Source organism: Pseudomonas shiyinii (assembly GCF_056725765.1).
This window is the reverse complement of sequence record NZ_CM161522.1, coordinates 3,244,887-3,302,557: the sequence shown is the minus strand read 5'-3', so window position 1 is coordinate 3,302,557 and position 57,671 is coordinate 3,244,887. Positions and strand designations below refer to the sequence as shown.

The window sequence follows — 57,671 nt, the reverse complement described above, 5'->3', positions numbered from 1 at the left end:
GCTCACCAGGCCGACCGCTAGGCTGTAGTAGATCGGGGTGTTGGCATCCAGACCGTCCTTGAACATGAAGAACAGTGCAGTGGCAAAGCCCAGCGACATGCTGGAGATCGCCCCGGCGGTGGTGGCGCGCTTCCAGAAGATCGCCCCGATCAGCGGGATCAGCATGCCGCCCACCAGCAGGTTGTAGGCCAGGGTCAGAGCGCTGATCACATCGTTCACCGCCAGGGCGATGCCCAACACCACCAAGCCAGTAAGCAGGGTGAACAGGCGGTTGACGCCCAGGCTCGATTGCTTGCCGCCACGCAGCTTGGGCAGCAGGTCCTCGGTCAGGGTGGTCGATGCAGCCAGCAGGCCGGCGCTGGCGGTGGACATCATCGCAGCCAGGGCTGCGGCCATCAGCAGGCCACGGATGCCCTCGGGCAATTGGCCCTTGATCATCTCGGCGAACGCGTTGTTCGGGTTGGCCAGGTCCGGCATCAGCACATGGGCGGCCATGCCGATCAGGGCGCAGGCCAGGCCGTACAGTACGCAGTAGATGCCTGCGGTGGTACCGGCGCGCTGGCAGACCTTCTCGTCACGGGCGGTGAACACCCGCTGCCAGATGTCCTGGCCGATCAGGATGCCGAAGAAGTAGATCAGGAAGTAGGTAATGATGGTGTCCCAGCCGATGGTGGTCCAGCTGAAGCTGGCCGCCGGCAGCTTGGCCACCAGTGTGTCCCAGCCACCGGCCTTGTACAGGCACACCGGCAGCAGGATGAACATCAGGCCCACGGTCTTGATGATGAACTGGACGATGTCGGTCAGGGTCAGCGACCACATACCGCCGATGGTCGAGTACACCACCACCACGCCACCGCCGAACAGCAGGGCCATCCAGAACGGCACATCGAGCAACACCTGCAGCACGGTCCCCATGGCCAGGGTCGAGGTGACCGCGATCATCAGCGCATAGGCGAGCATGATCGCCGCACTCGCCTGGCGTGCCATCGGGTTGTAGCGGCGTTCCAGTACCTGCGTGACGGTGAAGATCTTCAGGCGCAGCAGCGGCTTGGCGAGGAACAGGTTCAGCGCAATGATACCCAGGCCCAGTGCGGCGCACAGCCAGAAGCCGGAAATCCCATGGACATAGCCCAGGCGCACGGTGCCGACGGTGGAGGCACCGCCCAGTACGGTGGTGGCCATGGTGCCCATGTACAGGGTCGGGCCGAGGTTGCGCCCGGCCACCAGGTAGTCTTCGTGGGTCTTCGCACGCCGCATGCCATACCAGCCGAGGCCGAGCATGCCGGCGGCATAGATCAGTACAACGATGATGTCCAAGGCCATTGGGGGTCTCCCGATTATCTTTATTATGGCGAGATCGACCAGTCAGGCGACTCACGGCGCCCGGCGGTCCTGTCTTGTGTTGGCGGGCCTCTATGGCCCTCCCTCATGGCTCCTGCCGGGGTCAAGCAGTTGCTCGTGTCGTGCTAGCCGTAGGCGCGGCGCAAGGCCGCGCCTGCAGGTCAGCGGCGCACGACGCCTGGCAGCACGCAGAGCATCTCGAACAGCAGGTTGGCGCCCAGCAGCGAGGTGTTGCCGGTGGTGTCGTAGGGCGGCGAGACCTCGACCAGGTCGCAGCCGATCAGGTCCAGGCCGTGGCAGCCACGGATGATCTCCATCGCCTGGATAGTGGTCAGGCCGCCGATCTCTGGGGTACCGGTGCCCGGTGCCCAGGCCGGGTCGATGCCGTCGATATCGAACGACAGGTACACCGGGCCGCCACCGACCTTCTCGCGTACTTCGGCCATCAGCGGTTCCAGCGACTTGTGCCAGCACTCCTCGGCCTGTACCACACGGAAGCCCTGGCGGCGGCTCCAGTTGAAGTCATCGGCGGTATAGCCCTGGGCGCGCAGGCCGATCTGTACTACACGGTCGCAGTCGAGCAGGCCTTCTTCCACGGCACGGCGGAAGGTAGTGCCATGGGCGATCTTCTCGCCGAACATATGATCGTTGACGTCGGCGTGGGCGTCGATATGCACCAGGCCGATCTTGCCGTGCTTCTTGTGCAGTGCGCGCAGGATCGGCAGGGTGATGGTGTGGTCGCCACCGAGGGTCAGGGGGATGATGTTGTGCTCGAGGATTTCATCGTAGGCTTCTTCGATGATGCGCACAGCGTCGAGCAGGTTGAAGGTGTTGATGGCCACGTCACCGATGTCGGCTACCGACAGCGAGTCGAATGGCGCGGCACCGGTGGCCATATTGTACGGGCGGATCATCACCGACTCGGCACGGATCTGCCGCGGACCGAAGCGGGTACCCGAGCGCAGCGAGGTACCGATGTCCAGCGGTACGCCGATGAACGCGGCGTCCAGGCCTTCGGCGCTTTGCAGGTGGGGAAGACGGAGCATGGTGGCGATGCCGCCGAAACGCGGCATTTCGTTGCCGCCCAGTGGTTGGTGGAGAATCTTTTCCACGGTGGGCCTCATCAGTCGGTCGATTGTTCTGTTTGTTCGAACCTGTGCCGCCGCGAGCCTGGCTGGCAGGGTGGCGCCGGCGGGCAGGGACATTGCGACCAAGTCTGCGCAAGGTAGTGGGCGGGAGGAATCGCTACACGCAAATACTTACTTCAGGAATTTCTAAACTAATGCTCGGTAGCGGGTTAGACTCTGCCGATCTCCACCCTGCGGAACCGCTGCGCCATGGCCTCTTCACTGCCCGACCTGAAACTGTTGCGTATCTTCGTCAGCGTGGTCCGCCACCAGGGCTTCGCCAATGCCCAGCGTGAGCTGAACCTCTCCACTTCGGCCATCAGCACCTACATGAGCCAGCTGGAAAGTGCCCTGGGTATCGTCCTGTGCCACCGTGGCCGAGGGGGCTTCAGCCTGACCAGCAAGGGTGAGCTGTTCCACCAGGAGACCCTGCGCCTGCTGGCCGAGCTCGATGGTTTCGAACAGTATGCCGCGGCCCTCAAGGGCGAACTGCGCGGCACCCTTAACCTGGGGGTGATCGACTCCACGGTCGGTGACCGGGCCTTGCCGCTGGCCGAGGCCATCGGTGCCTACAGCCAGGAGCATCCGGCGGTGCACCTGCACCTGTCGGTGTCCAGCCCCTACGAGCTGCAACTGGGCGTGCAGGACAATCGCCTGGACCTGGCCATCGGCGCGTTCTCCTCGCGCATGAGCGGCCTGGTGTACCAGCCGCTCTACCGTGAGCAGCACTGGCTATACTGCAGCAGTCGGCATCCGCTGTTCGGCGAGCGTCGGGTCCCTGAAGAGGTGATCACCCAGCAGCGCATGGTCGGGCGGGGCTACTGGAGCCAGGCAGAGCTGGCCCGGCATGGGTTCAAGCACAGTGCCGCAACGGTGGAAAGCATGGAGGCGCAATTGATCCTGATTCTTTCCGGCGCCTACATCGGCTACCTCCCCGAGCACTATGCCCAGGCCTGGGTCGACAAGGGCGACCTTCGAGTGCTGTCGCCTGCCACCTTTGGCTACCAAGCACCGTTCTCCATGATCATTCGCCGTGGCAGGAGCCGGGAACCGTTGATCCAGACCTTCCGCGACCTGCTCAAGTCGCAGCTCAACGTCAGCTGAGAAGGGTCGCTTTCAGAACATTGCGTCAGGCTGTGTAAATTTTCGTCCAAGGCACGCGACTGGAGTGATGGCACTCTGCTAAATATCTATTTGCTTTGATGAAATTTCCCATCATCTACATGAAGCAAGGACTGCCACGATGCGCATGAATTTGCCCGTCACCGAGCACGAAAGAACCTTCCCCGACGACCAGCGGCTGATCTCCACCACCGACCTGAACAGCCGCATCACCTATTGCAATGATGCATTCGTGGCGATCAGTGGTTTCACCTATGAGGAGCTGGTGGGCCAGCCGCACAACCTGGTACGCCACCCGGACATGCCGCCTTCGGTGTTCGGCCACATGTGGGAAACCATCAAGCAGGGCAAACCCTGGATGGGCGTGGTCAAGAACCGCGCCAAGAATGGTGATTACTACTGGGTCAGTGCCTACGTCACCGCCATCTACGAGAATGGCCGCATCAGCGGCTACGAGTCGGTGCGTTCGGTGCCCAGCCGCGACCAGATCCGCCGCGCCGAGGCGCTCTATGCGCGCTTGCGCGGGAATCGCTCTGCCGTGCCCTTGGTCGCACGCCTGGGGCATGGGCTGCAGCATGGCCTGCCCTTGGTCGGTGCCGGCCTGGTATCGGCCGCCGGCTATCTCTGGCTGCCGCAATATGCGGCGCTGGGTGTGCTGATGGCGAGCATGCTCGGTGCCTGGTACTGGATCGAACATCGGCAGAACCAGGCCATCCGCCGTACTTTGGCCGAGCATCCCAAGGCCTTCACCAGCCCGCTGGTGGCGCTGACCTACAGCGACAACCCAGGCCTGCAGGGGCAACTGGACCTGGCCATCATCAGCGAGGAGGCGCGCTTGCAGACCGCCTTGACCCGACTGGTGGATGCAGGGGTGGGGGTCAAGTCCCGGGCGGCGCAATCGGCAGGCCTGTCCGACGCCCAGGCGCAGATGCTCGATCGTCAGCGCAGCGAGACCGACCAGTCGGCCACGGCCATCGCGCAGATGGCTGCGACCATCCAGCAGGTCACCCACAACGTGCAGAGCACCGCCCATGCCGCCAGCGACGCCGACCAACTGGCCCAGCAGGGCAGCGATCTGGCACAGCAGAGCCTCAAGGCCATGGGCAGCATGAGCGATGCGGTCAACGATATCGGCCAGGCGGTCAATGCCTTGGCCGAGCAGACCCAGTCGATCGGCAGCGTGGTGGATGTGATCACCTCCATCGCTGAGCAGACCAACTTGCTGGCGCTCAACGCCGCCATCGAGGCGGCGCGGGCGGGTGAGCAAGGGCGAGGCTTCGCGGTGGTGGCCGATGAGGTGCGTTCGCTGGCCCAGCGTACCCGCGCGTCCACCGAGGAGATCCACCAGATCATCGCTTCGCTGCGCTCGGGGGCCGAGCGCGCGGTGAGCACGGCCAACCGCGGTGAGCAGATTTCCCGCGACAGCGTGCAGAGTGTCGAGGCGGTGCAGCAGGCATTGTCGGGCATCGTCCAGGCGGTCAGCCGCATCACCGGGATGAGCCAGCAGATGGCGACGGCTTCCGAACAACAGAGCCATGTCGCCGAAGACATCAACCAGCAGATCGTGCGTATCGCGCACCTGTGCGACGAGAGCGCGGGGCAGGCCAAGCAGGGCGCAGAGATCAGCCAGGACCTGGAGCGCATGGCCGAGTACCTGCACAGCCTGGCGGAGCGCTTCAACCGCTGACATCGTGCTTACCCCACAAGGATGTGGGGGCTTTGCCCGTGTGCTGTGGCACACTGCGCGGGTAAGGAGAAGCCTATGTCCAGACCCCGTTGCGAGCGCTGCCTGCGTCCGCTCGACCATTGCCTTTGCCCATTGATTCCCAGCCTCGACAGCCGTACCCGGGTGATCGTGCTGCAGCATCCGAGCGAGACTTCGCATGCCTTGAACACCGCGCGCTTGGCGGCCCTTGGGCTGGTCAATGGCGAGTTGCGGGTGGGTGAGGTGTTCGATGATCTCGAGCGGTTGTTGGCGACGCCTGGATATCGGCCGGTGGTGTTGTTTCCGGGGGACGAGGCTGGGGTCTTGCGGGCCTACGAGGGTGATGACGAGCTGCCTTTGATGCTGATCGTGCCTGATGGTACCTGGCGCAAGGCGCGCAAGCTGCTGTACCTGAATCCGTCGTTGGCGGCGTTGCCGCGGGTGACGCTCGGTGAAGTGCGGGCATCGCGCTATCGATTGCGCAAGGCGCCGGGGGAGGGGGCTTTGTCGACGGTCGAAGCTGTGGTGGAGGCGTTGAATGTCCTGGAGTCGCCATTGTGCTTCGATGAGGTGTTGAAGCCGTTCGATGCATTGATCGAGGGGCAGATCAGGGCCATGGGGCGGGAGACGTTTGAGCGCAATCATCAGTAGGTTGCTGGTTGCTGGTTGCTGGTTGCTGGTTGCTTGGTTGATTTTGGGATAAAGCCATTTGCTTTATCGACGCTGAGTCACCTTCGCGGGACAAGCCCGCTCCCACAGGGGCCGTATTTGCATGGCTGAGAAGTAGTAAACCAACCGAAGGCAATTTGAGCGTGTCCAGCACCATAGAATCTCCCACAGGGACGGCGCGAGCTCTAGAATTGTGCGGTCTCTGTGGGAGCGGGCTTGCCCCGCGATTGGGCCAGAACAGCCAACCAATCAGCATGATTTTTCGCCGCTGTCGCCGCCACCGCTTTCGCTCTTTCCTACACGATAGCCCAAGCCCCCCTCACCGCTCCCGAAGCGCCTCCGTCCGCGCCTTGAGCACCGGCTTCAACAGATAATCCAACACACTCTTCTGCCCCGTGATGATATCCACCGTCGCTACCATCCCCGGAATGATCAACAAAGGCTTCTTGTCCCCGCCAAGGTGGTTCTTCTCGGTCCTCACCTGGATCAGGTAGAACGCATTCCCCTTGTCATCGGTCACCGTATCCGCGCCGATCAATTCGAGCGTGCCCTTGAGCCCTCCATAGATCGTGTAGTCGTACGCCGTAACCTTGACCATCGCCGTCTGTCCCGGATGCAGGAACGCCACATCCTGCGGCCGGACTTTGGCCTCGATCAGCAGGTTGTCCTCGATCGGCACGATCTCCACCAGGTCGCTGCCCGGCTGGACCACCCCACCGATGGTGTTGACCTTCAGCAACTTGACGATCCCTCGCACCGGCGACACCACCGTGGTGCGGTTGACCCGGTCGTCGATGGCGATGCTCGAGGCGGTGATCTTCGACAGCTCCGTGCGCTTGTCGTTGAGCTCCTTGGCCGCCTCGGAGCGGAAGGTCGCGTCGGACTCCTGGATTTTGCTCTTGATCTCCGCCACTGCCGCCTCCGCCCGCGGTATCGCCAGGCTGGTCGCGTTGAGCTGGCCGCGCGCTTCCACCGTGCGCTGTTTCAGGCGCAGGATCTCCACCGGCGAAATCGCCCCGGTGCCCACCAGCGGCGTCGACATGTTCAGCTCCTGCTGCAACAGCCCCAAAGCCGAACGATACTGCTCGACCTTGGAGCGGAACTCGGCCAGTTCCTGGGTCTTCTGCCGCAGTTGCTCGTTCAGGGTCTGTTTCTCGCTGGCCAGGCGACGCTGGCGCGATTCGTACAAGGCGACCTCGTCTTCGGCCACTTGCGGAGCCTTGGCACGGACTTCGTCCGACAGCGCCAGCGGGTGCCCCTCGGCTTCGGCCGACAAGCGTTCGACCTGCGCGGTCAGGGCGTAGCGATCGGCCTCGCTCTCACCCTTGTTGGACAGGAACCGCGTATCGTCCAGGCGCAGCAGCGTCGCGCCCTTGTCGACCATCTGCCCCTCGCGTACGAAGATCTCGGTGACGATGCCGCCTTCCAGGTTCTGCACCACCTGCACCTTGCTCGAGGGGATGGCCTTGCCTTCGCCCACGGTGACCTCGTCGATCACCGCGAACTTGGCCCAGGCCAAGGCCACCAGCAGCAACGCGGCGGCCAGCCACACCGTCAGGCGAGACAGGCGCGGGGCGTCCTGCAAGGTCGCGCCGGCCAGCTCCGGCATGTAGTCGCGCTCGGCGCTCTTGCCGGCGCTCTGGACGTAGCTGCGTACACGGTGCCCGATTGCCATGGGAGCCTCCTAGAGTGCTGCGCCGATGCGGCCCTTGCGCAGGGCGTCTATGACCGCATCCTTCGGCCCGTCGGCAACGATCTTGCCGTTGTCCAGCACCAGTAGGCGGTCCACCAGGCTGAGCATGGACGTGCGGTGGGTGACCAGCAGCACGGTCTTGCCTGGCACCCAGGCCAGCAGGCGTTGGCGCAATTGCTCCTCGCTGCTGTTGTCCATGTGGCTGGTGGGCTCGTCGAGGATCAGGATCGGCGGCTCCAGCAGCAAGGCGCGGGCCAGCAGCACGGCCTGGCGCTGGCCGCCGGACAGCAGCTGGCCCCGTTCGCCCACCGGGCGGTCGAAGCCCATCGGGTGCAGGCGCGCCAGCTCGCTGACCCCGGTCAGTTCGGCCACCTCCAGCATCCGCGCATCGCTGACGTGACGTGCGCCGAGGGTGAGGTTGTCGCGCAGGCTGCCCGCCAAGAGCGGCAGGTCGTGGGCCACATAGCCCATCTGGCTGCGCAGGTCGGCGATGTCCAGCTGGCGCAGGTCCAGGTTGTCGAGCAACACCTGGCCTTCGTCCGGATGGTGAAAGCCCATCAGCAGACGGGCAAGGGTGCTCTTGCCCGAGCCGCTACGGCCGATGATGCCGATGCGCTCGCCTGGCTGGATGCTCAGCCGCACGTCCTGCAGGGCCAGGGCGCTCTGCCCTGGGTAGCGGAAGTTGACATGGTTGAACGCCAGGCCACCCTGCAGCGTGGTGTGTTCCAGCGCCTGGTGCTCGGCCTGGCGTTCCTGGGGCAGGGCCATCAGCGCATCGGTGCTGCGCATGGTCAGCTGGGCCTGCTGATAGCGGGTGATCAGCCCGGCGATCTGGCCCAGGGGCGCCAGCACGCGGCTGCCGAGCATGTAGCTGGCGACCAGCGCCCCGACGCTGAGGTTGCCGGCGATGATGCTGTAGACCCCGGCGACGATGGTGGCCATACCGCAGAATTGCTGGATGAACAGCGTACCGTTGCTGGCCAGGGACGACAGGTTGCGGGCATGGACGTCGAGGCGGGCGATGGCGCCGTTGGTGTGTTCCCACTGGTATTGACGCTCGCTCTCGGCACCGCAGGCCTTGAGGGTTTCAAGCCCCCCCAGGGTTTCGATCAGCAGGGCCTGGCGTACCGAGCCCAGGCTCAGGCTTTTCTGCACCGTGTCGCGCAGGCGCGCCTGGATGAGCAGGGCGAAGCCCACGGCGAGCGGGAAGGCCACCAGTGGAATCAGCACCAGCCAGCCGCCGATCAGGCCGATCACCAGCAGCATCAGCACCACGAACGGCAGGTCGATGATGCTGGTCAGGGTCACCGCGGTGAGGAATTCACGCAGGCCCTGGAAGTCATGGATGCTCTGGGCGAAGCCGCCGATGGTGGCTGGCCGCGCTTTCATGGCCATGCCGGTGATGCGTTCGAAGAGGGTCGCCGAGAGGATCAGGTCGGTCTTCTTGCCGGCCTGGTCCAGCAGGTGGGCACGCACCATGCGCAGCACCAGTTCGAACGCGGTACCGACGAACAACCCGCCCACCAGGACCCAGAGGGTGGAAAGGGCCTGGTTGGGCACCACCCGGTCGTAGGTCTGCATGACGAACAGCGGCACCATCAGCCCCAACAGGTTGATCAGCAGGCTCGCCAGCAGGGCGTCGCCGTATAGCCAGCGTGAATGCCTGAGCGTGTCGCGAAACCAGGCATCGACCCGCGGCATCAGCGGCGTGCGCAGGTTTTCCAGGGTATGCCGTGGGCGGGCGAACAGCGCTTGGCCGGCATAGGCGTGTTCCAGCGCGTCGCGTTCGACCCATTGTTCACCGCCATCGGCCTCGCAGGGCAACAGCAGTGCCCGGCCATCCTCGCCCCAGCGCTGCAATACCGTGCTGCGGCCGTCATTCAACAGCAGTAGCACCGGCAGGTTGAGCGCTGAAATGGCGGCCAGGTCGCGCTGCAGCACCCTGGCCTGCAAGCCCGCGCGCGCGGCGGCGCGGGGCAGCAACGCCAGGGGTAGGCGCTGGTCGGCCAGGGGCAGGCCGCTGCACAGGCCGGCACGGCTGGCCGGGCAGCCATGCAACCTGCACAGGATCAGCAGGCCATCGAGCAACGGATCATCAACATCCAGGCGCGGTTGCGCGCTTTGCATACTGGTCACGATGGCCTACTCCTGCCACAGGGGGAGGAATCCGTTCCGGACGAACAGCCTGGCGCGTGCAAACGCTACCGCATGTCAGGCAACCGGGCTTCGTTGCGTACTTCGCTCTTGGCAATGGCTTCCGGTGGCAACGAGACACGTTGCTTGCTCAGCAGCTCGCCCATGTTCGCCAGCACCCGGTACATCGAGAATTCCTCGGTGTAGCGCACCTCGGTGTAGCGGCGGTTGGCGTTGTACAGCTCGTTCTCGCTGTCGAGCAGGTCGAGCAGGGTGCGCTGGCCAAGGCCGAATTGGTCCTGGTAGGCCGCGCGTACCCGCTGGGTGGTCTCGGCGTATTCGCGGGCGGTCGGGGTCTGCTTGCGGGCGTTGTTCATGGCGTTCCAGGCCAGGCTCAGGTTCTCGTTGAGTTCACGCAGGGCATTGTTGCGGATGTCCATGGCCTGGTTGATCTTGTGTGCGTCGGACTGCAGGCGTGCCTTGTCGCTGCCGCCGCGGAACAGGTTGTAGTTCAGCTCCACGCCGGCCTGCCAGTCATTGTTGTCGTGGCCGCGCTGGCCGGCGGTGTTGTTGTTCGCGCCGGTAGCCAATACGGCGTCCAGGCGAGGGTAGAAGGGCGACTTGGCCACTTCGTACTGCTGCTCGGCCGCATTCACGTCGGCCTGGGCCGATTTCAGGTAGGGGTTGTTCTCCAGCATGCCCTGGCGTGCCTGCTCCAAGGTGGTAGGCACTTCACCCTTGATGGTCACGGGGGTTTCCAGCTCGTCGGGCATGCGCCCGACCACGCTGTAGAAGTTGGCCTCGGCGTCGGCCAGGTCGACTTCTGCGGTGTCCAGGTTGTTCTCGGCCAGGGCACGACGGGCGCGGGACTGGTCCAGGTCGGCGGTGCTGCCCACGCCGCGCTCGCTGCGCAGGCCGATCTGGTCGTTGACGCGCAGGTGGGCCTGCAGGTTGTTCTTGGCCAGGGTCACCAGTTCGCGGCGCTTGAGCACTTCCAGGTACACCTCGATGGCGCGCAGGGCCACGGTTTCGGCCGTGGCCTGGGTGTAGTAGGCGCGTGAGTTGGCCACCGCTTCGGTACGGCCCACTTCGTTGGCGGTGTTGAAGCCATCGAACAGCATCTGCCGCAGGCGCAGCTCCGACTGGGTGTAGGTCAGGGTTTCCTTGTTGTGGTTGCGCGAGCCGTCGGCATTGAAGCCGCGGGTATTGGTGTTGTCCGAGCGTTGCCGACCGTAACCTGCGACCAGATCGACGGTCGGGTAGTAGCCCCCGCGCGCGAACTTCACATCCTCGTCGGCCGACAGCCGGCTGTTACGGCTGGCGCTGATCTCCGGGTGCTGGTCCACGGCATTCTGGACGGCTTCGGTGATCGACATCGCCTGAGCGTTGGTACACGCCATGGCCAACAGGATTGCACTGGTGATGGGGGTTAGGACGCGCATGGGGTACATCTCCCTGATCTTGAAAAGGTGCAGCAATCGCCAAAAAAATGACGAAAAATGAGGGTCAAACCGTTTCAGGTTTGTAACAACACAGCTAAGAACATTTACTGGCCGAGCTAAGAAGATTTCTTCATAAGCGTTATGCGAAAAAAAACTTATGCGGTCTAAGAAATACCCGACATTGTTCTATTCAAAGTCGTCCGCTGAATCAGCGCTACGCGTTGTTTTTCGGGCATCTCGGAAAAGTTCCCGTTTTTCTTGCAGCTTAGGGCAGGGGAGTCGCGAAGGGATACAGGCAAAATGATATTTGGCGACAGTTTATTGACATGTGTCATCTGGCCATCTCGTTTTGCCGCCTTCCTCGTCGAGCGTCGGGCAACGGTTGTGATTCGCTGTGGAATCACGCGCCTGGCGGGCCGATCCGCACCTTCCGTTACAAGGCCTCGGTTGCAGGAACCCGTCGGCAGCAATGGAGGCGTGGATTCATGGCTAAATCACTCGGTGTGGTCAGCAAGATTGTCGGTCAGGTGTTTGCGGTCGGTAGCGACGGCACCCGCCGCCTGTTGGTCGAAGGCGACCGCGTGTTTGCCGGGGAGCAGCTGGAAACCGGCGCTGCCGGAGCCGTGGCCGTACGCCTGAACAACGGTGCCGAACTGACCTTGGGGCGCGACAGCAGCCTGGCGTTGACGCCACAGTTGCTGGCCAACCACGCAGGCCATGTGCATACCCCCGAAGCGGTGACACCCTCCCAGGCCCAGCTCAGCGACGTGGAGCGCCTGCAAAAGGCGATCGCCGCCGGCGCCGACCCGACCCAGGAAGCCGAAGCGACCGCAGCCGGGCCCAACAGCGGCAGCGCGCCCGGGGCATTGGGCGGTGGGCACAGTTTCGTGTTGCTCAGTGAAGTGGCCGGCCGTGTGGACCCGGTGATCGGTTTCCCCACAGCCGGGTTCAATGGTATCCCTGAGTTCGATGACCTCGATGTCGGCGACATCCGCTTCGACGACGACGTGCCCCCGGTTGTGAACAACCCGGTGAGCCTGCAGGGGCTGGACGTGGCCGGCAGCGAACTGACCCTGAACGAGGCCAACTTGCCCGAAGGGTCGGCCAGCAATGCTGGCTTGTTGACCCAAGCCGGGACGTTCACCGTGTTGGCCCCGGACGGTGTGTTCAACCTCAATGTCGGCGGTATCAACGTCGTCACCGGCGGCGTTGTGACCGGAGTAGGCCAATCGTTGACCACCGGGCTGGGCAATGTGTTGACCATCACCGGCTACGACCCGGCCACCGGTACGGTCAGCTACAGCTATACCCTGGTGGGCACCCAGGGGCATCCTTCGGCTGCTGGGGCCAATGCATTGGCGGAGCAGTTCACCGTGCAGGCCAGCGATGCCGATGGCGATGTGGCCAGCGGCAGCCTGGATGTGCGCATCGTCGACGATGTGCCGCGGGCCGTGGACGACGGTAACCTGGCCAGTGCCAGCGAAGGCCAGCAGGTACTCACCGGCACTGTGCTGGCCAACGATATACAAGGCGCCGATCGCATGCCGCAGGGGCCGATCACGCCGGGTACGTTCGTCGGAACCTACGGCACCCTGGTGCTGAAGGCTGATGGTTCCTACACCTATACGCTCAACAGCAGCGACCCGGATTTCACCCAACTGCATGGCGGTGGCACAGGGGTGGAGCAGTTCACCTACACCCTGACCGATGCGGACGGCGATACCAGCACGGCAACGCTGGTGCTCAACGTCACCAACCTCGATGATCCGGTCACTTTGGGGGGCCTGGATGTGAGTGGCGGCGAACTCACCGTCCACGAGCGCAACCTGGGCGATGGCAGCAGCCCGGACGCTGGTGCACTGACGCAAGGCGGCAGCTTCACCGTGGTCGCGCCCGATGGCCTGCAAAGCCTGACCGTGGGTGGCATCGCCGTGGTCAGTGGTGGCGTGACCGCGGGTTTCCCGCAGTCGCTGACCACCGCGCTGGGTAATACGCTGACCATCACGGGTTACAACCCCAGTACGGGCGTTGTGAGCTACACCTACACGCTCACCGATAATGAAGCCCACCCTAACGCCAACGGTGCCAACAGCCTGGGCGAGCGTTTCACGGTCGTCGCGACCGATACCGATGGCAGCAGCGCTTCGGGGGACATCCAGGTCAATATCGTCGACGATGTGCCGTCCGCTGTGCCCGACAGCAATGCGACCACGGCCACTGAGCAGCACGCCACGCTGACCGGCAATGTATTGGGCAACGACGTGCAGGGCGCAGACCGTGTGCCTGGTGGCCCGATCACGGCCGGCACCTTCGTGGGTACTTACGGCACCCTGGTGCTGTCGGCCGATGGTTCCTACACCTATACGCTGAACACCAGCGACCCGGACTTCTTCAACCTGCACGGTGGTGGCAGCGCTGTAGAACAATTCATCTATACCCTCACCGATGCCGATGGCGATCTCAGTACGGCCACATTGCAGTTGAATGTCGCCAACCTCAACGACTCGGTTTCTCTTGATGGCCTTGGTGTGAACGGCGGCGAACTGGTCGTCCAGGAACGGCACCTTGGCGATGGAAGCAGCCCTGACGTCGGTGCGCTGACGCAAGGCGGTTCGTTCACCATCACCGCACCTGACGGCTTGCAGAGCCTGACCGTAGGCGGCATCAGCGTGATCAGCGGTGGCGTGGCGGCAGGTTTCCCGCAGTCGATCACCACACCGCTGGGCAATACACTGACCATCACCGGCTACAACCCCGGCACTGGCGTGGTGAGCTACAGCTATACCCTCGTCGACAACGAGGCGCACCCGGATGGCAATGAAACCAACAGTATTGGAGAGAGCTTCACGGTCGTTGCGACCGATACCGACGGCAGCAGCGCCACGGGCAACCTCGATGTCAGCGTCGTGGATGATGTGCCCACGGCGGTTGGCGATACCAATGCCACGACGGCCACTGAAAACCAGCTGGCGCTGACGGGCAACGTATTGGCCAACGACGTGCAGGGTGCGGACCGTGTGCCTGGTGGCCCGATCACGGCCGGTACTTTTGTCGGCACCTACGGCACCCTGGTGCTGTCGGCCAATGGTTCGTACACCTATACGCTCAACACCAGTGACCCAGATTTCTTCAACCTGCACGGCGGTGGCAGCGGGATCGAGCAGTTCACCTATACGTTGACCGATGCCGACGGCGATGTGCGCACCGCAGTACTGGAGTTGAACGTCACTAACCTCAACGATCCAGTGACGCTTACCGGCCTGGGCGTGCAAGGCGGTGAGCTGACCGTTTACGAGAAACATCTCGCCGATGGCAGCAGCCCTGATGCTGGGGAACTGACCCAGACGGGTTCCTTCACGGTCACTGCCCTGGATGGCCTGCAAACCCTGACCGTAGGTGGCATCACCGTCGTCAGCGGCGGCGTGGTCGCGGGTTTCCCGCAGTCGGTCCTGACGGGACTGGGCAATACTTTGACCATCACCGGCTACAACGCCAGTACCGGCGTAGTGAGCTACAGCTACACGCTGACTGACAACGAAGCCCACCCGAACGCCAACGAAGCCAACAACCTGAGCGAAAGCTTCACGGTCACGGCGACCGATACCGATGGCAGCACAGCCAGCGGCAACATCGATGTGAACATCATCGACGACCTGCCGACGGCCGTAGGTGACAGCAACGTCGAAACGGCCACCGAGCAGCACACCACGCTGACCGGCAATGTGCTGGGCAACGACACCCAAGGTGCCGACCGCGTCCCAAGTGGCCCTATCACGGCTGGTACCTTCGTCGGTACCTACGGCACCCTGGTGCTGTCGGCCAATGGTTCGTACACCTACACGCTCAACGCCAGCGACCCGGACTTCTTCAACTTGCACGGCGGTGGCAGCGGGATCGAGCAGTTCACCTATACGCTGACCGATGCCGATGGCGATGTGCGCACCGCGGTACTGGAGTTGAACGTCAGCAACCTCAACGATCCAGTGACGCTCACCGGCCTGGGCGTGCAAGGCGGTGAGCTGACCGTTTACGAGAAACATCTCGCCGATGGCAGCAGCCCTGATGCTGGGGAACTGACCCAGACGGGTTCCTTCACGGTCACTGCCTTGGATGGCCTGCAAACCCTGACCGTAGGTGGCATCACCGTCGTCAGCGGCGGCGTGGTCGCGGGTTTCCCGCAGTCGGTCCTGACGGGACTGGGCAATACTTTGACCATCACCGGCTACAACGCCAGTACCGGCGTAGTGAGCTACAGCTACACGCTGACTGACAACGAAGCCCACCCGAACGCCAACGAAGCCAACAACCTGAGCGAAAGCTTCACGGTCACGGCGACCGATACCGATGGCAGCACAGCCACCGGCAACATCGATGTGAACATCATCGACGACCTGCCGACGGCCGTAGGTGACAGCAACGTCGAAACGGCCACCGAGCAGCACACCACGCTGACCGGCAATGTGCTGGGCAACGACACCCAAGGTGCCGACCGCGTCCCAAGTGGCCCTATCACGGCTGGTACCTTCGTCGGTACCTACGGCACCCTGGTGCTGTCGGCCAATGGTTCGTACACCTACACGCTCAACGCCAGCGACCCGGACTTCTTCAACTTGCACGGCGGTGGCAGCGGGATCGAGCAGTTCACCTATACGCTGACCGATGCCGATGGCGATGTGCGCACCGCGGTACTGGAGTTGAACGTCAGCAACCTCAACGATCCAGTGACGCTCACCGGCCTGGGCGTGCAAGGCGGTGAGCTGACCGTTTACGAGAAACATCTCGCCGATGGCAGCAGCCCTGATGCTGGGGAACTGACCCAGACGGGTTCCTTCACGGTCACTGCCTTGGATGGCCTGCAAACCCTGACCGTAGGTGGCATCACCGTCGTCAGCGGCGGCGTGGTCGCGGGCTTCCCGCAGTCGGTCCTGACGGGACTGGGCAATACTTTGACCATCACCGGCTACAACGCCAGTACCGGCGTAGTGAGCTACAGCTACACGCTGACTGACAACGAAGCCCACCCGAACGCCAACGAAGCCAACAGCCTGAGCGAAAGCTTCACAGTCACGGCGACCGATACCGATGGCAGCACAGCCACCGGCAACATCGATGTGAACATCATCGACGACCTGCCGACTGCCGTAGGTGACAGCAACGTCGAAACCGCCACCGAGCAGCACACCACGCTGACCGGCAATGTGCTGGGCAACGACACCCAAGGTGCCGACCGCGTCCCAAGTGGCCCGATCACGGCTGGTACCTTCGTCGGCACCTACGGCACCCTGGTGCTGTCGGCCAATGGTTCGTACACCTACACGCTCAACGCCAGCGATCCGGACTTCTTCAATTTGCACGGCGGTGGCAGCGGGATCGAGCAGTTCACCTATACGCTGACCGATGCCGACGGCGATGTGCGCACAGCTGTGCTGGAGTTGAACGTCACCAACCTCAATGACTCGGTGACCCTGGATGGCCTGGGCGTGAATGGCGGTGAGCTGACGGTCTACGAGAAAAACCTGGCCGACGGCAGTGCACCGGATACACCAGCCTTGACCCAAACCGGCAGCTTTACTGTCACGGCACTGGATGGCCTGCAAACCCTGACCGTAGGCGGCATCACCGTTGTCAGCGGCGGCGTGGTCGCAGGCTTCCCACAGTCGGTCACGACCGGGCTGGGCAACACCCTGACCATCACCGGCTACAACGCCAGTACCGGCGTGGTGAGTTACAGCTACACGCTGACTGACAACGAAGCTCATCCAAATGGCAACGAAGCCAACAGCCTGAGCGAAAGCTTCACGGTCACAGCGATCGATACCGATGGCAGTACAGCCACCGGCAACATCGATGTGAACATCATCGACGACCTGCCGACTGCCGTAGGTGACAGCAACGTCGAAACCGCCACCGAGCAGCACACCACGCTGACCGGCAATGTGCTGGGCAACGACACCCAAGGTGCCGACCGCGTCCCAAGTGGCCCGATCACGGCTGGTACCTTCGTCGGCACCTACGGCACCCTGGTGCTGTCGGCCAATGGTTCGTACACCTACACGCTCAATACCAGTGACCCGGACTTCTTCAACCTGCACGGCGGTGGCAGCGGGATCGAGCAGTTCACCTATACGCTGACCGATGCCGATGGCGATGTGCGCACCGCTGTGCTGGAGTTGAACGTCACCAACCTCGACAACCCCGTCACCCTTACCGGCCTGGATATTACCGGCGGCGAGCTGATCGTCTACGAGAAGCATCTCGCCGACGGCACCAGCCCTGACGCAGGCGAACTCACCCAGAGCGGCAGCTTCACCGTGACGGCTCTGGATGGTCTGCAAACGCTGACCGTAGGCGGCATCACCGTGGTCAGCGGCGGTGTGGTGGCAGGCTTCCCGCAATCGGCGACGACCGATCTTGGCAACACCCTGACCATCACCGGCTACAACCCCAGCACCGGGGTGGTGAACTACAGCTACACGTTGGCCGACAATGCTACCCACCCGGACGCCAACGGCACCAACGACCTGAGTGAAAGCCTCGCCGTCAGTGCGACCGACACCGACGGCAGCATCGCCAATGGCAGTATCGATATCACCATCGTCGACGACGTGCCTTCGGCCGTCGATGCCGAACGCGCCGTTTCCCCAGGCCAGGTGGACTCCAACCTGCTGTTGGTGATCGATGTCTCCGGCAGCATGGACTTTGCCTCAGGCGTACCAGGCCTGACCCGCCTGCAGTTGGCCAAGCAGGCGATCAACGCTTTGCTCGACAAGTACGACGAGATGGGCGACATCAAGGTGCAGATCGTCACCTTCTCCGATGGCGCAACGCAGGAGTCCTCGGTGTGGGTATCGCTCACCCAGGCCAAGAACATCGTCAACGGCCTGAGCGCCGGTGGCGCGACCTACTACGATTCGGCTGTCAATGTCGCCAAGAACGCCTTCGTGGCCAGCGGCAAGCTGGCCGGTGCCCAGAACATCTCGTATTTCTTCTCCGATGGCGAACCGACCAGCGGCCACAGCATCACCGCCGACCGGGAAGCCAGTTGGGAAACGTTCCTTGACGACAATGGCATCAAGTCCTACGCCATTGGCCTCGGCAGTGGCGTGAACGAGAGCAACCTCAACCCGCTGGCCTACGATGGCAGCACTCACACCGATACCAACGCAGTGGTGGTAACCGACCTCAGCCAACTGAGCAATGTGCTGTCCGGCACGGTGCTCGGCGCGCCGATCACCGGCAGCCTGCTCAGTGGCGGTGAGCTGGGGGCCGATGGCGGTTTCATCAAGACGCTGGTGGTTGATGGCACCACGTACACCTACGATCCGAAAGCCAATGGTGGGGACGGTTCCTACGCGGCCAGCGGCGGTGCGGACCACGGCACCTTCGATACGGCTACCAATACCTTCAATATCAAGACCAACCTGGGCGGCACGCTGCTGGTGGACATGGACACCGGTGACTTCATCTACACCCCGCCCAAGGATACCGGTGTGACCCAGCAGGAAAGCTTCGGCTTCACCGTCAGCGACAACGACGGCGATCTCGCCAGTGCCACCCTGACGGTGAACATCTACACCAATACCGCACCGGTGGCCGGGGCCGACCACATCATCACCAACATCACCGGGGCCAGCATCACCGTCCCGGCCGAGGTATTGCTGGCCAACGACAGCGACGCGGATCACGACAAGCTCACGGCCTCGCCGATCACCTTCGACACCGATTTCTTCGTGAAGGGCGAAGGCTTCAGCGTCGGCAACGGCACCCCGGTCGTCGATTTCAATGGCACGGGGGGGAGCGACACAAACCGCTTCAAGGACCTGCCGCGCAGCGCCTTCAGGGGCACGGCCAACAGCATGGTCGCAGCGCTGATCGTCGATGCCTTCGTACGGAACGTCGGTGCCAGCAATGCCAATGACCAGGATGTCATGACGGTCCACTTGAAAAAAGGCGAGACCCTGACCCTCGATCACGACGTGCCAACCGGCAACTTGCAAATGTTCTGGAAGGACGATGTGGGCGATTATCAACCCATCATCGACGGCAGCTCCTTCACGGCCAGCCACAGCGGGACCTACAGCATCCTGGTACGCAACGTGACCGACAGCAACCTCGGCTCGGGCGCCGAGTTCTACAAGCTGACCATGACCATCGACTACAGCAACGCCCAGAACGATGTGTACAACGGCACCTACACCACCAGTGACGGCCATGGCGGCACGGCCACCGGCAATGTCGATATCACCTACCAGGACGGCAGCGTGCTCACTGGCACCGATGGCGACAACACCCTGCTGGCCGGTGCCGGCAACGATACCCTGCAGGGCGGCCTGGGGCACGACGTGCTGGTCGGTGGCGGTGGTGATGACTTGCTGTACGGCGGTGACGGCGACGACCTGCTGATCGGCGGCCCGGGCAACGACCTGCTCGATGGCGGTGCGGGCATCGACACGGCCAGCTACGCCTCGGCCACCGGCGGTGTGACCGTCAACCTGAACCTGACCACTGCCCAGAACACGGGCGGTGCCGGCACCGATACCCTGAACGGCATCGAGAACCTGATCGGCTCGGACTACAACGACACCTTGACCGGCAACGGTGGCGACAACCTGCTGATCGGCGGGCTGGGCAACGACACCCTGAACGGCGGCGCAGGCAACGATGTGCTGCTTGGCGGGCTCGGCGACGATACGCTCAACGGTGGCACTGGCAACGACACCTTCGTCTGGCAGAAGGGCGAAGTGGGGCACGACACTGTGCTGGCGTTCACCCCAGGAAGCGATCATCTCGACCTGTCGCAACTGCTCCAGGGCGAAAACGGCACCACTGCCTCGCTGGATGACTACCTGCACTTCAAGGTCACAGGTTCCGGTGTCAATGTGGTCTCGACCATCGAGGTCAGCAGCGTGGCCGGCGCCGCGCCAACCCAGACCATCGACCTGGCCGGTGTCGACCTGGCGCAGCATTACGGTGTGACGGCCGGTGCGGGTGGGGTGGTCGCGGCAGGGCAGGACACGGCAACCATCATCAATGGGATGCTCAATGACCATTCGTTGAAGGTGGATACGGTCTGAGGTGGGTGTTGTCTGGGATATCGAGCGCCGCCCGCGCGGCGCATCGCGAGCTGCGCTCGCTCCTACGTTTGTTTACGGCCAGTAACGCCTGTGACAGGCGCGCGCGACCGCCTGGTTCATACGACACGAAATCGCGCCATGCACCAAGGCGTCCGCGCGAAAATCCCACAGGCATAATTGGCCCGAAATAAACGTAGGAGCGAGCGCAGCTCGCGATGCGCCGCGCGGGCGGCGCTGGATCCCACAAGCACCGAATCTGCTGCGACGAACGATCATGTGAGACCTGCGATGAGCGACGCCTGGGCATATGTGCGGGTCGCACCTGTGGCGCCGGGCAATCGGCCGTCTCCTAGACTGGGCTAAAGCTCCTCCGGAATCAGCCCAATGCCCCAGCGCGAAGTCCACAGCCCGGCCCAGGCCCTTTGGCAACCCATGCTCCTGGGTGGCCAGCGCCTGGCGGGCGTGTCCTGGAAAACCCTGACCGATGCCGGCCCCTGGCAGGCCTACTGGATGAAGATGTCCCCTGGCAGCCGTTCGATACCGCACCGCCACGCGGCCGTCGAGCTGCTGCAGGTACTGGAAGGAGAGGTGATGGACGTCGACGGCCAGCTGTTCCGTGCCGGCGACAGCCTGGTCTATGCACCCGGCTCCGAACACTGGCTGCGTTCACCCCAGGGCTGCTTGCTGCTGGTAGTGGAATCCGAACCCTCGACCCTTGGCGAGTGACGCTCAGCCGGGCCGGTGCAGGGTCTTCTGCTTGAGGATGTACAGGCTGACCAGTACTGCGCTGGACAGCATGAAAACCCGTGCCCAGAACAGCGGCACCAGATAGCAAGACAGCCCGATGCTGGCCCACATCAGGCCGATGGCGTAGACCTTGCCCCGCAGCGGGATACCCTGGCCGCTCAGGTAGTCGCGGATCCAGGGCCCGAGCTTGGGATGGTTCACCAGCCAGTGGTGAAAACGTGGCGAGCTACGGGCGAAGCACGCCGCCGCAAGCAGCAGGAACGGGGTGGTGGGCAACACCGGGAGGAAGATCCCCACCACCCCCAGCGCGACGCTGAGCCAGCCGATGGCCAGCAGCAGGTAGCGCATGGCCGGCTTAGTGATGGCGCGGCTTGAGCAGGGCAGGCTTCTCGTCCGGTGCGTGCAGCAGCAGGAACAGCGCGGTCAGCGCCTCGGGGATCTGCACGATCATGTCGTCCTGCAGGCTGGCGTTCTTGGCGATGTCTTCGAACTCCGGCTGCTCGTCGAACAGGCCCGAGCCGACCATGATCGGCAGGAGCATCTCGCTGACTTCTTCCTCGGCGTTCTCGAACCAGGCCTCTTCACGCAGGAACACGCCTTCCATGAAGCCGATGCACCAGCCGCGCAGGTCGGAGTCGTCCGGCTCGTCGCCCAGGTCCAGGTCGCAGGGCAGCTCGAACTCGTCGTCGCTGGCCAGCTGGCGGCCGATATGCGCCTTGAGCGCGACCAAGGTGGCCTCGATCTCGGTGCGCTGGGCCTCGCTGGCGTAATGGGGCTCTTCGGCGAACAGGGCGTCGATCCATTCGCGCTCGGGAACGTCCTCGGAGCAGATCGACAGCGCGGTCAGGTAGCCGTGGGCGGCGACGTAGTCCAGCGCTTCTTCGTGCAGCTCGTCAGCGTCGAGGAAGGCTTGCAGGCGGGTCAGTTGCTCGGCGAAGGACATTACAGGGCTACCTTGGGGAATAAACGATAACGAATTCTAGCACCTTGCGGCGGCTGGGGGGCAAAGGGAACGTCTGTCGCTGGAAGGCGCCCAGGCCCCCTGCATGGCCGAGCACTGGGGTATAATCCGCGATTTTTCATCCAGGGCGGCCGTTTCCCGGCTCTCCGGCAAAAGCCGCTTACGCATTCGTGAGTGTGCACCGCGGATTTTTCGTCCAGCCTGTGTCCAGGATGGTATGGCGATTTTGGAGTTTTCAATGCTCGAACAGGCTCAGCGCGTCCTCAAGGACATCTTCGGCTACGACAGTTTCCGGGGGCGCCAGGCAGCGATCATCGAATGCGTGGCCAGTGGCGGCGATGCCTTGGTGCTGATGCCCACCGGCGGCGGTAAGTCGCTGTGCTTCCAGGTCCCGGCCCTGCTGCGCCCGGGCCTGGCGGTGGTGGTCTCGCCCTTGATCGCGTTGATGGACGACCAGGTCGCCACCCTCGACGAGCTGGGTGTGGCTGCCGCCGCGCTGAACTCCACCCTGAGCCCCGAGCAGCAGCGCGAGCTGGCCGGGCGCCTGCGCCGCGGCGAGGTGAAGATGCTCTACCTGGCCCCCGAGCGCCTGGTGCAGCCGCGCATGCTGGAATTCCTGCGCACCCTGGACATCGCCTTGTTCGCCATCGACGAGGCCCACTGCGTCTCGCAATGGGGCCATGACTTCCGGCCGGAATACCTGCAACTGGGCCAGTTGGCCGAGCTGTTCCCCCATGTGCCGCGCATCGCCCTGACCGCCACCGCCGACATGCGCACCCGCGAGGAGATCGTCCAGCGCCTGCACTTGCAGGGCGCCGAGCGCTTCCTGTCGAGTTTCGACCGGCCGAACATCTTCTACCGCATCGTGCCCAAGGAGTCGCCGCGCAAGCAATTGATGGCGTTCCTCGGTGAGCGCCGGGGCAACGCCGGCATCGTCTATTGCCTGTCGCGCAAGAAGGTCGACGAAACCGCGGCCTTCCTCTGCGAACAGGGGTTCCCGGCCTTGCCGTACCACGCCGGCCTTGCCGCCGAGACGCGCTCGGCCAACCAGCACCGCTTCCTCAACGAGGAAGGCCTGATCATGGTTGCCACCATTGCCTTCGGCATGGGCATCGACAAGCCCAACGTACGCTTCGTCGCCCACCTGGACCTGCCCAAGTCGATGGAGGCCTATTACCAGGAAACCGGCCGTGCCGGCCGTGACGGCCTGCCATCCGACGCCTGGATGGCCTATGGCCTGCAGGACATGGTGATGCTCAAGCAGATGCTGCAGAACTCCGAGGGCGACGAGCGCCACAAGCGCATCGAGCAGCACAAGCTCGATGCCATGTTGGCGCTGTGCGAGGAAACACGCTGCCGTCGCCAGTCCCTGCTGGCCTATTTCGACGAAGTGCTCGAGCAGCCGTGCGGGCATTGCGACAACTGCGTCGACCAGGTGCAGACCTGGGACGCGACCGAGCCGGCGCGCCAGGCCTTGTCGGCGGTGTACCGCACCGGCCAGCGCTATGGCGTGGGCCATCTGGTCGATGTGCTGGTGGGCAAGGACACTGAGAAGGTGCGCAATTTCGGCCACGAAAAACTGTCGGTCTTCGGCGTCGGCAAGGCGTTGAGCGAGCACGAGTGGCGCTCGCTGTTCCGCCAATTGGTGGCGCGCGGCCTGGTGGATATCGACCTGGAAGGCTATGGCGGCCTGCGCCTGTCCGACAGCTGCCGGCCGTTGCTGCGCGGCGAGGTGAACCTGCAACTTCGCCGCGACCTCAAACCCCAGACCGTGGCCAAGACATCCGGCGGCGGCAGCCCGGCCAGCCAGCTGGTGCGTGCCGAGGAGCGCGAGCTGTGGGAAGCCCTGCGCGCCCTGCGCCGCAAGTTGGCCGCCGAACACAGTGTGCCGCCCTATGTCATCTTCCCCGATTCGACCCTGCTGGAAATGCTGCGCAGCCAGCCGACCAGCCTCAGCGAGATGGCTCAGGTCAGCGGCGTGGGGGCACGCAAGCTGGAGCGCTACGGCGAGGCCTTCCTCGATGTGCTCAATGGTGGGGCTGGCGAGGAGGCGCCGAAGGTGGTGCTCGACCTGCGTCACGAACTGGTCAGCCTGGCCCGTGCCGGCATGACCCCGGCACAGATCGCCGGCCAGCTCAATTGCACCGAGAAGAACGTCTACAGCCTGTTGGCCGAGGCTCTCGGCCGCCAGGAGCTGAGCCTGGAGCAGGCGCTGGACCTGCCGGAAGCGCTGCTGATGGAGGTGCAGGACGCCTTCCTCGACGGCGAGGGCGAGCTGCCGCCGGTGGCCACGGTCTCGGCATTGCTTGGCCAACGCGTACCAGAAGGGGTACTGCACTGCGTGCGCGCGGCGTTGGCGGCCGAGTTCGAGCTGTAACTGATCCTTGTCACGCTTTTTGACGATTACCGGACACTCCCGCGGCCACCAGCCTTGCCTGTTGGAGCGGGCCATGGTTAGCTGACTAATAATTAGTTCTGTTCATAGAGTCACTTATGCCCTTGACCGACAACCAACACCGCTTCGGCATGCAGCTGGCCCAGATGTCCCGTGGCTGGCGCGCCGAACTGGACCGCCGCCTGGCCGGCCTCAACCTGTCCCAGGCCCGCTGGCTGGTACTGCTGCACCTGGCCCGATTCGACGACGCGCCTACCCAGCGTGAACTGGCGCAAAGCGTGGGCGTCGAAGGGCCGACCCTGGCGCGCCTGCTCGATAGCCTGGAAAGCCAGGGCCTGGTGCGGCGCCAGGCGGTGATGGAAGACCGTCGGGCCAAGAAGATCGTGTTGTGCCCACCGGCCAAACCCTTGATCGACCAGATCGAGACCATCGCCAATGCCTTGCGTCAGGAGCTGTTCACCGGGGTCGATGAGGCTGACCTGGAAGTCTGCATGCGAGTGCATGCGAAGATTCTGGCCAACCTCGAGAAGTCCTGAGTCTTCCATCCCGGGGGCCGCAAGGCGGCCCCTGTACCTTCAGAAGGTATGGCCCAGGTTCAGGTATACCGCCTTTTGGTGCTCGCTGTTGGCCCCGTAGCTGATATTCAGCGGCCCAAGCGGCGTTTCCAGGCCCAGGAAGATGCTCGCCGCGTTGATATACCCACTGTCGAACTCGTTGTCGTTGTTCCACGCCCGGCCCCGCTCCAACGAGCCGCCCAGATAGAGCGGGAAATCCAGGGGCAGGTAGGCGCGCGGTGTCAGGCGGCGGTAGTAGACCATGCGCATCAGGCTGATGTTCTGGCCCGAGACCGAGTCCTGGCGAAAGCCCGACAGCTGTCGGGCACCACCGAATACGAAGCTCGACGTCACCACTTCCGTATCGTCCAGCGTGCGCCCGTAGCGCCCGCCCAGTACCCAGGAGTTGGGCCCGCTGCTGAAGGCCTTGTCGAGCTTGAACTGCCATTGGCGGTAGTCGTGGTCCGAGTCCAGAGACTTGTCGTACTTGCGTAGGGTCAGGCCGATGTCCTCGCCGCTGTGGGGAAAGTACACGTTGTCGAAGGTGTCGAAGGAATACTTCAGCTCGTAGAAACCTTCATTGAAGCTGACCTTGGGCAGGTCCTGGTCGCCGATGCGTACCTCGGCTTCACCCCACGCCTTGCCCACACCCAGGCGGACTTCGCCATAGGTGCCGATCTGCCGGCCCAGATTCAGGCCGAAGCCGTAGCGCTCCAGGCGGTATTCGGCCACCGGGTCGTTGTCCAGGGTGGCCTCGATGTTCTGCGAGCCGAGGTCCAGGTAGGGCGCGATGAAATAGCGCGAGCCTACGTCCAGTGGCTGGTAGAACTCGCTGTAGAGCTCCTGTTGGTCACCGATCTGGGCGCGGGTCAGCCATTCGGCGCCCAACTGGTTGATGCCGTTGACCCGGTAGCTGGCGCCGAGGTTGAAGGCGCTGTCGCCGCGCATGTCGTCCGACAGGTTCAGGCCCAGGCGCAGGTAGTCGGTGCCGCCGCGCTTGCCACGGGCATTGATCACCAGGGTATTTTCGTCGCCCTTGTGCACCACCCGGTACTGCACCCGGTCGAAGTAATCCAGGCCATAGAGGGTGCCCATGTCGGTCTGCAGACGGTCCAGCTCCAACGGCTCGCCCAGGGGTTGGCGGATGTAGTAGCGGATCACGTCATCACTGACCTTCGAGTCATTCTCCACCTTGATCGCGGTGATCACCGGCCGGCGCTGACGCGGCGAGCGGGCCACCGCCAGGCCGCTGTCGCCCTCGGCATGGTGCAAGCCGGCCAGGCGGGTGTCGAGGGCTCGGGTGGCGCGGTAGCCAGCGTCGATCATGTCCTGGGCACGGCCAAAGTCAGTCACGCCGAAGGCTGCCAGGGGCGGTTGGATGAGGATGTCGTCCTGATGCAGGCTGGCCAGTTGCTCCTCGGAATTGCGCCGGGTCATCAGGGTGATCGACTGGTTGAGGACATCGACCACCGTGGCCAGTTGCTTGCGGTCACGCAGCGGGCTGCCAATGTCGACCACGATGGCCAGGTCCACGCCCATGTCTCGGGCAACGTCCAGCGGGATATTGTCGACCATGCCACCGTCCACCAGCAGGCGGCCGTCCAGCTCGACCGGGGCGAACACCGCCGGGATCGACATACTGGCGCGGATCACCTGGGGCAGGTGGCCCCGGCGGAACACCACCTTCTCGCCGCTGGCGATATCGGTGGCCACGGCGCGGAAGGGGATCGGCAGCTTGTCGAAGTCGCGGGTGTCGGCGGTATGGGCCAGCTTGCTTTCCAGCAGCAAGGACAGGTTCTGGCCCTGGATCACGCCCAGCGGCAGGCCAAGGCTGCCATCGTCGCGAAAGCTCAGTTTCTGCTTGACCAGGAAATCGCGGTCGTCCTGCTTGCGCCGGAAGGGGACGTCCTTGCGCGGCGGGGCGTCGGAGAGCGCCTGTTGCCAGTCGAGGGTGGTGGCGAGTTTCTCCAATTCCTCGACACTGTAGCCGGAGGCATACAGCCCGCCGACCACCGCCCCCATGCTGGTGCCGGCGATGGCATCGATGTGCACCCCTTGTTCTTCCAGGGCCTTGAGCACGCCGATATGGGCCAGGCCCCGGGCAGCGCCGCCGGACAACACCAGGCCGACCTTGGGCCTGGCCGTTTCGGCGGCCAGGGTGGCGAAGGAGGTGAGCGTCAGTAAAAGGCAGAACAGCAGGCGGCGCATCGTGAGTCTCAAAACCGTGGGCAAAGACCGCTAGTATAAGCGGCTCATTCCCGAAGGAGACGCGCTGCCATGCCCCAGGCCAAGCCAGAAATCATCATCACGTACTGCACCCAGTGCCAGTGGCTGCTGCGGGCTGCCTGGCTGGCCCAGGAACTGCTCAGCACCTTTGCCGACGACCTGGGGCGCGTGGCCCTGGAGCCGGGTACCGGTGGGGTGTTCCGCATCACCTGCGACGGCACGCAGCTCTGGGAGCGCAAGGCCGATGGCGGCTTCCCCGAGGCCAAGATGCTCAAGCAACGGGTTCGCGACCAGATCGACCCACAGCGCGACCTTGGCCACAACGATCGCTGATCAGGTGCCCTCGGCCACGGGGCGCTGCCGGGGCGGCTGCTCGGCGGCCATGCGGCTGGACAGCACGATGGCGAAGATGATCAGCGCGCCACCCAGCAGCATGCGCAGGGTCGGTGTTTCGGCGAACACCACCCAGGCCACGGCGATGCCATAGACCGGCTCCATGCCGAACACCACCGCTGCCGTACGCGCCTTGATCACCGACAGGCTGGCGACGAACAGGCTATGGGCGATGCCGGTACAGAAAATGCCCAGCAGGGCGATCCACAGCCAGTCCATGGGTGTCACCTCGCCAAGCCCCGGCGCGGCCACCGGCAGCAGGCACAGCGCGACCACCAGGTTCTGCCACAGGGCGGCTTGCACTGCCGGCAGGCGCCCGGAGCCGGCCCGGTTGGTCAGCGACAGCAGTGAGAACAGCAGGCCGGAGAGCAAGGCCCAGAGCAGCCCGCCGGTGGCCTCGCTGGCCAGGTCGAAGGCGGGCGTGACCAGCACCAGACCGATGCTCACCAGCAGCACCAGCACAACTTCGTTACGGCGGATGCGCTCACGGAACAGCAGGCCCTCGAGGATCACCGTGAACGCCGGGAAGCTGGCGAAACCCAAGGTGGCGATAGCCACGCCGCCGACCTTGACGGCGATGAAGAAGGTCACCCAGTGACCGGCCAGCAACACGCCGCCGAGCAACAGGCGGCGCAGGTCCTGGGCCTGTAGGCGCTGCCAGCCCTGACGTGCCAGGCTGGCGAACAGCGCCAGCGCCAGAACAGCGAAGGCGGCGCGGCCGAAGACAATGATCGTGGGGCTGGCGCTGGTAGCCAGCTTGCCGAAGACCCCAGTGAGGCCAAAGAAAAGGGCGCCGATGTGCAAGGCGCCGAGGGCGGTGCGGTGGTTCATGCTGGTCCTTGTGATGCCAATGATCACCTTGAATAGGTGCAGCCCTTCGAATCCTGGGCTCGATGCTGAAGGGCCAGTCTACGAGGGCCGCCGCCAACTGTCTGTCGCGATTTTCGCGGCAGTTGCCTTCAGGGGCGTTGGCAGAGCGCGAGTGTACACCTGCATGGGCCCCATCGCGGGACAAGCCCCACAGAGATTTCGCAAGTCTTGAAAACAGCGCAATCTCAGTGGGAGCTGGCGACAGCCTGCGATGGGCTGCAAAGCAGCCCCAAGCCCTCAAACGCTGGAGCCTCTCCAGATTTAAGGGGCCGCTTTGCGGCCCATCGCAGGCTCCGCCAGCTCCCACGAAGCAAGCGGAGCCTGGGCCGTATTTGTACGGCTGAGAGGTATTAAACCAACCGAAGGCATTTTGAACTTGTCCAGCACCATAGAATCTCCCACAGAGGGCGACCCAAGTCGTCACCGATCGCTCGTCACACGCTTGCCACCAACCTGTCATCCACAACTGCCAGGCTCCAGCAAACAGTGCCGGAGCCTGCCCATGACCCATGTAGAACTCGCCCGTCCGTCACGCAAGCAGCGCGTACGCACCCTGTGGATTTCCGACGTACACCTGGGTACCCGGGACTGCCAGGCCGAGCACCTGACGCACTTTCTCAAGCGCTACCATGCCGACCGCATCTACCTGGTCGGCGACATCATCGACGGCTGGAAGCTGCGCAGTGGCATCTATTGGCCCCAGGCCCATACCAACGTCATCCGCCGCCTGCTCACCTTGAGCAAACGCGGTACCGAAGTGATCTATGTCACCGGCAACCATGACGAATTCCTGCGCCGCTATTCCCGGTTGATCCTGGGCAATATCCACCTGGTGGACGAGGCCGAGCACCTGACCGCCGATGGCCGGCGGCTATTGGTCATCCACGGCGACCAGTTCGACGTGATCACCCGCTACCATCGCTGGCTGGCGTTCCTGGGCGACCGTGCCTATGAGTTCACCCTCGTGCTCAACCGTTGGCTCAACCACTGGCGTGCCCGCTACGGCTATGGCTACTGGTCGCTGTCGGCCTACCTCAAGCACAAGGTCAAGGGTGCGGTGAACTTCATCAGCGATTTCGAGGACGCCATCGCCCACGAATGCACCCGGCGTGGTTTCCATGGCGTGGTCTGCGGGCATATCCACCATGCCGAGATCCGCCGGGTGGGCGAGGTCGAGTACTTCAACTGCGGCGATTGGGTGGAGTCCTGCACCGCACTGATCGAGCACTGGGACGGGCAGATCGAGCTCTATCGCCTGGCCGACGCCCAGGCGCACGAAGCCGAACGGCTGGCGCGCCTGCGTGAGCCTGTCTAGTCGATGCCTACAGGCTGATCTTGCCGCGCAGGATGTCGCGGAACATGGCGAAGTCGCCGATCAGGCTGTACAGCGGATAGGAGAAGGTGGCGGGGCGGTTCTTCTCGAAGAAGAAGTGGCCAACCCAGGCAAAGCCGTAGCCTGCGAGTGGCACGGCCAACAGCAGCAGCCACTTGCCGCTGGCGATGGTGTAGGCGAGCAGCGCGATGGCCAGGCTGGTGCCGACGAAGTGCAGCCGACGGCAGGTGGGGTTGCTGTGTTCGCCCAGGTAGTACGGGTAGAACTCGGCAAAACTGCGAAACTGCGTGGTTGAATGCATGGCGGCGCTCCCCGTTGATGCGCGAGGTGGGCAGGTTGCACGGCGTGGAGCCTGATTTGAGTCTAGAGTCATTGTCGGGGGCGGCCAGTGACAATTGGCGCCAAATGAATATCTTTTCGATTCGCCGCCTGCTGCGGTCAGTACAAGAAGCCTGCCATGAGCGAAAGAACCACGTCGGCCAGCTGGGCATCAGGGATCGTCAAGGCGCTGGAACTGGAGGGCCTCGATTGTCGGGCCATGTTCAAGCAGCTCGGGCTGGACTTCGCCGCCCTGGACGACCCCGACGCGCGTTTCACCCAGGACTCCATGACCCGGCTCTGGCAGTTGGCGGTGGACCTTTCGGGCAACGAGGCCATTGGCCTGAACATGGCACGGGTCGTGCGACCGGCCTCCTTCCATGTGGTCGGCTATGCATTGATGTCCAGCCGCACCCTGGCCGAAGGTTTCGAGCGTCTGGTGCGCTACCAGCGGATCATCGCCGAAAGCGCCGACCTGAGCTTCCGCCTGGGCCCGGAGGGCTATGCCCTGGGGCTTACCGTGCATGGCGATCACTTGCCACCCACCCGGCATAGCAGCGAAGCCTCCCTGGCCTGCGCGTTGTCGCTGTGTACCTGGCTCAGTGGGCGGCCGATCCAGCCGCGGCGCGTATTGATCCAAGGCCCGCAGCCGAAGAACGTGGAACCCTACAAAGTGGCCTTTCATTCGCCGTTGGTGTTCGGCGCGCCCTATGACGCACTGGTGTTCGAACGCTGCGATATGGAAGCACCGCTGCCCACCGCCAACGAGGCCATGGCCGTGCTGCACGATCGTTTCGCCGGGGAATATCTGGCGCGCTTCTCGGAAAGCCGGGTGACCCATCGGGTGCGCCAGGTGCTGTGCCGTGTTCTGCCCCAGGGTGAGCCCAAGCGCGAGACCCTCGCCCAGGCCCTGCATCTTTCCCAGCGCACTCTCCAGCGTCGGTTGCAGGAAGAGGGCACCAGTTTCCAGACCTTGCTGGACGACACTCGACGTGAACTGGCCGAGCAGTACCTGGCCCAGCCGGGCATGACCTTGCTCGAGACCGCCTACCTCCTCGGTTTTGCCGACCCGAGCAATTTCTACCGGGCGTTCCGCCGCTGGTTCGATGTCACGCCCAGCGAATACCGGGCGCGCCTGGAGGCCGCGCCGGTCAGTGACGCCAGAACGCCGGCATGCACAACACCAGCACCGTGATGATCTCCAGCCGCCCCAGCAGCATGCCGCCGGCCAGGATCCACTTGGCCGCATCCGGCAGGGTCGCATAGTTGCCCGATGGGCCGATCACCTCGCCCAGGCCAGGGCCTACGCCCGATACGGTACCGGCCGCGCCGGTGAGGGCCGTCATCCAGTCCACGCCTAGCAATGAAAGCAGCAGGGCGATGACGCAGATGGTGATGGCGAAGAAGAACGAGAACGTCAGGATCGAACGCACGATTTCTTCGTCGAGGCGGTGGCCGTTGTACTTCTGCTTGATCACCGCACGGGGGTGGATCAGCTGGTTGAGGCTGGCCTTGAGCAGGATATAGGCCACCTGGAAACGGAAGATCTTGATGCCGCCGGCGGTCGAGCCGGAGCAGCCGCCGATGAAGCCCAGGTAGAAGAACAGCATCAACGAGAAATTGCCCCACAGGCTGTAGTCGCCCAGGGCGAAGCCGGTGGTGGTGACCACCGAGGTGACGTTCAGCGCCACGTGACGCAAGGCGTCGAGCCAGTGCAGGTCGGTGGTGGCCCAGTACCAGGTGCCCAGCACCAGCCAGGTGGTCACCAGCAGGCCGAGCAGGCCCTGCACCTGCTGGTCGCGGAACAGCGCCTTGCGGTTGCCGCGCAAGGTGGCCACGTACAGGGTGAAGGGGACGCTGCCGAGGATCATCACCACCACAGCGACCCAGTGCACCGCCGGGATGTCCCACTTGGCCAGGGACTGGTCGGAGGTGGAGAACCCGCCCGTGGAGATCGCCGACATGGCATGGTTGATGGCGTCGAACGGGCGCATGCCGGCCCACCAGAAGGCCAGGCTGCCGACCAAGGTGATGCCGATGTACACCAGCACGATCGACTTGGCGACCATGTGCGAGCGTGGCATGACCTTTTCCGAACGGTCCGAGGATTCGGTCTGGAACAGGCGCATGCCACCGATGCGCAGCAGTGGCAGGATCGCCACCGCCATGCCGATGAAGCCGATGCCGCCGAGCCAGTGCAGCATCGAGCGCCACATAAGGATGCCCGGTGACATGTTGTCCAGCCCGCTGAGTACCGTGGCACCGGTGGCGGTGATGCCGGACATGCTTTCGAAGAACGCGTCGGTGTAGCTGATGTGCTGGGTCAGCAGGAACGGCAGGGCGGCGAACACGCACACCACCAGCCAGCTGCTGACGGTCAGCAGGTACATGTCACGGGGGCGCAGGTGCACATGCTCCGGCCGCCCCTGGACGACCAGGGCCAGGCCGGCGATGAAGGTGATCAGGCTCGACCAGAGGAACGACGGCATGTCGCCGGTACGCTCGAAGACGACCAGCGTCGTCATGGGCACGACCATGCTGACGGCCAGGGTGATCAGGAAGATGCCGATGATGAAACCAATGATCCTTAAGGTCGGCAACGCCATGTGATCTGCTCTGACTCGAAACGGAAGGGCGCCATTTTAAGCGGCGGGCGGCAAGCTGCAAGTGGCAGCGTGAAGGGTGTGGTGCATGAGCTGCTTTTCTTGTGGCTTGCAGCTTGGGGCTTGGCGCTTGAGAATGCCCGCACATTTCTCTGCCAGGAGGGTAGCCCATGGAGGCTCTCGACGCATTGCTCAACCGTGTTTCCGTGCCACGCCTGACCGACCCGGCGCCCAATGCCGCCCAGCGCGAAGCGCTGTTCCAGGCCGCACTGCGCGCCCCTGACCACGGCCAGCTGCGCCCATGGCGCTTCCTGACCATCGAAGGCCAGGGCCGCGAGAAACTCGGAGAGCTGTTCGCCGAAGCGCTGCGCCAGAAGGGCGATGCCAGTCAGGCGGCCCTGGACAAGGCCCGGGCCATGCCGATGCGGGCCCCGCTGCTGATCGTGGTGGTGGCCCGGCTGCAGGACCACTTCAAGATTCCCAAGTCCGAGCAGCGCCTGGCGGCGGGCTGTGCGGCCCATGGCATCCTGATCGCGGCCCATGCCCAAGGCATCGGGGCGGTATGGCGCACTGGCGACATGGCGTTCGATGCCCATGTGCACCAAGGGCTGGGGCTTGCCGAAAACGAAGAACTGATCGGCTACCTGTATGTCGGCACCCCTGCCACCGAGCCGCGTACCGCGCCGGTGCTGGAGACCGCCGATTTCGTCAGCGCCTGGGGCGAGTGAAGGATCGGGGCTGCGCAGCAGCCCCATCATCCAGTCACGATCTCGCAGGGCAGCTCCAAGGTCGCGACGAACCCACCCTGAGGATGGTTCTCCAGTTTCAGGCTGCCCCCATGACGCTCCGCCGCCCGCCGGGCAATCGCCAGCCCCAGCCCATGCCCCGGCGCTTCCTGCCCTGGCGCACGGAAGAACGGCTCGCCCAGCTGGGCCAGGTGTTTCTCGGCCACGCCCGGCCCGTGGTCGCGTACGCTCAGTACGATACGGTCCTGATCGCGTTCGGCGCGCAACTCGATCGGTTGCCCTGCGGGGTTGAAGCGCAACGCATTGCGCACCAGGTTGTCCACGGCACGTTCGATCAGTGTTGGCCAGCCCAGCAGGGTCAGGCCTGGCGTGGCCTCCAGGCGCAGCTCCTGTTCCGGGGCGCTGAGCTGGGCATCCTTGCGCACGCTGCCAAGCAGGGCGTTGAGGTCCACAGGCTCGGCATGGGATTGTTCGGCGTCGACGCGGGCCAGGGCGAGGATCTCGCTGATCAGGTCCTCGAGCCGGTCGCATTCGCGCGTCAGGCGAGGCCATAACGCCTGGCGCTGCTCCGGCTCGGCCCGCTCGGCCAGGGCCAGGGCGATGCGCAGCCGCGCCAGGGGCGAGCGCAGTTCGTGGGAGACATCGCGCAACAGTTGCCGCTGGCTGCCAATCAGGCTCTGCAGCCGTGCGCCCATCTTGTTGAAGTCGTTGGCCAGCACGCCGAACTCGTCGCGTCGGGCGGCCAGGCGCGCCAGGCTGTTCTGCTGGTAGCTGGTTTGCCCCAGGTCATGCACGGCGCCGCGCAGGCGACTCAAGGGGCGGGTGATGGAGAGCGTCACCAGCAGGCTGAACAGGGTCAGCACCACCAGGGCGATGCCCAGGGCACTGAGTGGCCACAGCAGGCTGTCGCGGTGCCAGGCATTGAGCTCCGGGTGGGGGATGCGATAGATCAGCAGGTAGGTCTCGCCGCTCTGCGGGCTGGTGTATTCCTCGGTCAGTCGGCGCCAGGGCAGGCGACGCTGGTCGTTGTGCTGGCGCGCCTCGAAGGCGGCGGCGCGACGGGGGAAGGTGCCTGGCACCACGGCCTGGCCATTCTCGTCCAGAACCTGCACATCGATCTTGTAACGGTGCTTGCGGCGCTCCAGGAAGCGTTGGGCGGACTCCAGGCCTTCCTGCTCGTAGTGCTGGGCCCAGTGGCTGGCCAGGGTGTTGAGGCCAGGGTGGCGGCTGAGGATCCAGGCGTCCTGGTTGAGCATGTGGCCGAGCAGGATCGACAAGCCGGCGACCAGGGCGATGGCCAGCCAGAAGCTGGCCAGGATGCGCCAGAACAGTGAACGCACGAGCGAACCTCCTGAAAGCATGAAAAGCCCGGCCCGCGGTGAGGCGGGCCGGGCGTTGGGCGGACAGCTTACTGGGCCTTGCCGGCTTTTTCAGCTTTCCAGGCCTGGAACTCTTGCCACTCGGCCTTGTGCGCGGCGCGTTCCTTCTGCAGTTCGTCGAACTTCTTCTGCTGCTCGGGTTTGAGCAGGCCTCGGATGCTGGCCTGGGTCTTGTCGTGGCTGGCCTTGATTTCGTCCTTCATGGCTTTCTGGTCGGCGGCGGGCAGCTTGGCGATGTAGCGTTCGGTGATATCGCGGCGCTGTTTCATCTGCTCGCCCATCAGCTTGCCGATCTGCTGGCGCTGGTCGCGGCTCAGGTCCAGTTGGGCGAAAGCCGCGTCACCGCGATGATGCGGGCCGCCATGCTGGTGGCCACCTTCGGGCATGGCCATGGCCACGGTCGGCAGGGCGGCGGCGAACATCAGGGCGATAAGGGTCTTGCGCATGGTGTTTCTCCTTTCATGGGCCGGTGGTTACCGGATGAGCCCAGTCTAGGGAACGCAAGGTCAAGGGCGGTCAGCTGAGCGTAAAGACTCGGTAAAGGTCTGTCGCGGCAAACTGGCTTGAACGGGGCGGCCCGATCGCCGGCAAGCCGGCTCCCACCGGTTCGGCGGTGTCTACAACCGCAGCGCAGGACAGGTGGGAGCCGGCTTGCCGGCGATAGCGGTTCAGAGGCTGTAGTAATAGCCGCGGCTGCGCAGGGCAACGATGCGCGGTCGGCCATCGGGATGAGGGCCGATCTTCTTGCGCAGGTTGCTGACATGCATGTCCAGGCTGCGGTCGTACAGGGTGAGCTTGCGGCCCAGGGCGAGCTGCGCCAGTTCCTGCTTGTCCAAGGGCTCGCCAGGCTGGCGCAGCAACGCCTCGAGGATACGGCTCTCGGAGAGGGTCAGGCTCATTTCCCGCTCGTCGATGCTGGCCACGCCGCGTGCGGGGCTGAAGGTCAGGTCACCGACTTCCAGCTGGCTGCTGCTGGCCGCCGGATGGCTGCGCCGCAGCACGGCACGCAGGCGGGCGGTGAGTTCTCGTGGGTCGCAGGGCTTGGCCAGGTAGTCGTCGGCACCCAGTTCCAGGCCCAGGATGCGATCCAGGGGCTCGCCCCGGGCCGAGAGCATCAGCACCGGCAACTCGGCATGTTCGGTTCGCAGTTGCTTGAGCAGTTCCAGGCCACTGCCGTCGGGCAACATCACATCCAGCACCACGGCCGAGGGCGCTTGTGCGGCCAGGGCCTGGCGTGCGCTCTGGCCATCATGGCAGGCGCGTACGGTAAAGCCTTCCTGGCTCAGCCAGCTGGCAAGCAGCTCGCAGAGCTCCTGGTCATCATCAATCAGTAACAGCTCGCTCATGACTCACTCAATTCAACCTTTGACGGCGTTCTCGATGCCCGCCAGCGGCCAAGATACCGCAAGCTGCGGCAAAGGGTGTACTGGCCGGGTCGGCCAGGCCCCGCGACGGCGGGGCGCTGGCGTGTTCGCCAAGGGAGCGGCGGGAAGGGTCAGGGCAGGACTTGCTTGAACGGCTTGACCACCACCTTGTCATACACGCCGGCGGCGATGTACGGGTCGGCATCGGCCCAGGCCTGGGCGGCGGACAGGGAGTCGAACTCGGCGACGATCAGGCTGCCGGTGAAGCCGGCCGCACCTGGGTCGTTGCTGTCGATGGCCGGGTGCGGGCCGGCCAGTGCCACGCGGCCTTCGGCCTTGAGCTGCTGCAGGCGTTCGATGTGGGCGGGGCGGGCGGCCAGGCGTTTTTCCAGGGAACCTTCGACGTCGCTTGCGATGATGGCGTAGAGCATGTCAATCCTTGGGTTTGGAGGTGGAGGGGTCGTTGTCGTGCAAGTGGCGCGACAGGTACACGCCCTGGGCCACCAGGAAGATCACGGTCATGCCCAGGCTGCCGAACACCTTGAAGTCGACCCAGATGTCCTGGAAGGTGAAGGCGACGAACAGGTTGGCCGCACCGCAGACCAGGAAGAAACCGATCCACGCCAGGTTCAGGCGGGTCCAGATGGTGTCCGGCAGGGTCAGGGCGTGGCCCATGATGCGTTTGATCAGCACCCGGTCACCGATGAAGTGGCTGGCGGCGAAGCCCAGGGCGAACAGCCAGTTGACCACTGGCGCCTTCCATTTGAGGAAGGTCTCGCTGTGGAAGGCGAGGGTCAGGCCGCCGAACACCAGGCAGGCGACCAGGGTCAGCAATTGCCCTTTTTCCAGCTTGCCGTGGCGCAGGAACAGCGCGCCATACACCACCAGCGAGCTGATGATCAGCATGGCAGTGGCGCTGTAGATACCGCCGAACTCGAAGCTGTGGCCGGCGATTTCGACGGGGCGTGGGTCGAGCTTGTAGACGATGAAGAACAGCAGAAGCGGGATGAAATCGATGAATTGTTTCACAGTGGCAGCCAGAAGCGGGATGTGACGGCATAATATCAAACATCGATTCCAGCGAAAGCGCTCCTCCATGAATGTTGATCTGCACTGTCACAGCACGGCCTCCGATGGCGCCCTGTCGCCCTCGGCCCTGGTCGCCCGGGCCCACGAGCACGGGGTGCGGACACTAGCCCTGACCGACCACGACACCATCGAGGGCCTGGCCGAAGCCCGCCAGGCCTGCCAGGACAACGGCATGCATTGGGTCAGCGGCGTGGAGCTTTCATGCACCTGGGGTGGCGCGACCATCCATGTGCTGGGCTATGACTTCCCGCTAGACGCACCGCCCTTGCTCGCCGCCATCGAGGCCCTGCACCGGGGGCGATGGCTGCGCGCCGAGGAAATCGACCGACGGTTGGCGGGCAAGGGCATGCCTGGCACGCTCGATGGTGCCCGGGCCGTTCAACAGGCGTTGGGCGACAGCGGCAACGCCCCGGCACGGCCGCATTTCGCCGAGCACCTGGTGCGCGCAGGCCACGTCAAGGACCGCGGCGAGGCCTTTCGCAAGTGGCTGGGTGCTGGCAAGCTCGGTGACGTCAAGCTGCACTGGCCGACCCTGGAGGAAACTGTCGCGACGCTGCGCCAGTCCAACGCATGGGTGAGCCTGGCCCATCCCATGCACTACGAACTTACCCGCAGCAAGCGCAGAAGGCTGATTGCCGACTATATTCAGGCAGGCGGGCAGGCGTTGGAGGTGGTCAACGGGATGATGCCGGCCGAGCAGGTGGGCACGATGTCCATCCTCACCCGTGAGTTCGGCCTGCTGGCAAGCGCTGGCAGTGACTTCCACGGCCCCGGCACCTGGGGCGAGATCGGTGCCTATCGGCCATTGCCCGAGGACCTGCCACCTCTGTGGCGCCGATTCAGCCATGAACAGCCTATGGCGGTATGAACAGGACGACTACGTGAGCCAATTTTTCCAGATCCATGCGGAAAACCCGCAGGCGCGCCTGATCAAGCAGGCCGTCGAGATCATCCGCAAGGGCGGGGTGGTGGTGTATCCCACCGACTCGGCCTACGCGATGGGCTGCCAGATCGGCGACAAGACCGCCGTGGAACGGGTTCGACGCCTGCGCCAGCTGGACAAGAACCACAACTTCACGCTGCTGTGCTGCGACCTGTCGCAAATGGGCACGTTCGCCAAGATCGACACGGCGACGTTCCGTCTGCTCAAGGCGCATGTACCCGGGCCGTACACCTTCATCCTCAACGCCACGCGCGAAGTGCCACGTTTGTTGATGCACGAGAAGCGCCGCACCATCGGCCTGCGCGTACCTTCCAACCCTATCGTCCTGGCGCTGCTCGCAGAGCTGGGCGAGCCCCTGATGAGTGTGAGCCTCATCCTGCCGGGCGATGAAGACCCGATGACCGACCCGTACGAAATCCGCCAACGCCTGGAGCATCACGTCGACCTGATCATCGATGGGGGCTTCGGCGACCTGAAGGCTTCGACGGTCATCGACCTGTCCGGCGACGACCCGGAAGTGATCCGTGTCGGCTGTGGCGACCCCGCGCCCTTCCTGGCGCCTGCGTGAGCCAGGTTCAAGAGGCCGCGGCACCGGTCAGCGACAGCGAATCGCCGCAACAGCTGCAATTGGCGCTGGTCTATGGCGAGGCCCTGACCGAGCTGCCGATGGACCTGTACATCCCGCCGGATGCCCTGGAAGTATTCCTCGAGGCCTTCGAAGGGCCGCTGGACCTGCTGCTGTACCTGATCCGCAAGCAGAACATCGATATCCTCGACATCCCGGTGGCGGAAATCACTCGCCAGTACATGTCCTACGTCGAATTGATGAAGAGCGTGCGCCTGGAGCTGGCCGCTGAGTACCTGGTGATGGCTGCCATGCTTGCCGAGATCAAGTCGCGCATGTTGTTGCCGCGTTCCAGCGAGGTCGAGGAGGAGGAGGGCGACCCGCGCGCCGAACTGATTCGCCGGTTGCAGGAGTACGAACGCTTCAAGGCCGCCGCCGAGGGCATCGACGAGCTGCCGCGGGTGGGCCGGGAGGTGGTCGTGCCGCGCCTGGAGGCGCCCCAGGCCAAGGTGCGCAAGCTGCTGCCGGAAGTCGCGCTGGAGGAGATCCTGCTTTCGATGGCCGAGGTGATGCGCCGCAATGACCTGTTCGAGAGCCACCAGATCACCCGCGAGACGCTGTCGACCCGCGAGCGTATGAGCGAGGTGCTGGAGCGGCTCAAGGGGGGGGGGTTCGTGCCTTTCGTCGAGCTATTCACGCTTGAGGAGGGCAAGCTCGGCGTAGTGGTCACGTTCATGGCGATTCTCGAACTGGTGAAGGAATCGCTCATCGAACTGGTGCAGAATGAGCCTTTCGCCCCGATCCATGTCCGTGCCCGGGCCGAGTGACAACGAACTGGCCTTTCCTGATGATGAACCTGAATGAACCGCGCGACCTGGCGTCGCTGATCGAAGCCTTCCTGCTGGCGTCTGGCAAGGCGCAGTCTCTGGAGCGGTTGTACGAACTGTTCGAGGAAGCCGAGCGCCCGGCGCCGGCTGTCTTCAAGAAAGCCCTGGAGCTGCTGGGCAAGTCCTGCAACGGCCGCGCCTTCGAACTCAAGGAGGTGGCGAGCGGTTATCGCCTGCAGATCCGCGAAGACTACGCACCCTGGGTCGGGCGCCTGTGGGAAGAGCGGCCGCAGCGATACTCGCGCGCCTTGCTCGAGACCATGGCGCTGATCGCCTACCGCCAACCGATCACCCGCGGCGAGATCGAAGATGTGCGTGGCGTGGCGGTGAACAGCAATATCATCAAGACCCTGATGGAGCGCGAGTGGATCCGTATCGTCGGCTACCGCGAGGTGCCCGGCAGGCCGGCGATGTTCGCTACCACCAAGGCGTTTCTCGACCATTTCAACCTCAAGAGCCTGGACGAGCTGCCGGCCCTGGCCGAGTTGCGCGAACTGGAGCCCGAGCCGCTGCTGGACCCGGATGACGCGCCGGTGCCGGCACACCTGCAGGCGTTGGCTGATGCCAGCCTTGACGAGGGCGAGCAAGGCGAGGCACCGCTGCGGGAGGAGACCAGTTTCCGGAGCTTGCTGGTGGAGCTCGATGCCATGGAGGAGGGGCTCAAGACCGACTTCGATGACTTGCGAGACGAGGCGCCGGAGTCCGAGGTCCAAGCGCCCAAACCTTGAAATATTGACGTCCCTGTAGGAGCGAGCTTGCCCCGCGATCGGGCGCGCAGCGGCCGTAAACCAGCCAACTCGATCTACCTGATGAATCGAAGTTGCTGATTTCACGATCGCTGGGCGCCCGATCGCGGGACAAGTCCGCTGCTGCAACGGCAGCACCGCCGGGCAGAAAACCGTGGTGTGTTGGTGAAAACCTTCTACGCTGCAGTGCGTTCGGCCACCGAACCGCGTATGATGCGCGCCCTCTTGGCGCATCCGTCGCCAGAAACCGCTTTCACTAGATACACCGGGAGGTGCCCAGATGAGTGACCAAGACCTGCAAGAAACCCAACCCACCCCACCGTCCGGCGAAAAGCTGCAGAAGGTGCTGGCGCGTATCGGCGTCGGTTCGCGTCGTGACGTCGAGGCCTGGATCAGCCAGGGCCGTATCAAGGTCAACGGCGTCGAGGCCACCCTCGGCCAGCGCGTCGACCTGCATGACGCCATCGCCGTTGACGGCAAGCTGATCAAGCGTGTGGAGGCCGCCGAGGCCACCCGCCGAGTGATCATGTACAACAAACCCGATGGCGAGATCTGCACCCGCGACGACCCTGAAGGTCGCCCGACCGTGTTCGACCGCCTGCCGCGCCCGAAAGAGGGCCGCTGGATCAATATCGGCCGCCTGGACATCAACACCACCGGCCTGTTGCTGTTCACCACCGACGGTGAACTGGCCAACCGCCTGATGCACCCGTCCTATGAAATGGACCGTGAGTACGCCGTACGTGTACGGGGTGAGGTCGACGACGACATGGTCGACCGGCTCAAGGCGGGCGTGATGCTCGAGGACGGCCCGGCCAAGTTCACCGATATCCAGAAGGCACCGGGTGGCGAAGGCTTCAACCATTGGTACCACTGCGTGGTGATGGAAGGCCGCAACCGTGAAGTGCGACGCCTGTGGGAATCCCAGGGCGTGGTGGTCAGCCGCCTCAAGCGCGTGCGCTTCGGCCCGGTGTTCCTCAACTCCGACCTGCCGATGGGCCGTTGGCGCGAAATGACCCAGGGCGAGATCGACATCCTTGCCGCCGAGGTCGGCCTGCAGCCTGTGGCGCTGCCGGCGCTGAACCTCAAGGCCAAGGACAAGCTCGAGCGCATGCAACGCAAGTCCACCCGCCCGCTGGGCCGTGGCGAGCGCGTGCGCACCTTGCGCCCTGCCCAGGACGGCCAGGCCGAGCGCCCGGGGCGCGAAGAGGCTGCGCCTCGCAAGGCCGTGCGCGGCAGTGCCGTGGCCGAGCGTCCGAGCGAGATGCGCAAGCGCCCGGGCAAGCCTGAGGGTGACAAGCCGGCGGGCCGTGGCCGCGGCAAGCCGCGCAGCTAACGACTGGCGTTGAAAGGGGCCGCTGTGCGGCCTATCGCGGGACAAGCCCGCTCCTACAGGGAGGTGTCATTCCTGTAGGAGCGGGCTTGTCCCGCGATAGGCTGCGCAGCGGCCCTTTTTTGCCATTTGTTTGTCAACCCACTGATCTACCGAAGCTTTTTCGAACACCTGGCACGTTTTTGAACCATCTTGTAACGATTATTTTACGAAATCCCGCGCTTTTTCCCGTCACGCCTCCTCCTGTAAACAGATTTTGCCAAGAGCCGCATCGCAGAGCCGCTTCGCCGCCGCCCACCCCCTTGCCCGAGCCCCCGTCCCACGGTGATATAGCGCCCATGCCGTGTGCAGAAGCCAGGCCGCAGAGCCGGGCATCGAGAACAACAAATGGAGGCGCCATGTACGCCGATCTCTCCGCCTTTCCAGGCCTTCACCCCAGGACCGGTGCGTTTTTTCATCAGGAAATGACGCAACGCGTTGACGCCTGCGCGCTCGCAGGGGTATACAATGCGCCGCGTTTTACCTGTGACCCCAATGCGTACCGCGCACTCTTGCTGACGCCTGGTTGAGCCGCCCAGGGCCTGGGCCCTCGGTGTATCACCTCGTCCAAGAAACCCAAGGTAACCACCTTGCCCATTCCGCTGCGCCACGAGCGCGGTGGGTCCGATTTCGTCACAGATAAAAACAAGCAGGTGACTTCGTTCATGAGTGGACAAAACATGCCTTCAGGCGAGCTCAAGCGTGGCCTGAAAAACCGCCATATCCAACTGATCGCCCTGGGTGGGGCCATCGGTACCGGATTGTTCCTGGGCTCGGCCGGCGTGATGAAGTCCGCTGGCCCGTCGATGATCCTCGGCTACGCCATCTGCGGCTTCATCGCGTTCATGATCATGCGCCAGCTGGGCGAAATGATCGTCGAAGAGCCTGTCGCCGGCTCCTTCAGCCATTTCGCCCATAAGTACTGGGGCGGTTTCGCCGGGTTCCTGTCCGGCTGGAACTGCTGGGTGCTGTACATCCTGGTCGGCATGTCGGAGCTGTCCGCAGTCGGCAAGTACATCCATTACTGGTGGCCAGAAATCCCGACCTGGGTCACGGCAGCAGGCTTCTTCATCCTGATCAATGCGATCAACCTGATGAACGTCAAGGTCTTCGGCGAGGCCGAGTTCTGGTTCGCGATCATCAAGGTGCTGGCCATCGTCGGCATGATCGGCCTGGGTGCCTACCTGCTGACCAGCGGCAGCGGCGGCCCCGAGGCTTCGGTGACCAACTTGTGGGCCCACGGTGGCTTCTTCCCCAACGGCGTGAGTGGCCTGGTGATGGCCCTGGCGATCATCATGTTCTCCTTCGGTGGCCTGGAAATGCTGGGCTTCACCGCCGCCGAGGCCGACAAGCCCAAGACCGTGATTCCGAAGGCGATCAACCAGGTCATCTACCGTATCCTGATCTTCTACATCGGTGCCCTGGTCATCCTGCTGTCGCTCACGCCATGGGACAGCCTGGTCGCCAGCATCGACGCTTCCGGCGGCAGCTATGGCAGCAGCCCGTTCGTGCAGGTCTTCTCGCTGCTCGGTAGCGATGTAGCAGCCCACCTGCTGAACTTCGTGGTCCTGACCGCGGCGCTGTCGGTGTACAACAGCGGCACCTACTGCAACGCCCGTATGCTCTACGGCATGGCCGAACAGGGCGATGCCCCGGCGAGCCTGGCGAAGATCGACAAGCGTGGCGTACCAGTGCGCTCGATCCTGGCCTCGGCCGGCGTGACCCTGGTTGCCGTGCTGCTCAACTACTTCATGCCGCAGCATGCCCTGGAGTTGCTGATGTCGCTGGTGGTCGCAGCCCTGGTGATCAACTGGGCGATGATCAGCTACTCGCACCTGAAGTTCCGCCAGCACCTGGATCGTACTGGCCAGAAGCCGCTGTTCAAGGCCCTGTGGTATCCGTATGGCAACTACATCTGCCTGGCATTCGTGGTGCTGATCCTGGGGATCATGCTGATGATTCCTGGCATCCAGGTGTCGGTGTACGCAATTCCGGTGTGGCTGGTGGTGATGTATGCGTTCTATGCGCTCAAGAGCAAGCGCACTGGAGTTGTGACCTCGGCTGCCGGGTCGGTGGCCAAGTAAGCGACTGTTAGGTTGTATCGGAACCCGATGCCAGGTGACTGGCATCGGGTTTTTTGTTGCCTCGGCACGCGGGCCCATCGCCGGCAAGCCGGCTCCCACAGGGATTTCGCAAGTCTTGAAAGCGGCGCAATCTCGGTGGGAGCAGGCGACAGCCTGCGATGGGCTGCAAAGCAGCCCCAAGCCCTCAAAGCTGAAGCCCCTCCAGACTCAAGGGGCCGCTTTGCGGCCCATCGCAGGCTCCGCCAGCTCCCACGAAGCGGGCGGTATTGCGAAGGCAATTGAGCTTGTCCAGCACCATAGAATCTCCCACCTGGCCTGCGCTGTTCTCAGGGATACCGCCATACCTGTGGGAGCCGGCTTGCCGGCGATGGGGCAGTGGGGCCCCGTTACATCTGAACGTTCAAGCGGCCTGGAAACCAGGCGCTTCAAATCTGCCCCAGGAGCCACCCGCGAAATGCCCGCAGCGAAGGCAGTGCCTCATTGCGCGGCGGGTAGATCAGGTAGTAGCTACGCTGGCTGGCAAAGGCCTCCCCGGCGCTGAACAGCTCCCCGCTGGCCAGCTCTTCTTCCACCAGGATCCGCGGCACCAGGCCAATCCCGATGCCTGCCCGCACCGCCTGGATCAAGTGCGACGTCAACTCGAAGCTCGGCCCCAGTCGCATCCCTCGATGGGGCAGGCCATGGTGGGAAAACCATTCGCCCCACGCATGGGGATTGTTGGCCACGTTGAGCAGCACCTGCTCGCTGATACGCCCCGGCCCCCAGGCTTGTGCATCGGTCGCGGCCTGCGGCGGCAGGATGACCACCAGCTCCTCGGCATGCAGCCGATGGCAGATCAACCCGGGCAGGTCATGGGTCGCCACCCCGATGGCCGCATCGATCTCGCTGGTCTCGAAGTTGATCGCTTCGATCCGTGAATGAATGTGCACCAGCATCCCCGGGTGCGCCGCATAGAACGCATGCAGTCGCGGTAGCAGCCATTTGGAGCCGAACGTGGGCAAGGTGGCCAAGCGCAAGGTACCGACGCCGGACTGGTACGCCAACGCCTGCAGCGTCGCGCTGCGGATACGCCCCAGCGCCTCGCTGAGTTCGCGCTGGTACAGACGCCCGACATCGGTCAGTTGCACCTGGCGGCCTTCGCGCCGGAACAGCGTCAGGCCAAGCTGGCGCTCCAGCGCCTGGACCTGGCGGCTGACCGCGCTCTGGGTCAGCGACAGTTCGGCGGCGGCGCGGGTGTAGCTTTCATGCCGGGCAGCAGCTTCGAAAGCCAGCAGCAATGACATCGAGGGTGTCAGATGGCGGTAATTCATTCATGAAACTCATTGATAGCGGCAGGAATATCCGTTTGCCCCTAGCCGGAAACTACAGGAATATTGGCACATTCGTCATCCTCGCCTGAGCAACCCATGCCAGGACGACAGGATTTCCGTGAATCAGCCCCATTAAGAGGCCATCCTTCGATGATCGCCCAGCTGTCGACCCGTGCGCCTGCCGCCGACTACCCCGAATTCCTCGAAGCCCTGCGCAGCAGCGGCTTCCGTGGCCAGATCAGCGCCGACTACGGCACCCGCACCGTGCTGGCCACCGACAACTCCATTTACCAACGCCTGCCCCAGGCCGCGGTATTCCCGATGGATGCCGACGATGTGGCGCGAGTGGCCACGTTGATGGCCGAACCGCGTTTTCGCCAGATCAAGCTGACCCCGCGTGGCGGCGGCACCGGCACCAATGGCCAGTCGCTGACCGACGGCATCGTCGTCGACCTGTCGCGGCACATGAACACGATCCTCGAGATCAACGTCGAGCAGCGTTGGGTGCGAGTCCAGGCCGGGGTGGTCAAGGACCAGCTCAACGCGGCGCTCAAGCCCCACGGGCTGTTCTTTGCCCCTGAGCTGTCCACCTCCAACCGTGCCACCGTCGGCGGCATGATCAACACCGATGCCAGTGGCCAGGGCAGCTGCACCTACGGCAAGACCCGCGACCATGTGCTGGAGCTGCACAGCGTCTTGCTCGGCGGCGAGCGCTTGCACAGTCTGCCGCTCGACGAGGCGGCGTTGGAGCAGGCCTGCGCCGCGCCCGGCCGGGTGGGCGAGGTGTACCGCACGGCGCGGGAGATCCAGCAGACCCAGGCCGAACTGATCGAAAGCACCTTCCCCAAGCTCAACCGCTGCCTGACCGGCTATGACCTGGCGCACCTGCGCGACGAGCAGGGCCGCTTCAACCTCAACAGCGTGCTGTGTGGGGCCGAAGGGTCGCTGGGTTATGTCGTCGAGGCCAAGCTCAATGTGCTGCCGATCCCGAAATACGCAGTACTGGTCAACGTGCGCTACAGCAGCTTCATGGATGCCCTGCGCGATGCCAACGCGTTGATGGCGCACAAGCCGCTGTCGATCGAGACCGTGGACTCCAAGGTGCTGATGCTGGCGATGCAGGATATCGTCTGGCACAGCGTGGCCGAGTATTTCCCGGCCGACGCCGAGCGCCCGACCCTGGGCATCAACCTCGTCGAGTTCTGCGGTGACGAGCCGGCCGAGGTCAATGCTCGGGTGCAAGCCTTTATCGATCACCTGAAGGCCGACGCCAGCGTCGAGCGCCTGGGCCATACCCTGGCCGAGGGCGCCGAGGCGGTGACCAAGGTCTATGCCATGCGTAAGCGTTCGGTGGGCCTGCTGGGCAACGTCGAAGGGGAGGTCCGCCCGCAGCCGTTCGTCGAAGATACCGCGGTGCCGCCGGAGCAACTGGCCGACTACATCGCCGACTTCCGCGCCTTGCTCGACGGCTATGGCCTGGCCTATGGCATGTTCGGCCACGTCGATGCCGGGGTATTGCACGTGCGCCCTGCGCTGGACATGAAGGACCCGGCGCAGGCCGCGCTGGTCAAACCGATTTCCGATGCCGTGGCGGCGCTCACCCAGCGTTACGGCGGCTTGCTCTGGGGCGAGCATGGCAAGGGCCTGCGCTCGGAATACGTTCCGGAATACTTCGGCGAGCTGTACCCGGCGTTGCAGCGCCTCAAAGGTGCGTTCGACCCGCACAACCAGCTCAACCCGGGCAAGATCTGCACCCCGCCGGGCAGTGCCGAGGGGCTGACGCCGGTCGATGGCGTCAGCCTGCGTGGCGACCTCGATCGCAGCATCGACGAGCGCGTCTGGCAGAGCTTCGGCAGCGCCGTGCACTGCAACGGCAACGGTGCCTGCTACAACTACGACCCCAACGACGCCATGTGCCCATCCTGGAAGGCCACACGCGAGCGCCAGCATTCGCCCAAGGGCCGCGCCTCGCTGATCCGCGAGTGGCTGCGCCTGCAGGGCGAATCGGACATCGACGTACTGGCGGCGGCGCGCAACAAGGGAGGCTGGCTCAAAGGCCTGCCGGCGCGGCTGCGCAACGCGCGGGCACGCAAGCATGGCCAGGAGGATTTCTCCCACGAGGTGTACGACGCCATGGCCGGCTGCCTGGCGTGCAAGTCGTGCGCGGGGCAGTGCCCAATCAAGGTCAATGTGCCTGACTTCCGCTCGCGGTTCCTCGAGCTGTATCACGGCCGCTACCAACGTCCATTGCGCGACTACCTGATCGGCTCGCTGGAGTTCACCATTCCCTACCTGGCCCATGCGCCGGGGCTGTACAACGCGGTGATGGGTTCGAAGTGGGTAAGCAAGCTGCTGGCCGACAAGGTGGGTATGGTCGACAGCCCGTTGATCAGCCGTTTCAACTTCCAGTCGACCCTGAGCCGTTGCCGCGTCGGCATGGCCAGTATCCCGGCATTGCGCGAGCTGACCCCGGCCCAGCGCGAGCGCAGCATCGTGCTGGTGCAGGATGCCTTCACCCGCTATTTCGAGACGCCACTGCTGGCCTCGTTCATCGAACTGGCCCATCGCCTGGGCCATCGCGTGTTCCTGGCCCCCTACAGCGCCAATGGCAAGCCGCTGCACGTGCAGGGCTTCCTCGGTGCCTTCGCCAAGGCCGCGATCCGCAATGCCACGCAGCTTAAGGCCCTCGCCGAGTGCGGCGTGCCGCTGGTGGGCCTGGACCCGGCGATGACCCTGGTGTATCGCCAGGAGTACCAGAAGGTCGAAGGCCTGGATGGCTGCCCACAAGTATTGCTGCCCCAGGAGTGGTTGATGGGTGTACTGCCCGAGCAGCCTGCGGTCGATGCCGGCCACTTCCGCCTGATGGCCCACTGCACCGAGAAGACCAACGTGCCGGCCAGCACCCGCCAGTGGGAGCAGGTGTTCGCCCGCCTGGGCCTGAAGCTGGTTACCGAGGCCACCGGTTGCTGCGGCATGTCAGGCACCTACGGGCATGAGGCGCGTAATCAGGAGGCCTCGCGGACCATCTTCGAGCAATCCTGGGCGACCAAGCTGGACAAGGAGGGGGAGGCGCTGGCGACCGGCTATTCCTGCCGTAGCCAGGTCAAGCGCATGACCGAGCGGCAACTGCGCCATCCGCTGGAAGTGGTGTTGCAGTACGCTCGACGCTGAGGCGTGAGCCGGATTCTGGACGGTGTGAAAACGCGATGACGGGCAAGGTCCCGCGAGTCAGCCGTTTTCACACTGTCGGAGGGTGTGCGCGGTTATTCCTGGTCGGCGCTGGATTGATCGTCACCATCCTGCTCGACAGCAGGCGCTGGTTCGGCGTGGGCGGCAACGGTTTGCTCTTCGGGGTTCAGGCTTGGGAAGGGAAGATTCGGGATTTCATGCATCTCGTCGTTCCTCGCAAGTGTGAGTGAAAAGACTGCGCCAGGCGCGTGTGAGGCTTCGAAAAGCTCGGGCAGGATACAGGAGTCTGGATGACAGTTTGAGTTTTTTCCGCCCTGCGGCGCCGTTCGCAAGGTGCCAGTGCTGGCCAAATCGCGGGACAAGCCCGTTCCCACAGGATCGTCGATAACCTTGTGGGAGCGGGCTTGTCCCGCGATGAGGTCGGTCAGGCTAGTGCAAGGCTACTGGCAGACGTCGGCGATCGCCGCTGCCAACTGCTCCAGGCGCTGTGCATCGGCGCCAGCGATGTTCGCCCGGCCGGTACCGACCATGTACACGCTATGCTTCTCGCGCAACAGGCGTACCTGCTCCGGGCTCAGCCCGGTGTAGGAGAACATCCCGCGTTGCGCGGCGATGTGGGCGAAGCGCTCGGCCAGGCCGTGGGGTTCCAGCGCTCTGACCAGGCCCTGGCGCAGTTCCGCGATGCGCTGGCGCATGGCGTCCACTTCCTCGACCCACAGGGCCTTGAGGGTTGGGTCGCCAAGGATCTGGGCCACCACCGCGGCGCCATGGTCGGGCGGCGTCGACCACAGGTTGCGAGCCAGCAGAGCCAGCTGGCTGCGCACATCCAGCAGCTTCTCGGCATCATGGCTGCATACCAGCAGGGCGCCGGTGCGGTCGCGATAGAGGCCGAAGTTCTTCGAACAAGAGCTGGTGATCAGCAGTTCCGGCAACTCAGCGGCGAACAAGCGCACTGCCCAGGCATCTTCCTCCAGGCCGTCGCCGAAGCCTTGGTAGGCGAAATCGATCAACGGCAGCAGGTTGCGCTTGCGCACGACTTCGAGCACGGCGCGCCAGTCGTCCTGCCCCAGGTCGAAGCCGGTGGGGTTGTGGCAGCAGGCATGCAGCAGTACCACATCGCCTTCCGGCGCCTGTTCCAGGGTCGCCAGCATGCCCGCCACATCCAGGCGGTTGTCTTCAGCCACGTAGGGGTAGTGGGACACCTTCAGCTTGGCGCCGGCGAAAATGGTCTCATGGATCGGCCAGGTCGGGTCGCTCAGCCAGATGCCACGCCCGGGCAGGCAATGGGCGATGAATTCCGCCGCCAGGCGCAGGGCGCCGGTGCCGCCTGGGGTCTGGGTGGCGCCGGCGCGCTGGCTGGCAAGCAGTGGCGAGGCACTGCCCAGGACCAGCTCACTGACCAGGCGGCCGAACGCCGCGTCGCCATGGCCGCCGACGTAGCTCTTGGTGGCTTGCTGCTCCACCAGACGCTGTTCGGCCTGTTTGACCGCCGCGGGGATTGGCGTCAGGCCCTGGGCATCCTTGAACACGCCAACACCCAGGTCGAACTTCGCCGGGTTGTTGTCACGGGCATAGGCGTCCATCAGCCCGAGGATCGGGTCGCCAGGGACCCGGCCAATGGTTGCGAAATGCATCACTTGCGCCCTTCGGCGGTCTTGGCGACTTCGTCGGTGCGCGCGCACATGATGAAGTCGTTGCGGTGCAGGCCCTTGATCGAATGGCTCCACCAGGTGACGGTGACCTTGCCCCACTCGGTCAGCAGGCCTGGGTGATGGCCTTCGGCTTCGGCGATTTCACCGACCGCGTTGGTGAACGCCAGGGCATGCTTGAAATTCTTGAACAGGAAGACGCGTTCCAGCTCCATGTGGCCGTCGCGGACTTCGATGTTCCAATCCGGGATTTCGCGGATCAGTTCGGCCAGCTCCTCGTCGGAGACTTTTGGCGCGTCGGCACGGCAGGCTTCGCAGTGGGCTTGGTTCAAGGCATTCATGGGTGTCTTTTTCCATTTTGAGTTGTTATCGGCAAGGCGGCTCAGGCGGCTGCCTTGGGTGGAAACTTCGGTGCGTGCAGGCCCAGTTTCATGGCCTGGTGAACCATGCCCATGATGTCTTCGTGGGCCAGGTCGAACAGGCGCTTGAGGTCGGGCAAGACGAAGTAGAGCGGCTGCAGGATGTCGATCCGATACGGGGTGCGCATGGCTTCGATCGGGTCGAAGGCCTGGTGCTCAGGCTCGCCGGACAGGCTGTAGACCGTTTCCTTCGGCGAGGACAGGATACCGCCACCGTAGATCTTGCGGCCTTGCGGGGTTTCCATCAGGCCGAACTCGATGGTCATCCAGTACAGGCGGGCCAGGTAGACGCGTTCCTCCTTGGTGGCCGCCAGGCCCAGCTTGCCGTAGGTGTGGGTGAACTCGGCGAACCAGGGGTTGGTCAGCAGCGGGCAGTGGCCGAAGATCTCATGGAAAATGTCCGGCTCTTGCAGGTAGTCCAGCTCTTCCGGGGTGCGGATGAAGGTGGCCACCGGGAAGCGCTTGCTGGCCAGCAGTTCGAAGAAGGTCTGGAAGGGAATCAGGGCCGGGACGCGGGCGACCTGCCAACCGGTGGTGGCGCCGAGCACCTTGTTGATCTCACCGAGCTGGGGGATGCGGTCGTGGGGCAGCTTGAGCTGGTCGATGCCGTCCAGGTACTCCTGGCAGGCGCGGCCTTCGATCACCTTCAGCTGACGGGTGATCAGGGTGTTCCACACCGCGTGTTCCTGTTGCGGGTAGTCGATAAAACCATGCGCATCGGGCTCGCGTGCCACGTATTGCGTCTGTTTCATGTGGCTCTCCTGGTGAGGGCATTCTTGTTATGTTCAGGACATGCCCTAGGAATATCGCCCTGTTGGCGTATTTGCACGGGGTGCGGGCTCGCGGTGGCGGTAGCCCACCGCCTATTTTTGTAACGATAATTTTACAAAAAACCTGATATCCCGGAAAATCACGCACATCCAGCTGGCGACTATGCTGTTTTTGTCAGCTTATCTTTACGAATTTTCCATCGGCCGCTGAAAAAATCCGCGCGCCTCGGGGCTTTTCCATGCGTATCAAAGTGCATTGCCAGAACCGCATCGGCATCCTGCGGGACATCCTCAACCTGTTGGTGGAATACGGCATCAACGTCTTGCGCGGGGAGGTCGGCGGCGACCATGGCAATGCCATCTATCTGCACTGCCCGAACCTGATCAACCTGCAGTTCCAGGCGTTGCGGCCCAAGTTCGAGTCGATCGCCGGTGTGTTCGGGGTCAAGCGGGTCGGCCTGATGCCCAGCGAACGGCGGCACATGGAGCTCAATGCGTTGCTCGGTGCCCTGGATTTCCCGGTGCTGTCGATCGACATGGGTGGCAGTATCGTCGCCGCCAACCGCAGTGCCGCTCAATTACTGGGTGTGCGGGTCGATGAGGTGCCGGGCATCCCGCTTGACCGCTACGTCGAGGATTTCGACCTGCCGGAACTGGTGCGGGCCAACAAGTCGCGCATCAATGGCCTGCGGATCAAGGTCAAGGGCGACGTCTTCCTGGCCGATATCGCGCCGCTGCAGTCCGAGCACGATGACAGCGAAGCGTTGGCCGGGGCCGTGCTGACCTTGCACCGGGCCGACCGCATCGGTGAGCGCATCTATAACGTGCGCAAGCAGGAGTTGCGTGGCTTCGACAGCATCTTCCAAAGCTCGCGGGTCATGGCTGCGGTCGTGCGCGAGGCCAGGCGCATGGCGCCGCTGGATGCCCCCTTGCTGATCGAAGGCGAGACCGGCACCGGCAAGGAGTTGCTCGCCCGTGCCTGCCACTTGGCAAGCCCCCGCGGCCAGGCGCCACTGATGGCGCTCAACTGCGCCGGCCTGCCGGAGTCGATGGCCGAGACCGAACTGTTCGGCTATGGCCCGGGCGCCTTCGAAGGTGCCCGCGCCGAGGGCAAGCTGGGGCTGCTGGAACTGACCGCAGGCGGGACCTTGTTCCTCGATGGTGTGGGGGAAATGAGCCCGCGTCTGCAGGTCAAGCTGCTGCGCTTCCTGCAGGATGGTTGCTTCCGGCGGGTGGGCAGCGATGAAGAGGTCTACCTGGACGTGCGGGTCATTTGCGCCACCCAGGTTGACCTTTCCGAGCTGTGTGCCCGCGGAGAGTTCCGCCAGGACCTCTACCACCGCCTCAATGTGCTGTCATTGCACATCCCGCCCCTGCGCGAATGCATGGATGGCCTGGAAGGGCTGGTGCAGCACTTCCTCGACCAGGCCAGCCGGCAGATCGGCTGCCCGCTGCCGCGCCTGGCGCCGGCGGCGATGGAAAAGCTCAGCCAGTACCATTGGCCGGGCAATGTGCGCCAGCTGGAAAACGTACTGTTCCAGGCCGTGTCGTTGTGCGAAGGCGGGGTGGTGAAAGGGGAGCATATCCGTTTGCCGGATTATGGTGCGCGACAACCCTTGGGTGAGTTTTCGCTGGAGGGGGATCTTGCGCAAATAGTTGGGCGTTTTGAAAAGGCCGTATTGGAATCCTTGATGCCGGAATATACCAGCAGTCGTGCATTGGGCAAACGACTGGGCGTTTCCCATACGACGATCGCCAATAAGTTGCGAGACTATGCGCTTAATAAAACAGTTGAATAATTAACGGGTATTTAAATGGGGCTGCAGCGCAGCCCCATCGAGCCTCATCAACCGTTGGAACAACCGTTCCCCATCACGCGGTATTCGAGAATGTGCTTCTGGCCCTGCGAGTCCTCATAGGTCATGCGGGCTGGCACCACTTCGCAGACGTTGGGCACTTCGCTCATGGAAAGTACCCGGGCGATGTCCAGGTGCTGCGAATAACTGTACTGTTCAACCGGAATCTGCTCGACATCCTTTGCAACGTCGTCGGCCATCGCCGCGCTGCAAAGACCGCCAAGTACCAATACCAGTAACGCTTTCATTTTCAATTTACCTGTCTAAGGTCGTGAGGGGGCACGCGGCGCTTGTGGCGCCGCGAGTACATCCAGGGTTTTCAACTATCACATTGAGAGAGGGATCAACTTTGCCTTCGTGGGGGCTGCTGTTTCAGAAGTTAATCGCCTTGCCGTTGTGGCGTGGTGAATTCTAGGGCGGGGCAGGGGAGGGAAACAGATGGCGTTTTGATAAAGTTTTTTCGCCTTTTGACAGAATCGGTAACAATCCCCTTCGGTCACGTGCTCGAATTTACGTATGGGTACCCTGTAAGCCTTGACTTAGAGCCATTGTGTAAGGTTTTTCAGGAAAACCCGCGTTTCGCTACTACCAACGTCGAATGGTTTTTCACGCTCTGGTACAGTTACAAACGTTTCCATACAAAAACAACTATTACACCGAGGTAAAACAGATGAGTGCGGCTCCACTGTATCCCGTTCGTCCCGAGGTAGCGGCCAATACGCTGACCGACGAGGCCACCTACAAGGCCATGTACCAGCAGTCGGTGATCAACCCGGACGGCTTCTGGCGCGAGCAGGCCCAGCGCCTGGACTGGATCAAGCCCTTCACCAAGGTCAAGCAGACCTCCTTCGACGATCACCATGTCGACATCAAATGGTTCGCTGATGGCACTCTGAACGTTTCCTACAACTGTCTGGACCGTCACCTGGCAGAGCGTGGCGACCAGGTCGCCATCATCTGGGAAGGCGACGACCCTTCCGAAAGCCGTAACATCACTTATCGCGAGCTCCACGAGCAGGTCTGCAAGTTCGCCAACGCCCTGCGTGGCCAGGACGTGCACCGTGGCGACGTGGTGACCATCTACATGCCGATGATCCCGGAAGCCGTGGTGGCCATGCTGGCCTGCGCGCGCATCGGTGCGATCCACTCGGTGGTGTTCGGTGGCTTCTCGCCCGAAGCCCTGGCCGGGCGCATCATCGATTGCCGCTCCAAGGTGGTGATCACCGCCGACGAAGGCGTGCGCGGTGGCCGTCGTACCCCGCTCAAGGCCAATGTCGACCTGGCCCTGACCAACCCTGAAACCAGCAGTGTGCAGAAGATCATCGTGTGCAAGCGCACCGGTGGCGACATCGCCTGGCACCAGCACCGCGACATCTGGTACGAGGACCTTATGAAGGTGGCCTCCAGTCACTGCGCGCCGAAGGAAATGGGCGCCGAGGAGCCGCTGTTCATCCTTTATACCTCCGGCTCCACCGGCAAGCCCAAGGGCGTGCTGCATACCACCGGTGGCTACCTGGTCTATGCCGCGCTGACCCATGAGCGCGTGTTCGACTATCGCCCTGGCGAAGTCTACTGGTGCACCGCGGACGTGGGCTGGGTCACCGGCCACAGCTACATCGTCTACGGCCCGCTGGCCAATGGCGCCACCACGCTGCTGTTCGAGGGCGTGCCGAACTACCCGGACATCACCCGCGTGTCGAAGATCATCGACAAGCACCAGGTCAATATCCTCTACACCGCGCCTACCGCCATTCGCGCCATGATGGCCGAAGGGCAGGCCGCAGTCGCAGGTGCCGACGGCTCCAGCCTGCGTCTGCTGGGTTCGGTGGGCGAGCCGATCAACCCTGAGGCCTGGAACTGGTACTACCAGACCGTAGGCAAGGAGCGCTGCCCGATCGTCGATACCTGGTGGCAGACCGAGACCGGCGGCATCCTGATCAGCCCGCTGCCGGGCGCCACAGGGCTCAAGCCAGGCTCGGCGACCCGCCCGTTCTTCGGCGTGGTGCCAGCGCTGGTGGACAACCTGGGCAACCTGATCGAGGGTGCGGCCGAAGGCAACCTGGTGATCCTGGACTCCTGGCCGGGCCAGTCGCGCTCGCTGTACGGCGACCATGACCGTTTCGTCGACACCTACTTCAAGACCTTCCGTGGCATGTACTTCACCGGTGACGGTGCCCGTCGCGACGAGGATGGCTACTACTGGATCACCGGCCGTGTCGACGATGTGCTCAACGTGTCCGGCCACCGCATGGGCACCGCCGAGATCGAAAGTGCCATGGTGGCCCATGCCAAGGTCGCCGAGGCGGCAGTGGTGGGCGTGCCGCACGACATCAAGGGGCAGGGTATCTATGTCTATGTCACCCTCAATGCCGGCGTGGAGCCGAGCGAGGCGCTGCGCCTGGAACTGAAGAACTGGGTGCGCAAGGAGATCGGCCCGATCGCTTCACCGGATGTCATCCAGTGGGCGCCGGGGCTGCCGAAGACCCGTTCGGGCAAGATCATGCGGCGTATCCTGCGCAAGATCGCTACCGGCGAATACGATGCGCTGGGCGATATCTCGACGCTGGCCGACCCAGGTGTGGTGCAGCACCTGATCGATACCCACAAGGCGATGAGCCTGGCTTCGGCCTGAGTCGAGGCCCGCTGGGCGCCTTGATCGCGGCGCAAGCCTGCTTCCACATTCGTATCCTGTGGGGGCGGGCTTGTCCCGCGATTGGGCCCGCAAGGCCATCCAGGTTCTTTCTCGAACCCCGCCGGGCAACCGCCGGGGTTTTGCTTTACTTACATTCTGTTACCTCGACTTACATCGGTAACCTTTCCTGTCACCCATTTCGCGCAGAAGCGGGGCGAGCCGAAACATCATGTGTTATTTCAGTGCGAACCTGTAGAGAATTTTTGCGCTCCGGCACGCTGGACTTGCCGGAATACAAGGCTTTGCCAATAATAGGCCCACTTATTGCTTCGCTTATAGGTTATTTTTCTTTTGCTCTTGCATATTCTGCTGGAGCTGTCAATATCGCCCGCCGCGGTTTCAGGCGCTTCTGTAAGTAGTTGTCGCTTTGAAGAAATATCGGCCACCGGGCTGTCGTTAAAATGCCACTCACTCGCTCGTGGTCTGCGACCTTGGTCGATACCCCCGCGGCTCGCGTTGTACCCATTCGCATGTCGGGCAGCCGTTACAACTGCCTTGTATTGCCCTGTACCGATGGAGTTACCTGATGAAGAAGCTCGCACTGCTTGGCGCCTTGGCGCTGTCCGTGTTTTCCCTGGTATCGCAGGCCGATGAAAAACCGTTGAAAATCGGTATCGAGGCCGCCTACCCACCCTTCGCCTTCAAGCAACCCGACGGCAGCATCGCCGGCTTCGACTACGACATCGGCAACGCCCTGTGCGAAGAGATGAAAGCCAAGTGCACCTGGGTCGAGCAGGAATTCGACGGCCTGATCCCGGCGCTGAAGGTGCGCAAGATCGACGCCATCCTGTCGTCCATGTCGATCACTGACGACCGCAAGAAGTCGGTCGACTTCACCAAGCGCTACTACCTGACCCCGGCACGCCTGGTCATGAAGGAAGGCACCACCGTCAGCGAAGGCCTGGCCGAGCTCCAGGGCAAGAAGATCGGCGTGCAGCGCGGCTCGATCCACGACCGCTTCGCCAAGGAGGTCCTGGCACCGAAGGGCGCCACCGTCGTGCCTTATGGCACCCAGAACGAAATCTACCTGGACGTCGCTGCCGGTCGCCTGGATGGCACCGTGGCCGATGCCACCCTGCTCGAGGACGGCTTCCTCAAGACCGACGCTGGCAAGGGCTTTGCCTTCGTGGGCCCATCGTTCACCGACGTGAAGTACTTCGGTGATGGCGTCGGCATCGCCGTGCGCAAGGGCGACAACGCCAATCGCGAGCGTATCAATGCCGCGATCGATGCGATTCGTGCCAACGGCAAGTACAAGCAGATCCAGGACAAGTACTTCAACTTCGACATCTACGGGCCTGAAGCTCAGTAAGACGTCGGGTTTCACCTGTGCAATGGTGCAAACAGCAGAGGCTCTGAGGTTTGCACCATTTTTCATTCCAAGTCCCGAGGAATCCCATCATGTTGAAAGGCTACGGGGCAGTCATCCTCGATGGGGCGTGGCTGACGCTGCAGCTCGCCCTGTCGTCGATGGCCCTGGCCATCGTGCTCGGCCTGATCGGCGTGGCGCTGCGCTTGTCGCCCGTGCGCTGGCTGGCCTGGCTGGGCGATATGTATGCCACGGTGATCCGTGGCATCCCTGACCTGGTGCTGATCCTGCTGATCTTCTATGGCGGCCAGGATGTGATCAACCGTATCGCGCCACTGGTAGGTTATGAAGACTACATCGACCTGAACCCGTTCGTGGCGGGTGTCGGCACCCTGGGCTTCATTTTCGGTGCATACCTGTCGGAAACCTTCCGCGGCGCCTTCCTGGGTATTCCCAAGGGGCAGGCCGAGGCGGGGGTGGCCTATGGCATGAGCAGCCGCCAGGTGTTCTTCCGCATCATGGTGCCGCAGATGATTCGCCTGGCGATCCCGGGTTTCACCAACAACTGGCTGGTGTTGACCAAGGCCACGGCACTG

General features: G+C 63.7%; 43 protein-coding genes and 2 pseudogenes (2 of these 45 cut by a window edge). 23 read left to right on the top strand and 22 right to left on the bottom strand.

Features of this window, described 5'->3' with window-relative positions; genetic code table 11:
• Both ACXHGZ_RS14800 and speB read right to left on the bottom strand, forming a co-directional pair.
• On the bottom strand, positions 1-1,323 hold the 5' portion of the coding sequence (locus ACXHGZ_RS14800) for a sodium:solute symporter family protein (protein ID WP_480460395.1). It extends 57 nt beyond the left edge of the window; the window shows 1,323 of its 1,380 coding nt (coding positions 1-1,323); it begins with the start codon at positions 1,321-1,323; the stop codon falls past the left edge of the window.
• Between the two features lie 179 nt (positions 1,324-1,502).
• Positions 1,503-2,453, bottom strand: a complete 951-nt coding sequence (speB, locus tag ACXHGZ_RS14795; RefSeq protein WP_043209365.1) for an agmatinase — start codon at positions 2,451-2,453, stop codon at positions 1,503-1,505.
• 225 nt (positions 2,454-2,678) lie between these two features.
• On the opposite strand from speB, the gene ACXHGZ_RS14790 reads away from it, so the two are divergent.
• The 4 genes and pseudogenes from ACXHGZ_RS14790 to ACXHGZ_RS14775 all read left to right on the top strand — a co-directional run bounded on the left by ACXHGZ_RS14790 (position 2,679) and on the right by ACXHGZ_RS14775 (position 5,946).
• Positions 2,679-3,572, top strand: a complete 894-nt coding sequence (locus ACXHGZ_RS14790; protein WP_084858443.1) for a LysR family transcriptional regulator — start codon at positions 2,679-2,681, stop codon at positions 3,570-3,572.
• Between the two features lie 139 nt (positions 3,573-3,711).
• Positions 3,712-3,993 (top strand): annotated as a pseudogene (locus tag ACXHGZ_RS14785) (PAS domain-containing protein); the annotation flags it as partial.
• A gap of 303 nt (positions 3,994-4,296) precedes the next feature.
• Positions 4,297-5,277, top strand: a pseudogene (locus tag ACXHGZ_RS14780) (methyl-accepting chemotaxis protein); the annotation flags it as partial.
• Between the two features lie 75 nt (positions 5,278-5,352).
• On the top strand, positions 5,353-5,946 hold the full coding sequence (locus ACXHGZ_RS14775) for a tRNA-uridine aminocarboxypropyltransferase (protein ID WP_480460394.1): 594 nt from the start codon (positions 5,353-5,355) through the stop codon (positions 5,944-5,946).
• 337 nt (positions 5,947-6,283) lie between these two features.
• On the opposite strand, the gene ACXHGZ_RS14770 is transcribed toward ACXHGZ_RS14775, so the two are convergent.
• The 3 genes from ACXHGZ_RS14770 to ACXHGZ_RS14760 form a co-directional block, all read right to left on the bottom strand.
• Positions 6,284-7,639, bottom strand: coding sequence for an HlyD family type I secretion periplasmic adaptor subunit (locus ACXHGZ_RS14770; RefSeq protein WP_480460393.1), 1,356 nt, complete (start codon positions 7,637-7,639; stop codon positions 6,284-6,286).
• A gap of 9 nt (positions 7,640-7,648) precedes the next feature.
• Positions 7,649-9,784, bottom strand: coding sequence for a type I secretion system permease/ATPase (locus tag ACXHGZ_RS14765; protein ID WP_480464063.1), 2,136 nt, complete (start codon positions 9,782-9,784; stop codon positions 7,649-7,651).
• Positions 9,785-9,858: 74 nt separating this feature from the next.
• Entirely contained in the window at positions 9,859-11,232 is a 1,374-nt protein-coding gene (locus ACXHGZ_RS14760) for a TolC family outer membrane protein (RefSeq protein ID WP_084857438.1), read from the bottom strand.
• Positions 11,233-11,717: 485 nt separating this feature from the next.
• On the opposite strand from ACXHGZ_RS14760, the gene ACXHGZ_RS14755 reads away from it, so the two are divergent.
• Positions 11,718-20,306 (top strand): retention module-containing protein, encoded by an 8,589-nt coding sequence (locus ACXHGZ_RS14755; protein WP_480460392.1) that lies wholly within the window; start codon positions 11,718-11,720, stop codon positions 20,304-20,306.
• A 384-nt stretch (positions 20,307-20,690) separates the two neighbouring features.
• Positions 20,691-21,032, top strand: coding sequence for a cupin domain-containing protein (locus ACXHGZ_RS14750; protein WP_480460391.1), 342 nt, complete (start codon positions 20,691-20,693; stop codon positions 21,030-21,032).
• Positions 21,033-21,035: 3 nt separating this feature from the next.
• On the opposite strand, the gene ACXHGZ_RS14745 is transcribed toward ACXHGZ_RS14750, so the two are convergent.
• Both ACXHGZ_RS14745 and ACXHGZ_RS14740 read right to left on the bottom strand, forming a co-directional pair.
• Positions 21,036-21,401 (bottom strand): YbaN family protein, encoded by a 366-nt coding sequence (locus tag ACXHGZ_RS14745; protein ID WP_084858322.1) that lies wholly within the window; start codon positions 21,399-21,401, stop codon positions 21,036-21,038.
• 7 nt (positions 21,402-21,408) lie between these two features.
• Positions 21,409-21,996: a YecA/YgfB family protein gene (locus ACXHGZ_RS14740; RefSeq protein WP_368830171.1), complete on the bottom strand. Its 588-nt coding sequence runs from the start codon at positions 21,994-21,996 to the stop codon at positions 21,409-21,411.
• Between the two features lie 256 nt (positions 21,997-22,252).
• On the opposite strand from ACXHGZ_RS14740, the gene recQ reads away from it, so the two are divergent.
• Positions 22,253-24,391, top strand: a complete 2,139-nt coding sequence (gene recQ / locus ACXHGZ_RS14735) for a DNA helicase RecQ (protein ID WP_480460390.1) — start codon at positions 22,253-22,255, stop codon at positions 24,389-24,391.
• A gap of 116 nt (positions 24,392-24,507) precedes the next feature.
• A complete protein-coding gene (locus ACXHGZ_RS14730; protein WP_084858319.1) occupies positions 24,508-24,945 on the top strand; it encodes a MarR family transcriptional regulator in 438 nt (145 codons plus the stop codon).
• A 39-nt stretch (positions 24,946-24,984) separates the two neighbouring features.
• On the opposite strand, the gene ACXHGZ_RS14725 is transcribed toward ACXHGZ_RS14730, so the two are convergent.
• Complete coding sequence (locus ACXHGZ_RS14725; RefSeq protein WP_480460389.1) at positions 24,985-27,171, bottom strand: patatin-like phospholipase family protein; 2,187 nt, start codon at positions 27,169-27,171, stop codon at positions 24,985-24,987.
• 69 nt (positions 27,172-27,240) lie between these two features.
• Here ACXHGZ_RS14725 and ACXHGZ_RS14720 point away from each other — a divergent pair, with 69 nt between their 5' ends.
• Entirely contained in the window at positions 27,241-27,522 is a 282-nt protein-coding gene (locus tag ACXHGZ_RS14720; protein ID WP_480460388.1) for an Rdx family protein, read from the top strand.
• On the opposite strand, the gene ACXHGZ_RS14715 is transcribed toward ACXHGZ_RS14720, so the two are convergent.
• A complete protein-coding gene (locus ACXHGZ_RS14715) occupies positions 27,523-28,413 on the bottom strand; it encodes a DMT family transporter (RefSeq protein WP_480460387.1) in 891 nt (296 codons plus the stop codon). It abuts the gene before it with no gap.
• A 541-nt stretch (positions 28,414-28,954) separates the two neighbouring features.
• Between ACXHGZ_RS14715 and ACXHGZ_RS14710 the strand changes: the two genes are divergently transcribed.
• On the top strand, positions 28,955-29,767 hold the full coding sequence (locus ACXHGZ_RS14710) for a UDP-2,3-diacylglucosamine diphosphatase (protein ID WP_480460386.1): 813 nt from the start codon (positions 28,955-28,957) through the stop codon (positions 29,765-29,767).
• Positions 29,768-29,774: 7 nt separating this feature from the next.
• Here ACXHGZ_RS14710 and ACXHGZ_RS14705 read toward each other — a convergent pair whose 3' ends face one another.
• Complete coding sequence (locus ACXHGZ_RS14705; RefSeq protein WP_480460385.1) at positions 29,775-30,086, bottom strand: Mpo1-like protein; 312 nt, start codon at positions 30,084-30,086, stop codon at positions 29,775-29,777.
• Positions 30,087-30,242: 156 nt separating this feature from the next.
• On the opposite strand from ACXHGZ_RS14705, the gene ACXHGZ_RS14700 reads away from it, so the two are divergent.
• A complete protein-coding gene (locus tag ACXHGZ_RS14700; protein WP_368830167.1) occupies positions 30,243-31,298 on the top strand; it encodes an AraC family transcriptional regulator in 1,056 nt (351 codons plus the stop codon).
• Here ACXHGZ_RS14700 and ACXHGZ_RS14695 read toward each other — a convergent pair.
• Positions 31,255-32,709, bottom strand: coding sequence for a TrkH family potassium uptake protein (locus ACXHGZ_RS14695; RefSeq protein WP_480460384.1), 1,455 nt, complete (start codon positions 32,707-32,709; stop codon positions 31,255-31,257). The genes ACXHGZ_RS14700 and ACXHGZ_RS14695 overlap by 44 nt on opposite strands.
• Before the next feature lie 167 nt (positions 32,710-32,876).
• Here ACXHGZ_RS14695 and ACXHGZ_RS14690 point away from each other — a divergent pair, with 167 nt between their 5' ends.
• Positions 32,877-33,434 carry an NAD(P)H nitroreductase gene (locus ACXHGZ_RS14690; RefSeq protein WP_224456454.1) on the top strand — a complete coding sequence of 186 codons (558 nt, stop codon included), beginning with the start codon at positions 32,877-32,879 and terminating at the stop codon, positions 33,432-33,434.
• A 26-nt stretch (positions 33,435-33,460) separates the two neighbouring features.
• On the opposite strand, the gene ACXHGZ_RS14685 is transcribed toward ACXHGZ_RS14690, so the two are convergent.
• The 5 genes from ACXHGZ_RS14685 to ACXHGZ_RS14665 all read right to left on the bottom strand — a co-directional run bounded on the left by ACXHGZ_RS14685 (position 33,461) and on the right by ACXHGZ_RS14665 (position 37,224).
• Positions 33,461-34,813 carry a sensor histidine kinase gene (locus ACXHGZ_RS14685; protein WP_480460383.1) on the bottom strand — a complete coding sequence of 451 codons (1,353 nt, stop codon included), beginning with the start codon at positions 34,811-34,813 and terminating at the stop codon, positions 33,461-33,463.
• A 47-nt stretch (positions 34,814-34,860) separates the two neighbouring features.
• Positions 34,861-35,277 carry a Spy/CpxP family protein refolding chaperone gene (locus ACXHGZ_RS14680; RefSeq protein WP_480460382.1) on the bottom strand — a complete coding sequence of 139 codons (417 nt, stop codon included), beginning with the start codon at positions 35,275-35,277 and terminating at the stop codon, positions 34,861-34,863.
• 222 nt (positions 35,278-35,499) lie between these two features.
• Complete coding sequence (locus ACXHGZ_RS14675; protein WP_084858308.1) at positions 35,500-36,177, bottom strand: response regulator transcription factor; 678 nt, start codon at positions 36,175-36,177, stop codon at positions 35,500-35,502.
• Positions 36,178-36,326: 149 nt separating this feature from the next.
• Complete coding sequence (locus ACXHGZ_RS14670) at positions 36,327-36,626, bottom strand: YciI family protein (protein ID WP_480460381.1); 300 nt, start codon at positions 36,624-36,626, stop codon at positions 36,327-36,329.
• Between the two features lies 1 nt (position 36,627).
• Positions 36,628-37,224, bottom strand: a complete 597-nt coding sequence (locus ACXHGZ_RS14665; protein WP_084858307.1) for a septation protein A — start codon at positions 37,222-37,224, stop codon at positions 36,628-36,630.
• A 67-nt stretch (positions 37,225-37,291) separates the two neighbouring features.
• On the opposite strand from ACXHGZ_RS14665, the gene ACXHGZ_RS14660 reads away from it, so the two are divergent.
• The 6 genes from ACXHGZ_RS14660 to ACXHGZ_RS14635 all read left to right on the top strand — a co-directional run bounded on the left by ACXHGZ_RS14660 (position 37,292) and on the right by ACXHGZ_RS14635 (position 43,881).
• Positions 37,292-38,152 (top strand): PHP domain-containing protein, encoded by an 861-nt coding sequence (locus ACXHGZ_RS14660; RefSeq protein ID WP_480460380.1) that lies wholly within the window; start codon positions 37,292-37,294, stop codon positions 38,150-38,152.
• A 13-nt stretch (positions 38,153-38,165) separates the two neighbouring features.
• The gene (locus tag ACXHGZ_RS14655; RefSeq protein WP_084858331.1) at positions 38,166-38,795 is read left to right on the top strand and encodes an L-threonylcarbamoyladenylate synthase; all 630 of its coding nucleotides are present in this window, start codon (positions 38,166-38,168) and stop codon (positions 38,793-38,795) included.
• Positions 38,792-39,619 carry a segregation and condensation protein A gene (locus tag ACXHGZ_RS14650; RefSeq protein ID WP_084858305.1) on the top strand — a complete coding sequence of 276 codons (828 nt, stop codon included), beginning with the start codon at positions 38,792-38,794 and terminating at the stop codon, positions 39,617-39,619. Before ACXHGZ_RS14655 ends, ACXHGZ_RS14650 begins: the two co-directional genes overlap by 4 nt.
• Before the next feature lie 23 nt (positions 39,620-39,642).
• Entirely contained in the window at positions 39,643-40,407 is a 765-nt protein-coding gene (scpB, locus tag ACXHGZ_RS14645) for an SMC-Scp complex subunit ScpB (RefSeq protein ID WP_480464062.1), read from the top strand.
• 298 nt (positions 40,408-40,705) lie between these two features.
• Positions 40,706-41,761 carry a 23S rRNA pseudouridine(2605) synthase RluB gene (gene rluB / locus ACXHGZ_RS14640; protein WP_480460378.1) on the top strand — a complete coding sequence of 352 codons (1,056 nt, stop codon included), beginning with the start codon at positions 40,706-40,708 and terminating at the stop codon, positions 41,759-41,761.
• Between the two features lie 701 nt (positions 41,762-42,462).
• A complete protein-coding gene (locus ACXHGZ_RS14635; protein WP_480460377.1) occupies positions 42,463-43,881 on the top strand; it encodes an amino acid permease in 1,419 nt (472 codons plus the stop codon).
• Between the two features lie 425 nt (positions 43,882-44,306).
• Here the strand turns inward: ACXHGZ_RS14635 and ACXHGZ_RS14630 are convergent, their stop codons facing one another.
• Positions 44,307-45,191 (bottom strand): LysR substrate-binding domain-containing protein, encoded by an 885-nt coding sequence (locus tag ACXHGZ_RS14630; protein WP_480460376.1) that lies wholly within the window; start codon positions 45,189-45,191, stop codon positions 44,307-44,309.
• 150 nt (positions 45,192-45,341) lie between these two features.
• Between ACXHGZ_RS14630 and ydiJ the strand changes: the two genes are divergently transcribed.
• Positions 45,342-48,362 carry a D-2-hydroxyglutarate dehydrogenase YdiJ gene (ydiJ, locus tag ACXHGZ_RS14625; protein ID WP_480460375.1) on the top strand — a complete coding sequence of 1,007 codons (3,021 nt, stop codon included), beginning with the start codon at positions 45,342-45,344 and terminating at the stop codon, positions 48,360-48,362.
• 92 nt (positions 48,363-48,454) lie between these two features.
• Here the strand turns inward: ydiJ and ACXHGZ_RS14620 are convergent, their stop codons facing one another.
• The 4 genes from ACXHGZ_RS14620 to phhA form a co-directional block, all read right to left on the bottom strand.
• Positions 48,455-48,583 carry a hypothetical protein gene (locus ACXHGZ_RS14620; protein ID WP_263498516.1) on the bottom strand — a complete coding sequence of 43 codons (129 nt, stop codon included), beginning with the start codon at positions 48,581-48,583 and terminating at the stop codon, positions 48,455-48,457.
• A 237-nt stretch (positions 48,584-48,820) separates the two neighbouring features.
• Positions 48,821-50,017 carry an amino acid aminotransferase gene (locus tag ACXHGZ_RS14615; RefSeq protein WP_480460374.1) on the bottom strand — a complete coding sequence of 399 codons (1,197 nt, stop codon included), beginning with the start codon at positions 50,015-50,017 and terminating at the stop codon, positions 48,821-48,823.
• On the bottom strand, positions 50,014-50,370 hold the full coding sequence (locus tag ACXHGZ_RS14610) for a 4a-hydroxytetrahydrobiopterin dehydratase (RefSeq protein WP_084858300.1): 357 nt from the start codon (positions 50,368-50,370) through the stop codon (positions 50,014-50,016). The genes ACXHGZ_RS14615 and ACXHGZ_RS14610 overlap by 4 nt, the downstream gene beginning before the upstream one ends.
• Before the next feature lie 41 nt (positions 50,371-50,411).
• Entirely contained in the window at positions 50,412-51,200 is a 789-nt protein-coding gene (phhA, locus tag ACXHGZ_RS14605) for a phenylalanine 4-monooxygenase (RefSeq protein WP_084858299.1), read from the bottom strand.
• A gap of 257 nt (positions 51,201-51,457) precedes the next feature.
• Between phhA and ACXHGZ_RS14600 the strand changes: the two genes are divergently transcribed.
• Positions 51,458-53,017: a sigma-54-dependent transcriptional regulator gene (locus tag ACXHGZ_RS14600; RefSeq protein WP_480460373.1), complete on the top strand. Its 1,560-nt coding sequence runs from the start codon at positions 51,458-51,460 to the stop codon at positions 53,015-53,017.
• A gap of 47 nt (positions 53,018-53,064) precedes the next feature.
• Here the strand turns inward: ACXHGZ_RS14600 and ACXHGZ_RS14595 are convergent, their stop codons facing one another.
• Entirely contained in the window at positions 53,065-53,322 is a 258-nt protein-coding gene (locus tag ACXHGZ_RS14595; protein ID WP_480460372.1) for a DUF2790 domain-containing protein, read from the bottom strand.
• Positions 53,323-53,744: 422 nt separating this feature from the next.
• Between ACXHGZ_RS14595 and acs the strand changes: the two genes are divergently transcribed.
• The 3 genes from acs to ACXHGZ_RS14580 all read left to right on the top strand — a co-directional run.
• Positions 53,745-55,706: an acetate--CoA ligase gene (gene acs / locus ACXHGZ_RS14590; protein ID WP_084858296.1), complete on the top strand. Its 1,962-nt coding sequence runs from the start codon at positions 53,745-53,747 to the stop codon at positions 55,704-55,706.
• A gap of 586 nt (positions 55,707-56,292) precedes the next feature.
• On the top strand, positions 56,293-57,078 hold the full coding sequence (locus ACXHGZ_RS14585) for an ABC transporter substrate-binding protein (RefSeq protein ID WP_480460371.1): 786 nt from the start codon (positions 56,293-56,295) through the stop codon (positions 57,076-57,078).
• An 89-nt stretch (positions 57,079-57,167) separates the two neighbouring features.
• Positions 57,168-57,671, top strand: partial view of an ABC transporter permease gene (locus ACXHGZ_RS14580; protein ID WP_084858294.1) — the 5' portion only. It continues 186 nt past the right edge of the window; only the first 504 of its 690 coding nucleotides appear in the window; it begins with the start codon at positions 57,168-57,170; the stop codon falls past the right edge of the window.

What these genes read in the sequence shown, in the direction of transcription:
- ACXHGZ_RS14740 (WP_368830171.1), bottom strand. Translation starts at nt 21,996, where the DNA reads ATGTCCTTCGCCGAGCAACTGACCCGCCTGCAAGCCTTCCTCGACGCT.
- ACXHGZ_RS14725 (WP_480460389.1), bottom strand. Translation starts at nt 27,171, where the DNA reads ATGCGCCGCCTGCTGTTCTGCCTTTTACTGACGCTCACCTCCTTCGCC.
- ACXHGZ_RS14690 (WP_224456454.1), top strand. Translation starts at nt 32,877, where the DNA reads ATGGAGGCTCTCGACGCATTGCTCAACCGTGTTTCCGTGCCACGCCTG.
- ACXHGZ_RS14755 (WP_480460392.1), top strand. Translation starts at nt 11,718, where the DNA reads ATGGCTAAATCACTCGGTGTGGTCAGCAAGATTGTCGGTCAGGTGTTT.
- ACXHGZ_RS14770 (WP_480460393.1), bottom strand. Translation starts at nt 7,639, where the DNA reads ATGGCAATCGGGCACCGTGTACGCAGCTACGTCCAGAGCGCCGGCAAG.
- ACXHGZ_RS14695 (WP_480460384.1), bottom strand. Translation starts at nt 32,709, where the DNA reads ATGGCGTTGCCGACCTTAAGGATCATTGGTTTCATCATCGGCATCTTC.
- ACXHGZ_RS14635 (WP_480460377.1), top strand. Translation starts at nt 42,463, where the DNA reads ATGAGTGGACAAAACATGCCTTCAGGCGAGCTCAAGCGTGGCCTGAAA.
- ACXHGZ_RS14705 (WP_480460385.1), bottom strand. Translation starts at nt 30,086, where the DNA reads ATGCATTCAACCACGCAGTTTCGCAGTTTTGCCGAGTTCTACCCGTAC.
- ACXHGZ_RS14730 (WP_084858319.1), top strand. Translation starts at nt 24,508, where the DNA reads ATGCCCTTGACCGACAACCAACACCGCTTCGGCATGCAGCTGGCCCAG.
- acs (WP_084858296.1), top strand. Translation starts at nt 53,745, where the DNA reads ATGAGTGCGGCTCCACTGTATCCCGTTCGTCCCGAGGTAGCGGCCAAT.
- ACXHGZ_RS14600 (WP_480460373.1), top strand. Translation starts at nt 51,458, where the DNA reads ATGCGTATCAAAGTGCATTGCCAGAACCGCATCGGCATCCTGCGGGAC.
- ACXHGZ_RS14685 (WP_480460383.1), bottom strand. Translation starts at nt 34,813, where the DNA reads ATGCTTTCAGGAGGTTCGCTCGTGCGTTCACTGTTCTGGCGCATCCTG.
- ACXHGZ_RS14715 (WP_480460387.1), bottom strand. Translation starts at nt 28,413, where the DNA reads ATGAACCACCGCACCGCCCTCGGCGCCTTGCACATCGGCGCCCTTTTC.
- ACXHGZ_RS14745 (WP_084858322.1), bottom strand. Translation starts at nt 21,401, where the DNA reads ATGCGCTACCTGCTGCTGGCCATCGGCTGGCTCAGCGTCGCGCTGGGG.
- ACXHGZ_RS14670 (WP_480460381.1), bottom strand. Translation starts at nt 36,626, where the DNA reads ATGCTCTACGCCATCATCGCAAGCGACGTCGAAGGTTCCCTGGAAAAA.
- ACXHGZ_RS14620 (WP_263498516.1), bottom strand. Translation starts at nt 48,583, where the DNA reads ATGCATGAAATCCCGAATCTTCCCTTCCCAAGCCTGAACCCCGAAGAG.
- ACXHGZ_RS14750 (WP_480460391.1), top strand. Translation starts at nt 20,691, where the DNA reads ATGCCCCAGCGCGAAGTCCACAGCCCGGCCCAGGCCCTTTGGCAACCC.
- rluB (WP_480460378.1), top strand. Translation starts at nt 40,706, where the DNA reads ATGAGTGACCAAGACCTGCAAGAAACCCAACCCACCCCACCGTCCGGC.
- ACXHGZ_RS14775 (WP_480460394.1), top strand. Translation starts at nt 5,353, where the DNA reads ATGTCCAGACCCCGTTGCGAGCGCTGCCTGCGTCCGCTCGACCATTGC.
- ydiJ (WP_480460375.1), top strand. Translation starts at nt 45,342, where the DNA reads ATGATCGCCCAGCTGTCGACCCGTGCGCCTGCCGCCGACTACCCCGAA.
- ACXHGZ_RS14720 (WP_480460388.1), top strand. Translation starts at nt 27,241, where the DNA reads ATGCCCCAGGCCAAGCCAGAAATCATCATCACGTACTGCACCCAGTGC.
- phhA (WP_084858299.1), bottom strand. Translation starts at nt 51,200, where the DNA reads ATGAAACAGACGCAATACGTGGCACGCGAGCCCGATGCGCATGGTTTT.
- ACXHGZ_RS14595 (WP_480460372.1), bottom strand. Translation starts at nt 53,322, where the DNA reads ATGAAAGCGTTACTGGTATTGGTACTTGGCGGTCTTTGCAGCGCGGCG.
- ACXHGZ_RS14700 (WP_368830167.1), top strand. Translation starts at nt 30,243, where the DNA reads ATGAGCGAAAGAACCACGTCGGCCAGCTGGGCATCAGGGATCGTCAAG.
- ACXHGZ_RS14790 (WP_084858443.1), top strand. Translation starts at nt 2,679, where the DNA reads ATGGCCTCTTCACTGCCCGACCTGAAACTGTTGCGTATCTTCGTCAGC.
- ACXHGZ_RS14585 (WP_480460371.1), top strand. Translation starts at nt 56,293, where the DNA reads ATGAAGAAGCTCGCACTGCTTGGCGCCTTGGCGCTGTCCGTGTTTTCC.
- ACXHGZ_RS14660 (WP_480460380.1), top strand. Translation starts at nt 37,292, where the DNA reads ATGAATGTTGATCTGCACTGTCACAGCACGGCCTCCGATGGCGCCCTG.
- ACXHGZ_RS14680 (WP_480460382.1), bottom strand. Translation starts at nt 35,277, where the DNA reads ATGCGCAAGACCCTTATCGCCCTGATGTTCGCCGCCGCCCTGCCGACC.
- ACXHGZ_RS14610 (WP_084858300.1), bottom strand. Translation starts at nt 50,370, where the DNA reads ATGAATGCCTTGAACCAAGCCCACTGCGAAGCCTGCCGTGCCGACGCG.
- ACXHGZ_RS14760 (WP_084857438.1), bottom strand. Translation starts at nt 11,232, where the DNA reads ATGCGCGTCCTAACCCCCATCACCAGTGCAATCCTGTTGGCCATGGCG.
- ACXHGZ_RS14630 (WP_480460376.1), bottom strand. Translation starts at nt 45,191, where the DNA reads ATGAATTACCGCCATCTGACACCCTCGATGTCATTGCTGCTGGCTTTC.
- ACXHGZ_RS14675 (WP_084858308.1), bottom strand. Translation starts at nt 36,177, where the DNA reads ATGAGCGAGCTGTTACTGATTGATGATGACCAGGAGCTCTGCGAGCTG.
- ACXHGZ_RS14765 (WP_480464063.1), bottom strand. Translation starts at nt 9,784, where the DNA reads ATGCAAAGCGCGCAACCGCGCCTGGATGTTGATGATCCGTTGCTCGAT.
- recQ (WP_480460390.1), top strand. Translation starts at nt 22,253, where the DNA reads ATGCTCGAACAGGCTCAGCGCGTCCTCAAGGACATCTTCGGCTACGAC.
- ACXHGZ_RS14710 (WP_480460386.1), top strand. Translation starts at nt 28,955, where the DNA reads ATGACCCATGTAGAACTCGCCCGTCCGTCACGCAAGCAGCGCGTACGC.
- scpB (WP_480464062.1), top strand. Translation starts at nt 39,643, where the DNA reads ATGAACCTGAATGAACCGCGCGACCTGGCGTCGCTGATCGAAGCCTTC.